The sequence below is a fragment of the Caproiciproducens sp. genome, from assembly GCF_053840905.1.
On the sequence record NZ_JBNLXQ010000003.1, the window covers coordinates 1 to 57,671 of the forward strand.

At 51.8% G+C, this 57,671-nt stretch carries 49 protein-coding genes and 1 pseudogene (1 of these 50 running past the window's edge); 13 read left to right on the forward strand and 37 right to left on the reverse strand.

Annotated features, from left to right (window positions below):
- Nucleotides 1-184: 184 nt before the first annotated feature.
- From ACQGQ5_RS03175 to ACQGQ5_RS03230, 12 genes are all read right to left on the reverse strand, one after another.
- Complete coding sequence (locus tag ACQGQ5_RS03175) at nt 185-1,696, reverse strand: iron-containing alcohol dehydrogenase (protein WP_455735149.1); 1,512 nt, start codon at nt 1,694-1,696, stop codon at nt 185-187.
- A gap of 66 nt (nt 1,697-1,762) precedes the next feature.
- The gene (locus ACQGQ5_RS03180; RefSeq protein WP_455735150.1) at nt 1,763-3,322 is read right to left on the reverse strand and encodes an FGGY-family carbohydrate kinase; all 1,560 of its coding nucleotides are present in this window, start codon (nt 3,320-3,322) and stop codon (nt 1,763-1,765) included.
- Between the two features lie 303 nt (nt 3,323-3,625).
- Nucleotides 3,626-4,000, reverse strand: coding sequence for a DUF1667 domain-containing protein (locus ACQGQ5_RS03185; RefSeq protein WP_455735151.1), 375 nt, complete (start codon nt 3,998-4,000; stop codon nt 3,626-3,628).
- Nucleotides 4,001-4,008: 8 nt separating this feature from the next.
- Nucleotides 4,009-5,280: an NAD(P)/FAD-dependent oxidoreductase gene (locus ACQGQ5_RS03190; RefSeq protein ID WP_455735427.1), complete on the reverse strand. Its 1,272-nt coding sequence runs from the start codon at nt 5,278-5,280 to the stop codon at nt 4,009-4,011.
- Between the two features lie 32 nt (nt 5,281-5,312).
- Entirely contained in the window at nt 5,313-6,755 is a 1,443-nt protein-coding gene (locus ACQGQ5_RS03195; RefSeq protein WP_455735152.1) for an FAD-dependent oxidoreductase, read from the reverse strand.
- A 227-nt stretch (nt 6,756-6,982) separates the two neighbouring features.
- Nucleotides 6,983-8,302 (reverse strand): RuBisCO large subunit C-terminal-like domain-containing protein, encoded by a 1,320-nt coding sequence (locus ACQGQ5_RS03200; protein WP_455735153.1) that lies wholly within the window; start codon nt 8,300-8,302, stop codon nt 6,983-6,985.
- A 379-nt stretch (nt 8,303-8,681) separates the two neighbouring features.
- A complete protein-coding gene (locus tag ACQGQ5_RS03205; RefSeq protein ID WP_455735154.1) occupies nt 8,682-9,653 on the reverse strand; it encodes a sugar-binding transcriptional regulator in 972 nt (323 codons plus the stop codon).
- A gap of 243 nt (nt 9,654-9,896) precedes the next feature.
- Nucleotides 9,897-10,733, reverse strand: a complete 837-nt coding sequence (locus ACQGQ5_RS03210) for a hypothetical protein (protein WP_455735155.1) — start codon at nt 10,731-10,733, stop codon at nt 9,897-9,899.
- Nucleotides 10,734-10,834: 101 nt separating this feature from the next.
- On the reverse strand, nt 10,835-12,400 hold the full coding sequence (locus tag ACQGQ5_RS03215; RefSeq protein ID WP_455735156.1) for an FGGY-family carbohydrate kinase: 1,566 nt from the start codon (nt 12,398-12,400) through the stop codon (nt 10,835-10,837).
- Nucleotides 12,401-12,790: 390 nt separating this feature from the next.
- Nucleotides 12,791-14,110, reverse strand: a complete 1,320-nt coding sequence (locus ACQGQ5_RS03220; protein WP_455735157.1) for a RuBisCO large subunit C-terminal-like domain-containing protein — start codon at nt 14,108-14,110, stop codon at nt 12,791-12,793.
- Nucleotides 14,111-14,410: 300 nt separating this feature from the next.
- A complete protein-coding gene (locus ACQGQ5_RS03225; RefSeq protein WP_455735158.1) occupies nt 14,411-15,265 on the reverse strand; it encodes an IS3 family transposase in 855 nt (284 codons plus the stop codon).
- 57 nt (nt 15,266-15,322) lie between these two features.
- Nucleotides 15,323-15,571, reverse strand: coding sequence for a hypothetical protein (locus tag ACQGQ5_RS03230; protein ID WP_455735159.1), 249 nt, complete (start codon nt 15,569-15,571; stop codon nt 15,323-15,325).
- Between the two features lie 225 nt (nt 15,572-15,796).
- Here ACQGQ5_RS03230 and ACQGQ5_RS03235 point away from each other — a divergent pair, with 225 nt between their 5' ends.
- Nucleotides 15,797-16,423: a hypothetical protein gene (locus ACQGQ5_RS03235; RefSeq protein ID WP_455735160.1), complete on the forward strand. Its 627-nt coding sequence runs from the start codon at nt 15,797-15,799 to the stop codon at nt 16,421-16,423.
- 10 nt (nt 16,424-16,433) lie between these two features.
- Here ACQGQ5_RS03235 and ACQGQ5_RS03240 read toward each other — a convergent pair whose 3' ends face one another.
- The 6 genes from ACQGQ5_RS03240 to ACQGQ5_RS03265 form a co-directional block, all read right to left on the reverse strand.
- Nucleotides 16,434-17,060, reverse strand: coding sequence for an HAD family hydrolase (locus tag ACQGQ5_RS03240; protein WP_455735161.1), 627 nt, complete (start codon nt 17,058-17,060; stop codon nt 16,434-16,436).
- Between the two features lie 131 nt (nt 17,061-17,191).
- Nucleotides 17,192-17,980, reverse strand: coding sequence for a response regulator transcription factor (locus ACQGQ5_RS03245; protein ID WP_455735162.1), 789 nt, complete (start codon nt 17,978-17,980; stop codon nt 17,192-17,194).
- Nucleotides 17,973-19,760, reverse strand: a complete 1,788-nt coding sequence (locus ACQGQ5_RS03250; protein ID WP_455735163.1) for a sensor histidine kinase — start codon at nt 19,758-19,760, stop codon at nt 17,973-17,975. The genes ACQGQ5_RS03245 and ACQGQ5_RS03250 overlap by 8 nt, the downstream gene beginning before the upstream one ends.
- 107 nt (nt 19,761-19,867) lie before the next feature.
- Nucleotides 19,868-21,538 carry an ABC transporter permease gene (locus tag ACQGQ5_RS03255; protein ID WP_455735164.1) on the reverse strand — a complete coding sequence of 557 codons (1,671 nt, stop codon included), beginning with the start codon at nt 21,536-21,538 and terminating at the stop codon, nt 19,868-19,870.
- Nucleotides 21,535-22,620, reverse strand: coding sequence for an ABC transporter ATP-binding protein (locus ACQGQ5_RS03260; RefSeq protein WP_455735428.1), 1,086 nt, complete (start codon nt 22,618-22,620; stop codon nt 21,535-21,537). Before ACQGQ5_RS03260 ends, ACQGQ5_RS03255 begins: the two co-directional genes overlap by 4 nt.
- A gap of 172 nt (nt 22,621-22,792) precedes the next feature.
- The gene (locus ACQGQ5_RS03265; RefSeq protein WP_455735165.1) at nt 22,793-23,848 is read right to left on the reverse strand and encodes an extracellular solute-binding protein; all 1,056 of its coding nucleotides are present in this window, start codon (nt 23,846-23,848) and stop codon (nt 22,793-22,795) included.
- 242 nt (nt 23,849-24,090) lie between these two features.
- Between ACQGQ5_RS03265 and ACQGQ5_RS03270 the strand changes: the two genes are divergently transcribed.
- Both ACQGQ5_RS03270 and ACQGQ5_RS03275 read left to right on the forward strand, forming a co-directional pair.
- Nucleotides 24,091-25,503, forward strand: a complete 1,413-nt coding sequence (locus ACQGQ5_RS03270; protein ID WP_455735166.1) for a phosphoglucomutase/phosphomannomutase family protein — start codon at nt 24,091-24,093, stop codon at nt 25,501-25,503.
- A gap of 72 nt (nt 25,504-25,575) precedes the next feature.
- Entirely contained in the window at nt 25,576-27,282 is a 1,707-nt protein-coding gene (locus ACQGQ5_RS03275) for a methyl-accepting chemotaxis protein (protein ID WP_455735167.1), read from the forward strand.
- 196 nt (nt 27,283-27,478) lie between these two features.
- Here ACQGQ5_RS03275 and ACQGQ5_RS03280 read toward each other — a convergent pair whose 3' ends face one another.
- The 3 genes from ACQGQ5_RS03280 to ACQGQ5_RS03290 form a co-directional block, all read right to left on the reverse strand.
- Nucleotides 27,479-28,441, reverse strand: a complete 963-nt coding sequence (locus tag ACQGQ5_RS03280; protein WP_455735168.1) for a bifunctional 4-hydroxy-2-oxoglutarate aldolase/2-dehydro-3-deoxy-phosphogluconate aldolase — start codon at nt 28,439-28,441, stop codon at nt 27,479-27,481.
- A gap of 53 nt (nt 28,442-28,494) precedes the next feature.
- Complete coding sequence (locus tag ACQGQ5_RS03285) at nt 28,495-29,436, reverse strand: sugar kinase (protein WP_455735169.1); 942 nt, start codon at nt 29,434-29,436, stop codon at nt 28,495-28,497.
- A gap of 112 nt (nt 29,437-29,548) precedes the next feature.
- Nucleotides 29,549-30,223 carry a GntR family transcriptional regulator gene (locus ACQGQ5_RS03290; protein WP_455735170.1) on the reverse strand — a complete coding sequence of 225 codons (675 nt, stop codon included), beginning with the start codon at nt 30,221-30,223 and terminating at the stop codon, nt 29,549-29,551.
- 496 nt (nt 30,224-30,719) lie between these two features.
- Here ACQGQ5_RS03290 and ACQGQ5_RS03295 point away from each other — a divergent pair, with 496 nt between their 5' ends.
- The 8 genes from ACQGQ5_RS03295 (at nt 30,720) to ACQGQ5_RS03330 (ending at nt 38,663) form a co-directional block, all read left to right on the forward strand.
- Nucleotides 30,720-31,691 (forward strand): C-terminal binding protein, encoded by a 972-nt coding sequence (locus tag ACQGQ5_RS03295; RefSeq protein WP_455735171.1) that lies wholly within the window; start codon nt 30,720-30,722, stop codon nt 31,689-31,691.
- Nucleotides 31,692-31,710: 19 nt separating this feature from the next.
- A complete protein-coding gene (locus ACQGQ5_RS03300) occupies nt 31,711-32,469 on the forward strand; it encodes an SDR family oxidoreductase (protein WP_455735172.1) in 759 nt (252 codons plus the stop codon).
- Nucleotides 32,470-32,555: 86 nt separating this feature from the next.
- Nucleotides 32,556-33,542 (forward strand): substrate-binding domain-containing protein, encoded by a 987-nt coding sequence (locus ACQGQ5_RS03305; protein WP_455735173.1) that lies wholly within the window; start codon nt 32,556-32,558, stop codon nt 33,540-33,542.
- Nucleotides 33,543-33,692: 150 nt separating this feature from the next.
- Entirely contained in the window at nt 33,693-35,195 is a 1,503-nt protein-coding gene (locus ACQGQ5_RS03310; RefSeq protein ID WP_455735174.1) for a sugar ABC transporter ATP-binding protein, read from the forward strand.
- Nucleotide 35,196: 1 nt separating this feature from the next.
- Complete coding sequence (locus tag ACQGQ5_RS03315; RefSeq protein ID WP_455735175.1) at nt 35,197-36,195, forward strand: ABC transporter permease; 999 nt, start codon at nt 35,197-35,199, stop codon at nt 36,193-36,195.
- Between the two features lie 21 nt (nt 36,196-36,216).
- A complete protein-coding gene (locus ACQGQ5_RS03320) occupies nt 36,217-37,038 on the forward strand; it encodes a transketolase (RefSeq protein WP_455735176.1) in 822 nt (273 codons plus the stop codon).
- 4 nt (nt 37,039-37,042) lie between these two features.
- Complete coding sequence (locus ACQGQ5_RS03325) at nt 37,043-37,969, forward strand: transketolase family protein (protein ID WP_455735177.1); 927 nt, start codon at nt 37,043-37,045, stop codon at nt 37,967-37,969.
- A 52-nt stretch (nt 37,970-38,021) separates the two neighbouring features.
- Nucleotides 38,022-38,663 (forward strand): RpiB/LacA/LacB family sugar-phosphate isomerase, encoded by a 642-nt coding sequence (locus ACQGQ5_RS03330; protein WP_455735178.1) that lies wholly within the window; start codon nt 38,022-38,024, stop codon nt 38,661-38,663.
- A 317-nt stretch (nt 38,664-38,980) separates the two neighbouring features.
- On the opposite strand, the gene ACQGQ5_RS03335 is transcribed toward ACQGQ5_RS03330, so the two are convergent.
- From ACQGQ5_RS03335 to iadA, 3 genes are read right to left on the reverse strand one after another with little or no spacing between them, the layout of a single operon-like run.
- Nucleotides 38,981-40,384 carry a Sapep family Mn(2+)-dependent dipeptidase gene (locus tag ACQGQ5_RS03335; RefSeq protein WP_455735429.1) on the reverse strand — a complete coding sequence of 468 codons (1,404 nt, stop codon included), beginning with the start codon at nt 40,382-40,384 and terminating at the stop codon, nt 38,981-38,983.
- A gap of 59 nt (nt 40,385-40,443) precedes the next feature.
- Nucleotides 40,444-41,520 (reverse strand): M42 family metallopeptidase, encoded by a 1,077-nt coding sequence (locus ACQGQ5_RS03340; RefSeq protein ID WP_455735179.1) that lies wholly within the window; start codon nt 41,518-41,520, stop codon nt 40,444-40,446.
- A gap of 42 nt (nt 41,521-41,562) precedes the next feature.
- Nucleotides 41,563-42,693, reverse strand: a complete 1,131-nt coding sequence (gene iadA, locus ACQGQ5_RS03345) for a beta-aspartyl-peptidase (RefSeq protein WP_455735180.1) — start codon at nt 42,691-42,693, stop codon at nt 41,563-41,565.
- A 173-nt stretch (nt 42,694-42,866) separates the two neighbouring features.
- On the opposite strand from iadA, the gene ACQGQ5_RS03350 reads away from it, so the two are divergent.
- A complete protein-coding gene (locus ACQGQ5_RS03350; protein WP_455735181.1) occupies nt 42,867-43,751 on the forward strand; it encodes a MurR/RpiR family transcriptional regulator in 885 nt (294 codons plus the stop codon).
- A 117-nt stretch (nt 43,752-43,868) separates the two neighbouring features.
- Here the strand turns inward: ACQGQ5_RS03350 and ACQGQ5_RS03355 are convergent, their stop codons facing one another.
- The 5 genes from ACQGQ5_RS03355 to ACQGQ5_RS03375 form a co-directional block, all read right to left on the reverse strand.
- Nucleotides 43,869-44,846, reverse strand: a complete 978-nt coding sequence (locus ACQGQ5_RS03355) for an ABC transporter ATP-binding protein (RefSeq protein ID WP_455735182.1) — start codon at nt 44,844-44,846, stop codon at nt 43,869-43,871.
- Nucleotides 44,836-45,852, reverse strand: a complete 1,017-nt coding sequence (locus tag ACQGQ5_RS03360; protein WP_455735183.1) for an ABC transporter ATP-binding protein — start codon at nt 45,850-45,852, stop codon at nt 44,836-44,838. The genes ACQGQ5_RS03355 and ACQGQ5_RS03360 overlap by 11 nt, the downstream gene beginning before the upstream one ends.
- A gap of 20 nt (nt 45,853-45,872) precedes the next feature.
- Entirely contained in the window at nt 45,873-46,796 is a 924-nt protein-coding gene (locus ACQGQ5_RS03365) for an ABC transporter permease (protein ID WP_455735184.1), read from the reverse strand.
- A gap of 5 nt (nt 46,797-46,801) precedes the next feature.
- Nucleotides 46,802-47,737 (reverse strand): ABC transporter permease, encoded by a 936-nt coding sequence (locus ACQGQ5_RS03370; protein ID WP_455735185.1) that lies wholly within the window; start codon nt 47,735-47,737, stop codon nt 46,802-46,804.
- 89 nt (nt 47,738-47,826) lie between these two features.
- A complete protein-coding gene (locus tag ACQGQ5_RS03375) occupies nt 47,827-49,479 on the reverse strand; it encodes a peptide ABC transporter substrate-binding protein (RefSeq protein WP_455735186.1) in 1,653 nt (550 codons plus the stop codon).
- Between the two features lie 727 nt (nt 49,480-50,206).
- Here ACQGQ5_RS03375 and ACQGQ5_RS03380 point away from each other — a divergent pair.
- Nucleotides 50,207-50,320 (forward strand): annotated as a pseudogene (locus ACQGQ5_RS03380) (sporulation transcriptional regulator SpoIIID); the annotation flags it as partial.
- Between the two features lie 246 nt (nt 50,321-50,566).
- On the opposite strand, the gene ACQGQ5_RS03385 reads toward ACQGQ5_RS03380, so the two are convergent.
- The 8 genes in view from ACQGQ5_RS03385 to ACQGQ5_RS03420 are tightly spaced (at most 33 nt apart) and all read right to left on the reverse strand, a layout consistent with a single transcriptional unit that may run on beyond the window.
- The gene (locus tag ACQGQ5_RS03385) at nt 50,567-51,631 is read right to left on the reverse strand and encodes a transaldolase family protein (RefSeq protein ID WP_455735187.1); all 1,065 of its coding nucleotides are present in this window, start codon (nt 51,629-51,631) and stop codon (nt 50,567-50,569) included.
- Nucleotides 51,632-51,645: 14 nt separating this feature from the next.
- Nucleotides 51,646-52,959 (reverse strand): L-fucose/L-arabinose isomerase family protein, encoded by a 1,314-nt coding sequence (locus tag ACQGQ5_RS03390; RefSeq protein WP_455735188.1) that lies wholly within the window; start codon nt 52,957-52,959, stop codon nt 51,646-51,648.
- Nucleotides 52,960-52,983: 24 nt separating this feature from the next.
- A complete protein-coding gene (locus ACQGQ5_RS03395) occupies nt 52,984-53,664 on the reverse strand; it encodes a transaldolase family protein (protein ID WP_455735189.1) in 681 nt (226 codons plus the stop codon).
- Between the two features lie 14 nt (nt 53,665-53,678).
- Nucleotides 53,679-54,155 carry an RpiB/LacA/LacB family sugar-phosphate isomerase gene (locus ACQGQ5_RS03400; protein ID WP_455735190.1) on the reverse strand — a complete coding sequence of 159 codons (477 nt, stop codon included), beginning with the start codon at nt 54,153-54,155 and terminating at the stop codon, nt 53,679-53,681.
- A gap of 13 nt (nt 54,156-54,168) precedes the next feature.
- On the reverse strand, nt 54,169-55,266 hold the full coding sequence (locus ACQGQ5_RS03405; RefSeq protein ID WP_455735191.1) for a M24 family metallopeptidase: 1,098 nt from the start codon (nt 55,264-55,266) through the stop codon (nt 54,169-54,171).
- Entirely contained in the window at nt 55,241-56,221 is a 981-nt protein-coding gene (locus tag ACQGQ5_RS03410) for a transketolase family protein (protein WP_455735192.1), read from the reverse strand. The genes ACQGQ5_RS03405 and ACQGQ5_RS03410 overlap by 26 nt, the downstream gene beginning before the upstream one ends.
- A 1-nt stretch (nt 56,222) precedes the next feature.
- Complete coding sequence (locus ACQGQ5_RS03415) at nt 56,223-57,050, reverse strand: transketolase (RefSeq protein ID WP_455735193.1); 828 nt, start codon at nt 57,048-57,050, stop codon at nt 56,223-56,225.
- 33 nt (nt 57,051-57,083) lie between these two features.
- Nucleotides 57,084-57,671 carry the 3' portion of an iron-containing alcohol dehydrogenase family protein gene (locus ACQGQ5_RS03420; RefSeq protein WP_455735194.1) on the reverse strand. The gene runs 534 nt beyond the window's last position, so only the last 588 of its 1,122 coding nucleotides appear in the window; the start codon falls outside the window, past its right edge; its stop codon occupies nt 57,084-57,086.

Here is a 57,671-nt window from a genome sequence, read left to right on the forward strand (position 1 = left end):
CAAAAAGTCCCTTGCCCCGTCTATCCACTGCTCTCCCAGATAGATCGTCCCATCCATATCCAGCGCAAAGCATTTGATTCGATCCAAAAGACGGTCGGGGTCCGCGTTTACCTTAATACGATTGTCGCTCATGGTTAACCTCCAAAGACTCCCTCTTTCCCCCGCGTCAAGAAGTCCGATTTTATTAGCGGGCCGCTGATGAATTCTCAGCGCGCACGGTTCTCACTATTTCATAATATCGGCTGATAATGTCATTTTCCCAATCCGCATTATACCATCCCAGAAAATAGGTCAGGTCGGCGGAAGTAAACCGCTTGCGCATCAGGTTGGCGCGGCGCATGGCCCAGCGGAAGCGATCTTCCGTGACAGGGGCGTCCAGTTCGCCGAACAGCAGAGGATGCTTCGCTTTGTTCAGTGCCCGCGCGCAGGTGAGCGCCGTGTGTGGGAGAAGCTCTTTGAGGACGTCGCGGTGTTTGGGCCACTCCTTCAGGAACGCTTCGAATTTCGGGCGGTTATCGTTCCATTTTTTCAGCTTCTGGTTGTAATCATTCCAGCATTCACAGCCCATTTTTCCCGTGGGGTCGACCGGCTGGAACGTATCCAGAACCTTCTTGTGCATTTCTTCCTCCGAAGGATAACAATTGCCGATATCGATTCCGCCGTCCGCCAATTCCCTGTCAAGACGGGTGACGAGCTTTTCCATATTGATCAGAGCGAGGAGCTCCGCTTCGCCCACCTGCTGACCGTGCACCCCCGTCTTTCTTTTGTCGTAATCCGCAGTCATGTCCAGCAGATGGCTGATGACATGCTCATAGCCGGAAACCGGCACGGAGTCCTGCGCAAACGTCATGGTGAGCCCGGTCACCAGCAGGCATTTCCCCAGCACTTCCATTCCGGCGGAAGTCCGGTTGGCCACTTCTTCCATATACGGGATCAAAAGGTCCTTGATGTCGTCCACAATGCGCCAACAAGCGTCCAGTACCGTTGCGGTGCCCATGCAGTCGGCCAGATACCAGTCCGCGAAAGCACTGAACACCGGGAAAAGATCGCCTACGCCCCCCACCGTATAGTGCAGCGGGCAGTCCATCAGGGTCTGCACGTCCATCAGAACAATATTCGGCGTACGGGAAGGCCATGTCCGCTTGACGCCGTCCTTGGAAATAATGGAAGAACGGGACGTGTAGGCCGGCACTGTATTGGCCGTCATAAAGGAAATCAGCGGGATGCGTTCGCAATCGTTTTCATTCTGATAGAGGAAGCATGCGTGCTTTGCAATATCCGTAACGGTTCCTGATCCGACGGAAATGACCGCGCAGGTTTTGTCAAGACGGGACTGAACCGTTTCCACCTGCTTTGCGTCCGCGTGAACGACCCCGTACTCGTCTCCCTTGAGGACGAGCTTTTCCACGGCGTAACCCGCCCGGGTCAGCAGCGCCTGCACCTGCTCCTTCAGCTTTTCGCCTTTGCGGAGAATGACCGTCTCGTCCATGACCGCGAGCACCCTGCGCCCAGCCCGGACATTCAGGGACTGCAGCGCCTCGGGAAGCCGCTCGATGGCGTCCCTGCCGACGATCACGTCCTCCAGTTCTATTTTGGGAATCTGATCGTAATCCGACCAGCGTTTAATCCGTTCATTCAAATCCTTCATATTGCCAACGTCGTACTTGAATACGGGAGGCATTAACCGGTTTAACATGATGAACTCCTTCCTTTTTGCGGGGCTGCGAAAGCCCTTCTCAGGCTTTCGCAGCCGGGAATGCTGTTAATGATTTTCAGTAAAATTGTTCAGTTTTTTATAGAAATCTCCCTGCGCAAGCGAGCTGTAGGCGGTCTTGAATAAATCGTACAGTTCGTTATATTGCGGTACCGTCTTCGGATTCGGCTCGTAGGTGCTTACCTTCTTGACCATCGTGTCCACGCCTTCCTGCACGCTCTTGAACACGCCGGCGCCTACGCCGCCCAAAATGGCCGCACCCATGACCGTGCATTCGCCTTCCCTGAGCATCGTTGCGGGACGGTTGTAAACGTCCGCCTGAATCTGGCACCACAGCTTGGAATTGGTCGCGCCGCCGCTCAGGATGATTTCGTCGATATCAATAAAGGAATAAAATGCCTCAAGAACACTTCTGGCTTCCAGAGTCACGCCTTCCAGCACTGAACGCGCCAGGGACGCGAAATCGCTCTTGAAGCTGAGCCCCAGGAAAGCGCCGCGGGCCGTGCCGTCGTAGTTCGGGCAGTTGGACCCGGCCAGATACGGCTGGAAGATGACGCCGTTGCTGCCGACAGGCGCCTTTTCCGCGTGCCTGTCGAGAATCTGGTAAGGGCTGGTCTGCGTAATCGGTTCGATCATCTTGCATACCTGCCCGACGGTGTCGCGGAACCAACGGTAGCTGCTGGCGGCCGCCATCTGCAGCCCTTCGGACTCCCACGCCTTTTCCGGGAAGGCGGCGGCCGAAAGGGAAACCTTCTTGTTGGGGTCGTGCTTGGGTGTGTCGAGAGCGGCCAGACTGACTCCGGAGGTCCCGAAGGTCACCTCGCACAGGCCTTCGCGTATGACGCCAGCACCGATTCCGGCGCACTGCTGGTCGCCGCCTCCGGTACAGACCGGCATACCGACCGGCAGCCCGGTGCGCTCACTCGCGTATTTGTCGATCGTTCCCACCTGCCAGCCGGAACCGACCAGGCTGGGCAGCTTATCTTTGCTGATGCCGAAACGTTTCAGGAGCGGGTCGCTGAATTCCATGGTCTGCACATCGAGCAGCCCGAAATAAGAGGCGTTCGACCAGTCCTGGAACCAGCCGTCCTTCGCGCCGAGCTTATATAGGAAATATTCCTGCGTGGTCAGAATTTTGGAAGCTCTCTCATAGGTCTCCCGCTCATTATTCAAAACCCATTTTACTTTACCGCTTCCCCAGGCGGTACCCACGGGAAGACCCGTAATCTGGGTATATTCGTCGCCGAACTCACTCATCCATTTAGCTTCGGCCTCACAACGGGAATCCTGCCAGGAAATCCCCATTCCGTTGCGCATGACATTGCCGTCCTGATCGACATACATATGTAGAATACGTTGGGTGGATAAGCCGATGGACGCGATTTCATTGGGATCCACACCGGCCTTTTTCCCCTTTGCCACAACCTCTGCCAACGAGTCGTACATCGCCTCTACCATCATGTTGATATCCTGGTCGATCCATCCGGGCTTGTAGTAAACGCAGTCATACTCGCGGTATCCCTGCGCAATTACGTTCCCGCTCAAATCATAAATTTTGCTCCTGAGTCCCGTTGTCCCGCTGTCCAGACCAATCAAATACTTTGCCATTGTTTTTCCTCCCTTTATAAGCCTTTTCAATACTTTTCCCGCAGTCACAATGACCGCGGCATTTGATGCTTCGCCTTAAAAATTCACACAGCTTTTAGTCCTGACCCAACCGAAAAGCTCCGCTGTAACCGATTCCAACCCATATAAAACCTGCCGTCAGGCTTATTCCCCGAGTGGAACGTTGCATATTTCTTTGTACAACGATCGCTGTGTCCAATAAAAGATCTGTAATAAGGCTGAGGAAAAATCACACGGTGCGCGCCCCTGCGCGCAGTGAAAAAAACGGGAGATAACCAAATTTTCTCAGAGGGAGCTTCGGGATTTCACATTTTTGGTGGCCACAAAAGGAATCCCCGTTCCCGCCGCGTCCTTTAAGACGATATCTCCGATTCTGACCGGAGCGGCCACCTTGACGGTTTTCAGAGCATTTGCACAGTCAAATATTTTTTCTTTGGGAACCGCTTCCCTTGTTTTCACGGACAACACATGAATATCCCCGTCGGAGACCCTTACCGAAGAGGTTACGATCCTTGTGGGACATGTAACTTCTTTTACAGCGTACTTTTCTCCGCGCGGGCAGGTATTCCCGGTCACCTTCACCACTTTACCGTCCTGCATATCTACGGTAATCATGCAGCCGAGCGGGCAGCCGATACAGATCAGTTCTCTCTTCTCCATGATGCTCCTTACTCCTTTTCGATCTTAATGGTAATTTTCTTCAAATCGGGATATCCCAGCAGCTTTTTCCTGTCGAGGGTGATATCCTCCATTTCCCCGGGGGCCATAATGATTTTTTTGCGGTGCAGCACCCGCTCATCGTCATAGTAAACGCTGACATAGCTGTCCTGAAAGACGTTTCCGACACGGAAACGCACCTTGACCGTGTCCTCCATCCGACCGATATTCACAGTTTTCGGAACGGTGTAGCGGACCCCGTCAACCGCTTCCAGCGTAATGGTATGTGCGGAATTTTCCTGACCGCTGAATTTTCCGAGCACGTATTTTGCGGCGTTCTTTCCCGCCAGAGCGGCTTCTTCGGAAACATAATCCACCAGATCGTGCACATGAAGGACGTTCCCGCAGGCGAATACCCCCTCGACATTGGTTTCAAGGCTTTCGTTGACGACCGGCCCGCTGGTGACGGCGTTCATCTGAACGTTTATCTTGTTCGACAGCTCGTTTTCCGGAATCAGGCCCACGGAAAGCAGGATGGTATCACAGTCGTAATCCTCCTCGGTTCCCGGAACAGGCTTCATGTGCTCATCCACCTGCGCGATGGTGACCCCTTCCACACGTTCAACCCCCCAGATATCCACAATGGTATGGCTTAACCGGAGAGGGATCCCGAAATCGTCGAGGCACTGCACGATGTTCCGCTTGAGTCCGCCCGAATACGGCATAATTTCGGCGACCACCTTGACATGGGCACCCTCCAGCGTCATTCTGCGCGCCATAATCAGGCCGATGTCCCCCGAACCCAAAATAACGACCTCCCGGCCGGGCATATAGCCCTCCATATTGACAAGCCGCTGGGCGGTGCCCGCGGAGAAAATGCCGGCCGGCCGGAAGCCGGGGATGTTCAGCGCCCCTCTGGGCCTTTCCCGGCAGCCCATCGCCAATATGATCGCTTTTGCCTGAATATGTACCATGCCCTCCGTCCTGTTCATATAGGTGACGATTTTGGACTGCGTAATATCCATAACCATGGTATTCAGCTTATACTCTATCTTCTGTTCAAGAACCCTCTCAATAAACCGATAGGCATATTCCGGCCCGGTCAGCTCCTCCTTGAAGGTATGCAGTCCGAAGCCGTTGTGGATGCACTGGTTCAGAATCCCGCCGAGTTCCCTGTCCCTTTCGAGAATCAGGATGCTGCCGACGCCCGATTCCTTCGCCGCCAAAGCCGCCGCAAGCCCGGCGGGTCCCCCGCCGATAATAACAATTTCATATGACTTCATCATTCATCATGCCTTTCTTCCATGTAAACCTTTTACAGTTCTTTGGTTTTGCCGACAACGAGCCGGGAACCGCCGCCCTTTTTGGTGATTTCGGTCATATCGATCCGCAGTTCCCTGGAAAGGATCTCCATCGTTCTGGGCGTGCAGAAGCCGGCCTGACACCTGCCCATGCCCGCGCGGGTTCTTCTTTTGATACTGTCCATGGATTTTGCCCCCAAAGGCCGGTGAATCGCGTCCACAATTTCCCCTTCGGTAATCATTTCACAACGGCAGATGATATTGCCGTACGCCGGATTTTTCTTAATCAGTTCGTTTCTTTCCTCATCCGTGAGTTTTTCGGGCTTTAAAACCCCTTTTCTGGCAGAAACAAAACCAGTTTTTTCTTTCAGCTTCAGTTTCTCCGAAACCATCCTCGCCATCATCACCCCGATCGCGGGCGAACTGGTCAGTCCGGGGGATTCGATTCCCGCGGCGTCGAAGAAGCACTCGGCGTCCGGAACCTCCTGCACAATAAAATCATGTTTGTCCTGATGCGCACGCAGGCCCGCGAAAGAGGTAATCACCTTATTCATGGGAATCACCCGTTTTGACAGATGATTGGCCTTTGCCTTTTCCGTCAGAACCTGCAGGATATCCTGCGTGGTATTGGTTGATTCCTTATCCTCCACGTCGTTGGCGGTGGGGCCGACATATAAATTTCCATGGACAGTGGGCGCAATGAGAATCCCCTTCCCCATTTTTCCCGGAACCGGGAAAACGGAAGCGGTGAAAAGGTCCCCCACCGTTTTGTCAAACAGCAGATATTCTCCTTTGCGCGCGGTAATATGTATTTTTTCTTCGCTCACCATATTGTGGAATTTATCCGCATAAACACCGGCTGCATTGACGACGCATTTCGTCTCAATGGTTCCGTGATTGGTTTCCAGCTCGTATTTTCCGTTCTTTTTACGGATCTGCAGGACTTCCGTCTCAAACCGGAACTCCACCCCGTTCACGTTGGCGTTTTCCCCCATGGCAATGGCAAGGTTGAACGGGTCGATCACTCCGCCCGTGGGTGCGTAAAGAGCCGCCACCGTTTTATCCGTAAGGTTGGGTTCCATTTTCATGACTTCCTCACGGGAAAGAATCCGTACGCCCGGAACCCCGTTTTGATGGGCCTGATCGAGCAGAAGTTCCAGATGCTTTACTTCCTCCTCGTCGGTGGCAACCACCAGAGCGCCGTTCTTTTTCACCGGAAAATCCAGTTCTTCCGCCAGTTTCCAGAGAAGAGCGTTGCCTTCCACATTTAATTTCGCCATCAGCGACCCAGGCTTCGCGTCAAACCCCGAATGAATGACTCCGCTGTTCGCTTTTGAAGTGCCGGAAGCGACATCATCGCCCTTTTCCACCACACACGCGTTCAGCTGATACCGTGATAATTCCCTTGCAATACAGCACCCGGTAACCCCGGCGCCGATGATTACAACATCATACATTATGATTACTCCTCCGTCCTTTTCGTCTCATAAGCGGACCAGGAAAGCTTATGAATCAAAGCCAACACCGAAAATTTGGGTAAACGGGACCTCTATTGCCCCAAGATAGAAGACAATAAATAATTCTTCATTGGTAAAATATCTCTTTAAATCTGACAGTTGAATGTGCGCATTGGCACATTCAACTGTCCTGTTCCATCCCTATTTTAAGGCTGGCGAAAAAACAATTAGCCCTTCAGATCAAAGATGCCGGTCTTGCCTTCCTGATAGTAGCCCCACGCGTCAAACGCCGCCTGTAGCTCCTTATGCTGCTTTGCCGCTTCCAACATGTTCTGCCCGGAAACAGCGGCGTCGATGGCCTGACGGAAGGCGATTGCTCCGGCCCTCGGCCCCATCGGATGACCGTGAATGCCCGCGCCGCTCGCGATCATCACGTCGTTGCCGAACTTCCTGACGACGTCTTCCACGTGACCCTGCGTCGTCCCGCCGCCCGGCATCGGGAACACCGGCTTGATGCTGCCCAGAGGGGACAGCATCCGGTACCCGCTGTCCACAAACGTATCCATCATCATCGGGAACTTGCCGTAAGGCGTCAGGGCGATGATCATATCCACACCGGCCAGTCTCGGCAGCTTCGCGCCGATCAGGCCCGCGCTCACACCCGACCATGGGGACTCGTACAGCGCGCCCGTATAATCGGAGTGTCCCAAAATCGGAACGTTGATATTCTTGTCCTCCGCGAGCATTCTCGTCGCGTCCAGACCGATCGTGTTGTAGTTCACCATCAGGCAATTGGCCCCCGCTTCCAGCGCTTTGTAAGCGTTGTCCTTCAGGTTCTCCGTCCTGTCTGTTATGTTAAAGGCATAGAGCGTTTTTTCGCCCTTCTCCTCGTCCGCGCGTTTCAGAGCGGCCATGACCGCCTTGACTCTTTTCACCAGCGGGCAGTGGACCGGGTTGGAGATCAGCTCGTCGTCCTTGATGACGTCCACGCCGCCAACGGCGGATTCAAAGGCCAGCGAGGCCGTCGCTTCCGGCGAAAGGCCCGTGCAGGGCTTGATCATATTGTTCAGCAGCGGACGGTCGTAAACACCAAGAAGGTCGCGGATGCCCTTTACACCGAACTTCGGACCCTGGAACTGGTTCAGGAAGGAATCCGGAAATTCCAGATCGATCAGCTTGACCTTGCCGGAACTGGAGATATTGCCGATCACGGCGCTCAGCATCATCGCGAAATGCGCTTCGCCGAAGTTGGCCCACGGATAGGCGATACGGACGATGAAATTCCTTTCCTCAACTTCCTTCGGAAGCTCGATCTGGTAGGAGGGCGCTTCATAAACGCCGACGACTCTGCCGATGCATTTCTCACGCACCTCGGCGGTTTCCTGGGGTACCTGGATCCAGGTCCCGCAGGTCTGCTCGCACGCCAGAGCAGCGGCGAACTTCATCATATTTGTGTTCCGTTTGGTTCCGCAATAATAGGTCGCGATGACAAAGCGGTCTTTTTCCAACCCTTCCGGGTATTGAATGATAATAGGATCGATATACACGATGTCCACTCCTTCTTTGTTTTCTTTGGCTAAGTTATTTCCTATGTCCCTATTATAACTGCCTAAAAATCATAAGAAAATATTGAAAAATATTTCAATATTAACTAAAATTAGAGGGCCATCCCATCCTGTTTCCCGCCTGTGCCGCAGGAGCATAGGACGCGGAAAACGGCCTCCGTCAGCCGGAAAATTCCCGACAACGAATTGCGGGTTTTCTGATTTCGTTTCAGAAAACCCGCAATATCGCAAGGATGTTTCAAAGGAGGTCTTACGTTTCATGGGAAGGTGTTTCAAACCAATAATTTCAAAACATCATCTATATAAACAGTTGCGGGCACCAATTGAGAAGGGAGGTACCCGCAATCGTTTACGACCGCTTTCAAAGCGCGTACAGGGCACTTGCAAGATAGTAATCAATGACAAGGACGTCGACCAGATTTCCCTTCAGCAGGGAACGGATGGCATGCGCCTTTTTGCTGCTGGAAGCCACCACGATTTTGCAGGGAATTTGCCTGTATGTATCGAGTCCTATGGAAAGGGTCCGGTCCTTCAGGCTGCTTTCACACTCCTGACCGTCCCTGTTAATGAAACGGAGAGCAAAGTCGCAGCAAACCTTCTGCTCGATCAGCTCCTTCATTTCATGGGGCTTCAGATAGCCGGAGGAAGCCAGCAGGGAATCCACGCTGGGATAAAACACCCCGACCCCGCTTACGGAAATGTTGATGTACTTCAGCAAGGAAAATATTTTCTGGAATTTTGCGTCATCCTGAATCTGGCGGCAATGTTCTTTGCTGTCGGCAAGGCCGTTCGCGCAGATCGACACATTTTTTCCCCCGAAAGCCATGGCGGCACGCCGTACAAGGTTGTTAACCGCCAGCTTTTTGTCGCAGTCGGCAATGCTGCCGTGCATGGTGATGACTTTGGCGTTCACCTTCCGGCAGGGGTTCAGATACTGGATCAGATGATACATCGTGCCGCCCCAACTCATACCGAGAATATCGTCGTCCGTAACGATTCGCTGTACATAGCGGGCCCCTTCCAGAGCAACCCTTTTCTTGGTCTCCTCGGGATTCAGAGACTTTTCCGGCTCCAACACCGGGACGACAATCACTGATTTCAGCCCGTAGCGGCTCATGATTTTTTTCTCCAGATCAATGCAGTCCGCAAACGGCTTGGAAATTTTGAATTCAACGACGCCTTCCTCTACCGCTCTCTTCAGGAGCCGCGAGACGGTAGGCTTGGAAATGCCTAAATCCTGTGAAATTTCTGTAAGAGTCCTTTTTTCAATGTAGTACAGATACGCGGCAGAATCCATAATGCAAACAGACTGATTGTACACTTCGCTTTTCATTACTCTTTCCTCCCATAGTGATGTCAGCACATAAAATTCACCATTATGTATTGAACAGCGTTCATTTTCATTATATCTATCAATGATTATATAATGACAACCATGTCTGAATTTTGGGAAAAATCTTATTCTCATGAATCATACTTCACAGCACCGGGAACAATTTGATTTTTTCTCATTTTCCGCCGCCTCACCGTCCGTTGACCGGTGAAGCGGCAGAAGCTGACTGCCCTGCGTTTCCGCTCAGGCGGGGAAGACAGTGAATATAACGAGACTTAAAGTGGCAATAGTGGATGCGGGAGCGTCAATATGGGAGTCCACATTGGAATTGATGATATTCTGATACAACTCAAACACAATGCAGGCAAGCACCCCGAACAAGATGCCTGTCAGCACACTCCCGGAGCGAAGCGTCGCGTAGCCCGCGATCAGAGTAATATGGTGGGTAACGGGAAAATCACCGTCCCTGAGGAAAAAGATGAGAGAAAGGGCACTGATGTAAAATCCGGTTGTCGCAATGCCCGTCAGATGGACAGCATAGGCCGCCGCAGCCGCAATCACCAGGCCGGCCAGTATTTTAAAAGCCCAATGCGAGATGCCTTCCTTATGAAAAAGAAGATTTTCCTTTAATTTGGGATTCACGATCGTGCGGTTGCCAAACAGCAGCCTGACGATAAATCCGGAAATCATCACCGTCAAAGCGCCCGTGTCCAGCGGCAGCTTGAAATAGATGGCCAGGTTCAGGCACAGAAAACCGAACAGGCCGAAAATCCCCCCGACCAAAACCGTCATCGGATCCTTTGTAAAACCCAGTGCTTTATTGAGGTTCAAACCGTTAATATCGTATTTCCTTTTGTTGGCGGCAAAAGCCAGCGCAGCCACACCGCCCGCAAAACAGATACACGGGGTGAACAACGAGTATTCCACGGCCTGCTGTAAAACCAGCGCGGCCGGTGCGCTTCCCATGGAAAGAAAAGTGACTCCTACAATACCCGCAATGACAAAAGCCGGGTTCCCTCCGACCAGCGCTCCGATGCATCCTCCTATAAATGCTCCTATTACATTAACAGCGTTTACCATTTTCATTCCTCCTGTAACATAGATTTATAAAATCGTATAAGGAAGCTTCCACGCTATCCTTACAAGCTGCGGAAAACTTCCGCCCGATGTTTACGGATCTCTCAGCGGTATTTTTCCTGGAACGCCCTGACGGCAGAATAGGCTTCCCCATTGAGCGCCTGATACACTTTTTTCCAGGTCTGGTAAGCGTCTTCATAAATGGGAACATTTTGGGGATTCGGTTCATAACGTTTTGTGACCTTAACCATATGCTCGGCGGCTTCCTCTAAGTCCTTATAGATTCCGACACCGACGGCTGCGACCATGGCGCACCCGAGTCCCGTAGATTCTTCCACCGCCACAGTTTCACAGGGCCTGTTGTAAATATCGGCCTGCATCTGGCACCAGAAGCTTGACCGGGCGACTCCCCCGGTCAGCCGGACGACGTCAAAGTTAGGAACGTTTCCTTTCACCATGGCTTCAAGCATGTCGCGGATATCGAAGCAGATGCCCTCCATCGTCGCGCGGACAAGATCGTTTCTCGTGTGGGCGAAGGTCATCCCTATGTAAGTGCCGCGCGCGTCCGCGTTGTAGTTGGGTGTGTTCGCCCCTTGCAGGTAGGGAAGGAAGAAACATCCGTTCGCACCCGGATTGGACTTCTGGGCCGATTTCGTCAAAAAATCATATGCCTCCAGCCCGAGGTATTTTGCGGTCATGCTCTCCACATCGCAGAATTCCCCTTTGAACCACTTAAAGGCGCTGCCCGCGGCATTGGCCTGCCCTTCCATGACCCATGCTCCGTCGGGCGTTCCCAGTATATAGCATTTCTTCGCCGGATCCCTCAGCAGCCTGGTGGATTTTCCGGCCGTAATCCCCGCCGTACTGCCGCAGGCATAGCCCATGCCTTCCTTGATGCAGCCGCAGGCAAGACAGCCCGCCTGCTGATCGCCCGTGCCCATGACGAGCGGAGTCCCGACCGCAAGTCCGGTTTTTTCCGCGATTTCGGGAGGCACTTTCCCAATGATCGTCCCCGGCGTTCTTAGGGGAGCCAGTTTGTCGATATCCACCCCGAACACTTTACACAGCTTTTCGCTGTACTTGAAATCCGGTCCGTTCAGTTGAAGCCAAGGTGTATCGTTGATATCGTCATAGTAGTCGTCGGCGCCGTAGGCTTTCGTCAAGAGTCCCATCATGGTGTGGATTCTGACCGCGTTCTGATACGCCTCGGGCTTCTTTTCCTTGACCCATTGCAATTTTCCGGACGGATTGACGCCTCCCAAAGGCATTCCGCACAGGTCGTACAGGTCGTCCGGCGTCATTCCCGCGGCTGCGAGCTGTTCCCTCATTTTCGGGAGCATTTCGGCACTGCGCAGATCCTGCCAGATAATAATCGGCGTGGTAAAGCCTCCGCTGCGATCACGTGTTACCATGGTACAGCGGAACATCCCAAAGCTTACCCCGGCGATTTCCTCCGGGTCTACCCCGCTGTTCTTAATAGCGAGGCGGGTCGTCTCACGCAGAACCTTAATCAGTTCCTCACCGTCACACTCCACCCGTCCGACCGCGGGGTACGTCAGCGGGTTCATGATCTGTCCCGAACCGAGACAGTTCCCTTCCAGGTCAAAGACAAACGACTTGCTGCTTGTTGTTCCACAGTCCACCCCAACCACATATTTTTTCTGCTTCAATACAATTCCTCCTATAATTTGTTTTACTGCACTCCCTGGTTCTGACCCAGCCAGGAAGATTTCCGTAACCAACTCCAACCCTTTCAAAAAACTTTTCTCCGAATCTATTTCTCCGTCCGCAATCCTCAATCGGCTGTGGGCGGTTTCGGGACCAGGAAACCGCACTGAAAAAAAGACAAGGGCAGCTCATAAACAAATATAAGGAAAAGACATTTCTCCGTATTGGCCTTTCTTCATGCAATACGGCAGGAAACCCATCTTTCAATCCAAAATTCTAAATTTGATTAGCGTATTGGAAAATGAAGCTCTTAAATGAAGCAGTTGAATGTACGCATTGGCACATTCAACTGCTTTTAACATCTCAATTCTTTTAAAATTCCTGAAAAACAATCAGCCCTTCAGATCAAAGATGCCGGTCTTGCCTTCCTGATAGTAGCCCCACGCGTCAAACGCCACCTGCAACTCCTTATGCTGCTTTGCCGCTTCCAGCATGTTCTGCCCGGAAACAGCGGCGTCGATGGCCTGACGGAAGGCGATTGCTCCGGCCCTCGGCCCCATCGGATGACCGTGAATGCCCGCGCCGCTCGCGATCATCACGTCGTTGCCGAACTTCCTGACGACGTCTTCCACGTGACCCTGCGTCGTCCCGCCGCCCGGCATCGGGAACACCGGCTTGATGCTGCCCAGAGGGGACAGCATCCGGTACCCGCTGTCCACAAACGTATCCATCATCATCGGGAACTTGCCGTAAGGCGTCAGGGCGATGATCATATCCACACCGGCCAGTCTCGGCAGCTTCGCGCCGATCAGGCCCGCGCTCACACCCGACCATGGGGACTCGTACAGCGCGCCCGTATAATCGGAGTGTCCCAAAATCGGAACGTTGATATTCTTGTCCTCCGCGAGCATTCTCGTCGCGTCCAGACCGATCGTGTTGTAGTTCACCATCAGGCAATTGGCCCCCGCTTCCAGCGCTTTGTAAGCGTTGTCCTTCAGGTTCTCCGTCCTGTCTGTTATGTTAAAGGCATAGAGCGTTTTTTCGCCCTTCTCCTCGTCCGCGCGTTTCAGAGCGGCCATGACCGCCTTGACTCTTTTCACCAGCGGGCAGTGGACCGGGTTGGAGATCAGCTCGTCGTCCTTGATGACGTCCACGCCGCCAACGGCGGATTCAAAGGCCAGCGAGGCCGTCGCTTCCGGCGAAAGGCCCGTGCAGGGCTTGATCATATTGTTCAGCAGCGGACGGTCGTAAACACCAAGAAGGTCGCGGATGCCCTTTACACCGAACTTCGGACCCTGGAACTGGTTCAGGAAGGAATCCGGAAATTCCAGATCGATCAGCTTGACCTTGCCGGAACTGGAGATATTGCCGATCACGGCGCTCAGCATCATCGCGAAATGCGCTTCGCCGAAGTTGGCCCACGGATAGGCGATACGGACGATGAAATTCCTTTCCTCAACTTCCTTCGGAAGCTCGATCTGGTAGGAGGGCGCTTCATAAACGCCGACGACTCTGCCGATGCATTTCTCACGCACCTCGGCGGTTTCCTGGGGTACCTGGATCCAGGTCCCGCAGGTCTGCTCGCACGCCAGAGCAGCGGCGAACTTCATCATATTTGTGTTCCGTTTGGTTCCGCAATAATAGGTCGCGATGACAAAGCGGTCTTTTTCCAACCCTTCCGGGTATTGAATGATAATAGGATCGATATACACGATGTCCACTCCTTCTTTGTTTTCTTTGGCTAAGTTATTTCCTATGTCCCTATTATAACTGCCTAAAAATCATAAGAAAATATTGAAAAATATTTCAATATTAACTAAAATTAGAGGCTGCATTTTATGGACAGCTCCTGTAAAGCAACAGGAAAAAAATCGAAACAACAAAGGACACGTTCTCTTCCTATATAGGGAAAGAGAACGGGCCCTTTATCAAACATTATGTTTTATAGAGGGTGAACTATACCAAGTTAAACGGACAGGAATAGAAAGGGACTATCGTAGAATAACTTTGATTTACGCAAGTTGGCATCGTTTTTGAAGCGGTGTCAGCTTCGTCTTTAAGCAAATACGTTCACTTTTGAAGTATTGGATGTAATCATCAATCAGAAGCTTGGCTTCGGGAATGGTCTGCGGTTTGCAGAGATAGATACATTCTGTTTTGAGCATACCAAAGAAATTCTCCGCCACAGCATTGTCATATGGATTTGCACGCCTTGACATTGAGGGCGTAATGCCGTATGTTTGGGTCAGGGTAAAATAACCTGGTGAGGTATATTGAAACCCTTGGTCACTGTGGAGTTGCAGCTCTGCAGTGACCGCTTCTTTTTGCATCGCATCTTTAACAGTATCAAAGACCAATTTACAGTTTTGAAGTGTGCTGGTGCGATAAGAAACAATACTGCCATCATACAGATCACGAATCACGGACAGGTACAGTGTGCCTTGTGGTGTCTGAATGTAACTGATGTCGGTTACCCACTTCTGGTTAGGACACCCTGCTTCAAAATTACGGTTGAGCAAATTGGGGTAGACATGCAATATTTCGCTGGGACGGTAATACCTATGCCGTCTGCATACGGACAGCAGACCGTACTTGCGCATGACACGCCAAATAGTCTTGTAGTTGTAGTGTAACTGCTTTTTCTGTGCAATCCACAGTTGTATCCTGCGGCAGCCCAACGTTCTCCCATAACGTCCGGCTCGGCACTCCTCAATCAATTCCTTTAAAGGTTCATCCTTGTCCGGCCGATCTATGCGCCCTACAAAATCATAGTAACCGCTGCGTGATACAGAAAAAAAAGCGGCACATCGTTGATATGGCATATTGTTTTCTATACTTGTAGATAACACGATACTTGATATTAGCACTCACTTCCTTCCAATGAGAGAAAGAAAATCCCGCAGCAGCTCATTCTCCATCTTCAATCATTTGTTTTCGTATTTGTATTCTGCCAACGTCACTGCCGGCTTTCTGCCGCGCGTTTTTGTTGGCTCCAAGCCTTCTGCTTGCTGCCGTGCTTTTCTGTTCTCACGCCATATCATAGACTTAATGGTTTTGAATGGCATCCCATATTCTTCCGCCAGTTCCTTTCTTGTTGCACCTAACTCATGCTTTGCCATGATTTCTTGAATTATCTCGGCCGACGCATTGCGTGTCCCTTTTCTTCTGTGCATACAAAAACCTCCTATCGTAGTTTCTATTCTACGACGGGAGGCCCTTTTTGTCATTGTCCATTTATGGCGGTATAGTTCAGAGGGCTGAGGCCCTTTGATTTTTCACTTTCACGGCGTACCGAGGGAATTCTTGCACCTATGTGTTTATTATTTCAGGATTTTATTGACTTTTGTATTTTTCCAATATACGGTTAAATATAGAATTCGTACCCGGGAAAGGAATTGATGGATTTGGAAATTTCCGTATCTGTAAAAGGTATATTCAATAGAAACGGCAAATATCTTCTAAGAAAAAACAGAAGAGAGGAATATGAGCTATTAGGTGGAAAGCTGGAACGAACCGATCAGTCGACCGTTGAAAGGCTGATACAGGAATATAAGGAAGAGTCCGGTATCGGGATAGCAGTACAGGAATTAAGGCATCCATGGCTCTACAAAATCGGCATGGAGCAGATGCTCATCGTGCCCTATGTCTGCACGGCTGAATATATCCCTGAGGTTCTGTTTGATGAAGACGGAGGCCAATTGGATTGGATAGAGGAAGCGGACATAGAGAACTTGAACATGCCGGTAGGATACAAAGACACGATAGCGGACCGCCTGCCGCAAATCAGCATATCGAATGTCCCAAAGAAGCAGAAGCTTTACCATGACGACCGTTTTCAGGTGGTTTTTATTTTTATGAAAAACGGCTGTATCTTTTTAAAAGAGACTCTTAATAAGGACCAGGCTCCTTATAATCTATTCTGTCAAAACTTTACCCCGCAGGAAGTCGGGCGATTGAGCCCCCAAAAAGCAGTCTCTTTCCCGGATAAGATTGAAATCTATTATGAATATAAAGAAGAACCATAAAAAGATAGGGTTACAGAACAAAGCGAAAAAACCGCGGAGGAAAAATATGATTTGCTTCAAGATATCGGGAAAGCTCCTCCGCCCCGCGGAAAAGGTGCCCGTGGAATCCCGCTTTTTCGGCTCCGGCAATGTTCTGCTGCAGGTCGTCGATGAAAAGGCATTCGCTGCTGAGAAGTCCGTACCGCCGGCAGAGGCATTCAAAGATGGCGGCGTCCGGTTTCACCAGCTTTTCTTTTGCGGAGACAATAAAGCCGTCAAAGCTGCGGAACATTTCCACCTTATCCCGATATTGAAAGAAGCGCAGGCTCGTATTGGAGAGGAGATAAATTTGATAGCCTTTTTCCTTGAGCCGGGTCACGATTTCAGGCATACCCGGCATGGGCGTCAAATCGGAGTGCCAGTTGTCCATCGCTTTTTTCACTTCCGCGGCGTACTCCGGAATTCTTGCGCAGACCCGGACGACCGCAGCCTCCTCCGTAATGGTGCCGGCGTCCAGCCGCCGCCATTCCTCGGAGTGGAACAGCTCTTTCAGCACGGCGGCCGCCGCGGCCTCATCCTGTGTGATCGTCCTGATGTATTCCTCCGGAGTGTATGCCAACAGAACGTTTCCCATATCGAACACCATGTTCTTTATCATCGGTTATCATGCCTTTCTGACGTTTTATAGCAATTCCATTTCAGTTTGCGGGATAAAACACGTTCTACCCCCGCCTTCGGCGGGGGAAGAACACAGCCTTGCTGCAGAATCAACTGGAAATGCTGCAGGGCTTATTCCAGTTTTTCACGAAATTCTTTTGGAGTAACTCCCACCAGTTTTTTAAAAATCATGCTGAAATAGCGCTGATCCTTGTAGCCGATCAGATTGGCTACCTCATAGATTTTCCCATTCGGTTTTTTCAGCAGCTCACAGGCTTTTTTAATGCGGTAATAGGTCAGATAGTCCCCGAAGGTCTGACCGACCTTGTTTTTAAATAGGCGGCTCAGGTAGCTTTCGCTGATAAAAAGGCTGTCCGCGACGCTCTTCACGCTGATGTCCTTCTGGTAGTTGGCGTTGATATGCCTGACGGCCAGAGCGACATAGTCGCCGTCCTTTTTTTCATCCAGCAGATATTCCTTAAACAGCATGACGCGGCTGTCCGAAATATCGTTCATTTTATCCTGTATTTTGTGGATGCGCTGCTTGTCGTGCACCGCTTCACAGGTGCTTTTCAGCGCGGCGTCAAGATCGTCGTCGTCAATCGGCTTAACAAGGAAATCGCGGACGCCGAGCTTTACCGCCTGCCGGGCATACTCGAATTCGCTGTAGCCGGAGATGATAACAAATTCCGGTTTGATGCCGCTTGCCTTGATCTGTTCGATCATGCCGATTCCGTCAAGGCCGGGCATGCGGACATCCGTGATCACGATATCGGGACGGATACGGGTGATCTCGCGGATCCCTTCCATCCCGTTGGAGGCCTCCCCCACGACTTCACAGCCGTACTTCTGCCAGTCCGTGGTCAAAATCAGGCCCTTCTTGACCAGAACTTCATCCTCAACAACGACTACTTTAATCATTACCGGAACCCTCCACATTCTCGTTTCCAAGCGGTAAATTTGAAAAAGGCATCGTGATCCGTGTGATCGTGCCGATATTCTCTTCGCTTTGGATTTCCAGCCCATACTCTTCGCCGTAGTACAGTTTGATCCGTTTATCTACGTTTGCAATTCCGATGCTGTCGCTGTCGGGCGCTTTCGCGCGGGCGGACCGCCGGATGCTGCTCAGCTTTTCTTCACTGATCCCCACGCCGTCGTCTTCCACCTCAAAGATGATTTTGTCATTCTGACGCCAGCCGTGGATGACTAAATGCGCCTTCCCGATCTTATCCTCGATTCCATGAATAATCGCATTTTCAACGATCGGCTGGATGATGAATTTCGGCACATAACACTCCATAATGTCGTCGTTCACCTGTACGGTGACGTCGAACTTGTCGTCATACCGTATTTTCTGGATGGACAGGTAGCTTCCGACCAGCCCGATTTCCTCTGAAATCTGAACGGATTCCTTCTCATTGCGGATACTGTTTTTCAGAAGCTTCCCAAGCTGGGAGACAATCAGCACGATATCATCCACCCCGTTCAGCTTGGCGAGCCATTTGATGGAATCCAGCGTGTTGTACAGAAAATGGGGATTGATCTGCGAATACAGCGATTTCAGCTCCGCCAGGCGCAGCCGGTTCTGCTTTTCCAGATTGGTGGCAAACAGTTCGTTCAAGCGGTCCAGCATGGAGTTCAGGCTCCGCCCGATATAGCCGAATTCATCATCGTTGCGTACGTCGACGCGCGCGCTGGTATCGCCGTTCTGGACCTTGTTCATGGTGTGGACAATGGCGTTCAGCGGTTTGGTCAGGCTGCGCACCAGCATGGGGGAAATCAGCACGCACAGGAAAATGGAACCCAGCGCGACCGCGATGGCGGTATCCATAATATAATTGCTGTTGATGACGACCAGCTCGACCGGGACCGAGGAAATTACCCGGAGGGGATATCCGCCCGAGGTCGTTTCCCATGTAATGATGCGTTTCGGTTTTTCCAGATAGAACTTTTTGCTTTCCCCGGCCCGAAGCATTTGATTGCGGAAGTCCGTATCCATAAAAATACGGTTCTGTCCGCTGAAAATTTCGTCATACAGAATATAGCTGTTCTGATCCACAACGGCGTACCGGACCGGAAGCGATACGTTGACCGAACCGAGCGCCGTCTGAAAGACGTCTGACGGAATATCAATCACCGCATAGGCAATGATCCGTCCGTCCTTCCGGATACTGTCGCCCACCGCGATACAGTAGCTTTTTCCTTCCTGTGAAACATAGTGATTGGAGTACAGGACGGTGCCGTAGGATGCATTCATTTCGCGGAAAATCCCCCAGTCGCCGTGGTTCCGGACATGATAGGCTTCCGGTATCACGGAGGTGGAAATCCCGAACGACCCGTCCGCCTTGATCAAATGCATGGCCACGTTGGTCGATTTTCCCGCCAGTAAAATATACATTTTCTGGTAGAGGCTTGTGCTGTCCGACGGGGTGATCGCGGGAGCGCCGATTTTCTGAATCGTGTCGTCGTCCTCACAGAAATAGGACAGGGCGGACCGATACTCGCCGATGGTCTGCTCCAGGCTCGCCGCCGCGTTGTTCACCGTTTTGGAGGACTGGTATTCCACATTCCCCATGGAGATATTGGAAGAGATGGTGTAGGTAAGCGTTCCCAGGATCGCGACGGGAACGATGCTGATAACGGCAAAGCAGATAAACAGCCGTGCAAAAAAACTGAGCTTTCTCTTTTTTTCAGAACTCATATGATCACCGTCCACCGTTCCATTATACAATGGTTGCCGGGATCCGAAAAGCCCGTTATGAAAACAGGGGAGCCGACAGTTTCTGTCCGCTCCCTTTTTTCGTTCCGTCAGACCACGGAAACCCTGCCCTTGCTGACCCAGTTGAACAGCATCAGGGACAAAATAGTGGCGACCGTCAGAATGGACGCCAGCGCCGCGGCGGTTCCAAAGCTGGAACGGACCACCTCGGTATAGATCGCCACCGAGATCGTCGCGGTTTTCCCGCTGTACAGCATAATGCTGGAGCTCAGTTCGTTGATCGTGGTGATCCAGCTCAGGATCGCGCCGGAGAAAACGCCGGGCGCCATCATTCTCGCCGTTATTTTAAAGAAGGTGCGCATCGGGGATACGCCGAGGTTGATGGAGGCCTCCTCAATGCTGGGATCGATCTGGTACAGCAGCGCGCTGCTGGAACGGATCGTATAGGGCATTTTCCGGATGACATAGGCGATAATCATAATGACGGCGGTGCCGGACAGCATGAGCGGGGGCTTATTGAACGCAACGAGCATGCTGATGCCGAGCACGGCGCCGGGGATCACATAGGGGAACATCAGCAGCAAATCCAGCGTGCTGCTGATTTTGCTCTTCTTTTTCACAACAAGGTAGGAAAGAAGCATTCCGAAGATAATAATAATGATAATTGCTATGAAGGAGAACGTAAACGTATTCGTGATATTTTTGGACAGCTTGTAGAAGATTTTTTCATAGCTTTCCAGACTGAAGCCCTGCACAAAGATCGGCCCGTTCGTCTTGATAAAGGACGTAAAGATCACAACGATCTGCGGTAAAAACGCGACGGACGCGATGAACATGCAAAGCGCGGTCAGAAGGATCCTCTTTCCTCTGGAAAGCTCTTCCACAACCGGGGGGCGAAGCGCGGTCATAACGTAATTTTTGCGCGCCACCACATATTTCTGAATCAGGAGCACCGCGGTGGAGCAGCAGATGATCACGACGCTGAGCGCTCCGGCCATGTTGGCGTTGCCGCCCATCTCGCTCATGTACTCCTCATATACGAGGACGGGAAGGACCTTGTAGCCTTCGCCGATCAGCATGGGGGTGCCGAAGTCCGCCAGCGACGACATGAACGCCATAATCGCGCCCGCCGCGAGCGTCGGCATAATCACCGGCATGGTAATCGTCATCACTCTTCTCAGCTTGCTGGAACCGAGGTTTTCGGCCGCTTCCTCCAGAGAGCGGTCAATGCTCGACATGGCCCCCGAAACGTATAAATAAACGTAGGGGAAAAATTTCAGGGTAAACACCAGAACGATTCCGCCAAAGCCGTAAATCGGCGGAGTAATAATGCCGATTTTCGCAAGCGCGTTCGTAAACAGGCCGTTTCTGCCGAGCAGCATGATCCAGGAATACGCGCCGATAAACGGAGGCGACATCAGGGACATGATGATCAGCATATTGATGCATTTTTTCCAGTACACGTTGAAGCGGCTGGTTATGTAAGCGAGCGGAACGCCGATGACGACCGCAAAAACGGTGGAGAGCCCGGAAGTCGCGAGGCTGTTCCACAGGGTGCGGTAATAGTACTGCTTGGTAAAGAAAATCTTATAGGATTCCAAAGTGAATTTTCCGTCGGCGCTGAGAAAGCTGTGGAGGATGACGGAGAAAAACGGATAGACCAGGAACACCAGCAGCAGCAGCATGGAGCCGTACTTTACGAGATTCCAGAAATTGAAGTATTTCGCGAAATTTCTGTGGGAAGTATTTTCAGCGTTCATGAAAACACCTCGGTTCCGTCTTCGCTGAACACGCTGATTTTCTCCGGGCGGAAGCTCAGGCGCACCTTATGGCCGATATCCCGGACAAAATCAATATCCTTCGTATATTCATTCGCCTGTACGACCTGACCGTTTTCCAGCCTGACCTCATAGCTGGCGAAGTCGCCGAGGAAGGTGTACATCTGGATTTCGCCTGAAAGTCCGGTCCCGTTCTCATCGTCCATGAGGAACTGCTCCGGGCGGACCGAAGCCCTGATCCTTCCCTCAAAGCCCTTCTTCAGCTTCATGGAAAATTCAAAACCGGCGTCCAGCCTCACGCGCGCGATTTTGTCGGGGTCAAGCTGCTCGATCTGTCCCTCCATAAAGTTGGAGGTCCCGATAAATCCCGCGACAAAAGAATTCTGCGGTTTTTTGTAAATGGTGGACGGCGTGTCGATCTGCATGATCCGGCCCGCGTTGATAATGGCGATCCGGTCCGAAATGGCAAGCGCCTCTTCCTGATCGTGCGTGACATAAATGGTGGTGATATTCAGATCCTTCTGCAGCTTGCGGATAATGGTGCGCATCTGAACCCTCAGCTTTGCGTCCAGGTTGGAAAGCGGTTCGTCCATCAGAAGAACGCCCGGCTTGATCACGATCGCCCTGGCAAGGGCGACGCGCTGCTGCTGGCCGCCGGACAGCTCGGAGGGCTTTCTGTCTTTCAGGTCCCTGATCTGCACGAGCTCGAGCGCCTCCAGAACCCTCGGCCCAATCTCGCTTTTCGGCAGCTTGCGCGCCTTCAGCCCGTAAGCGACGTTGTCAAAAACCGTCATATGGGGGAAAATGGCGTAATTCTGAAACACCATGCCGATATCGCGCCGATAAGCCTCTATATCGTTAATTACTTTGTCGTCAAAATAAATTTTTCCGCCGTCAATCGTATTAAACCCCGCGATCATCCGGAGCAACGTGGTTTTTCCGCAGCCGGATGGCCCCAGCAGCGTAAAAAACTCCCCTTGCCGGATATCGCATGAAATATCGTTTACCGCGGTAAAATCGTCGTACCGCTTCACCACATTACAAATTTTTACTCCATGGCTCAATCTGTTCAACCCCTTTAAACTCACACTGTCGCCCACGCGTTCCGAAAGCAGGAACAGGCGCCGGCCAACCGCCTTAATAGAAAGCGTGCAGGCGCTCATCTGCTTTTCACGCCTGCACGCAAAGACTCCTTGATTGCGTGGAATCTGTCAGAACCGCTTTGACGCCCTGCGGTTAACCGACGATGACCTCTTTCCACTTTTCCATGATCTGTGTTTTCTGGGAAGACGCCCAGTCAAAGTCGTAGTTTACCAGCTTCACGTCCTTCATTTCCGGAAGATCCTTCGGAACCTGGGTGTCCAGTCTGACGCCTCTTCTGGCAAAATCGGTCGCCATCATGGTCTGGCATTCCTTGCTCAGAACAAAATTTATGAAGGTTTCGGCATTTTCCCTGTTTTTGCAGCCCTTGACCAGCGCAATGCCGTCCGGAACGGCGGAGGTGCCCTCCGACGGATAAATGATGCCGACGTCCGCACCGGCCTGAACATATTTAATGGCTTCTTTTTCAAGCGTCAGACCGACGCTGTATTCGCCGTCGGATACCTTCTTGTAGACGTCGCCGGAGGCACCGAGGATTTTTCCGTCCAGATTGGCGACAAATTTCTGAATGAAATCCCAGCCCTTGCCGTCGTCCTTACCGAACGCGGTCAGCATCGTACACAGGATGGTGTAGGAGGAACCGGATTTCGCCGGGTCCGCGTACGCAATTTTTCCCTTGAACTTCGCGTCGATCAGATCGCCCCAGCCCTTCGGGACGTCGCTTTCCCCGACCAGCTTTTTGTTGTACATAATGACCATCGGCAGCGGGGATTCTCCGGTCCAGAGACCGTCCTTGCTGACATACTCCTTATCGATGCTGTCGATATCGGCGGGCGTAAACTTGTCGAAATATTTGCTGTAGGCCGCAAGGGAATCCGCTCCGCCGCCCCAGAACACATCGCATTGCGGGCTCTCGCTTTCCGCCTCGATGCGCTTGAGCAGTTCGCCGGTCCCCGCGGCGACAAGGTCCACCGTAATTCCGCTCTTCTCCTGAAACTCCTTGATTCCCGCGTTCAGCGGGTCCGCCGGGTGCGGCGAATAAACCGTGACGTGCTTGGAATTCGGCGTCTGCTCCGAAGCCTGACTGGCGTCCGTATTGGCCTGTGACGATGCGCTCTGCGTGCTTCCGCATCCGGCTAACACGCCGGCGAGCATGGTGATCGCCAAAAGTGCGCTGACAAACTTTTTCATAACTCTTCCCCTCAGTTCGTTAAAATTTCCGGGGGCCCTGCCCCGCGTTGTTGTGATTTCATTATTGCATCTTGGCCGGGTAAATACAATGTGACGATCCTGTACTTTTGTAGAAGATTCTAACATATTCACGAAATCCGGAATGTTTTTACTCCAAAATTGTGCAATTCGCAGTCACCCGAGCTTGAAAATGAAAATCCGGAATGCTAAAATAGCCCCAGATTCTATGGGAGGGATGGAATATGATTCAATTTGGTACCGGCGGATTCCGCGCGATTATCGGAGAGGATTTTACACGGGACAATCTGGAGCTGCTCTCCGCCGCGTTGGCAAAAATGATAAAAAAGGACCATGTCGAAAACCTTCCGGTCGTCATTGGATACGACCGCAGGTTTCTGTCCGATTTCGGGGCAAAATGGATTGCGTGCGCCCTTGCGGCCGGGGGCGTCAGGGTACACCTCATCAATCACGACGCGCCGACGCCTCTAATTATGTTTCAGGTGCTGAAGGAAGGCGCCGCTTACGGGATGGCGGTCACGGCGAGCCATAATCCGGCGGAATACAACGGGGTCAAGCTTTTTACGTTTGGCGGAAGGGACGCGACGGAAGAAGTAACCGACCGTCTGGAAAAAGAAATCGCCTCGGTGAATCCGGCCGAAATCCGCACGATGGAATATGAAGAAGCCGCCGCGGGCGGGCTGATTCTGGAGATTGACCCACAGAATCGTTACATCGACAGTATCCTGAATGTGATTGATACGGAGGCCATTAAGAGAAAAAATCTGAAAATCCTTCTTGACCCCATGTTCGGAGTCAGCAAAACGACCCTGCAGACGATTCTGCTCACCTGCCGCTGCAGCGTCGAGGTCATCCACGACCGGCACGACACCCTGTTCGGCGGAAGGCTCCCCGCCCCGAACAGCTCGACGCTGTCCCATCTGGCCCAGATGGTCGTGCAGAACGGCTATGATCTGGGCATCGCCACGGACGGCGACGCCGACCGCATCGGCCTGATCGATTCCGGCGGAAGCTTTATCCACCCCAACGATATCCTCGTACTGCTTTACTATTACCTGCATGAATATAAAGGCTGGACGGGCGCCGTTGTGCGTAATATCGCCACGACCCACTGCCTTGACCGGATGGCGGAAAGCTTTGGGGAAGCCTGCCATGAGGTCCCGGTCGGCTTCAAGTATATTTCCGCCAAAATGGAGGAAACTGACGCCCTGATCGGCGGCGAGTCCTCCGGCGGGCTGACCGTGCGCGGCCATATTCACGGCAAGGACGGCGTTTACGCCGGGTCCCTGCTGGTGGAGATGCTCAGCGTGATCGGCAAATCCCTGCGGGACATCCTCGACGAAATCCACCGAAAGTACGGCAATTTCGTCATGGACGAGTTCGACTGCCGCATGACCGGCGAACGCAGGGAAGAATTGCGGCGCCTCCTTTTTGAAGAGAAAAAGACGCCGCGGTTTGACCTGGAAACCGAAAAAATCTCCTACATGGACGGATGCAAGGTATATTTTAAGAACGGGGGATGGGTTATCTGCCGTTTTTCAGGGACGGAACCGGTGCTCCGCATTTTCAGCGAAATGGAAAACGCGGCTGAGGCCGCGCGCATCAGCCGGGTATTCCGTGATTTTCTGGGGCTTTGATTTCGATTCGGATACCGCGTTCCGGCCGGTACGGTGTGGAAACAAAAGCACAATGGAGGAGGGTATTGGAAGATGTTGAAAGATAAGAAGATCGGCACAAAATTGGCGCTTTCTTTTCTTTTTGTCATTGTCATCTGCAGCATCGGCGGCATTGCCGGGTTGATCGTAATGTCCGATATCGAGGCAAAGTACAGCGCGGCCCTGGTGGATTTTGGCTTTGCGCAGGGAGAGATCGGCCTGTTCAACTCGGAATTCAAAGACAACAGCGCTGTGCTCCGCGATATGCTTTACACAACGGATGTCAGGGACCGGAATTCGTACGCGACTCAACTGGAAAAATCAAACGGGCAGGTGAACACCTTCTTTTCTGACATGGAAAAAAGTATGGACGGAAGCAAAGAGCTGGGCCTGTACAATGACATTCAGGATAATCTGGCCAATTATGAAAAGCTGCGGTCGCAGATCGTCGAGCTTGTAAAAAGCGGCGAAACGGACGACGCGCAGAACATTCTGAGCAAGCAGGCGACACCGCTTTCCAACAAAATTTTCTCCGATACCAGCGCTCTGATCAGCGAAAAAACGGAGAGCGGCCGCAAGGTATCCGCCAGCCTTGCCGCACAGTCCTCCGCGGCGAAGGGAAGCATTCTGGCGGTCATTTTTCTGGCGGTCCTGCTGTCCCTGATCATTACGCTGAAAATGGGCCGAAGCATCCGAAGGCCGCTGAAGGAAATGGCGGACGCCGCAGAAAAAATGGCGGAAGGCAATCTGAGCTTTCCCATTCAGCGGAGATCGAACGACGAGATCGGACAGCTCGGCGCGTCCTTTGAAAAATCGGCCGGAACAATCCGGGAATATATTGCCGACATCAAACGGATGCTCAGCGAAATGGGACGCGGGAATCTCGCCGTCGGCACCGAACTGGAGTACATCGGAGACTATATCGAAATAGAACAATCGTTTCACAGCATTCTGATTTCCCTGAACGATGCTCTCGGGCGAATCAACCAGACGGCGGAACAGGTTTCCACCGGAGCGGGACAGGTTTCGCAGGGGGCCCAGGCCCTGGCGCAGGGAGCGGCCGAACAGGCGAGCTCCGTGGAGGAGCTCACCGCGGCGATTGCGGAAATATCGGAAAATATCCGATCGAACGCGGAACAGGCCGACGGCGCCAGTAAAAATGTGAATACGGTTCTTTTTGAGATCGAGACAAGCAATCGGCATATGGAGGAAATGGTCGCGGCCATGGGGCGGATCAGCGAGTCCTCCGGTCAGATCGGGAAAATCATTCAGACCATTGAGGATATCGCCTTTCAGACCAATATTCTCGCCCTGAACGCCGCCGTGGAAGCGGCGAGAGCAGGCGCGGCGGGGAAGGGCTTTTCCGTAGTGGCCGACGAGGTGAGAAATCTGGCAAGCAAAAGCGCCCGGGCTGCAAAAGACACGACCGCCTTAATCGCGGGCTCCATGGAGCAGGTGGAACACGGTACCAGGATTGCCGACGAAACGGCAAAGTCCCTGCTCCGGGTCGTGGAAAGCGCGAAAGAAGTCACCGGTACCATTGAGAAAATTTCCGACGCCACCAACCGGCAATCGGCTGCGATCGCACAGGTAACGCTGGGCGTGGGGCAAATTTCCGACGTGGTACAGACGAATTCCGCGACGGCGCAGGAAAGCGCTGCGGAAAGCGAGGAGCTGTCCGCACAGGCGCAGTCGCTGAAGAAACTGGCCGGCCAGTTTACACTGAAATCCATCCCAGCAGATCAAACAGCGTCTGCGTAAGATCGCGGGCATCGATCCGGATCATTTCAGGCCCGTACGCCGACAGAACGAATCCCCCAACCGTAGTTTGGAACTACGGTTGGGGGATTTTTCAATGTTTTTCTGATTCCGTTCCGTTCATAGAAGAACGGTTCCGTTCGGCGGCGTTTTCCGCACGCCGTTCGGGCCGCCGGATATTATTTTTCGCCGAAGCGGCTTACTTTCTTCTCAAATGGATGGCAAAGCCGCCGATCGTCTGTTTGAAGTAAATTGCGATCAGACCGCCGTTTTCGTCGCGCACCGCCGAACTTTTGTCCAGCTCCGCTCCCATGCACTCAAAATGATGGACCGCGCGCCCGATATCGTTGGTCTGAATGGCGATATGCCCGTTTTCGCCCAGGAACGGGCCCTTCACGATTTCAAACATGGTCCCGGCAAAATAAGCGCCCGGGAACTCCGTGACCGGAATGGAAAGAAGGCCGGCAAAGCTGTTCGCCACGTTGGACGCGTCCTGAGCGTCCTTTGTGTTGACGCCGACATGCAGCAGCTCAAACCCGAACGCCCTGCGCACAGCTTCCCTGCACAGGCCGACGATCCGGCTGAAATCTCCCGCTTCGATTAAATCTTTCGGCACCATCCACGAACCGCCGCACGCGGCTACGTTGGAAAGGGAAAGATATTCTTCCACATTGTTTTCACTGATTCCGCCTGTGGGGATAAAACGAAGCCCTTTGTAAGGGCCCGCGAACGATTTCAGCGCCCTGGTCCCGCCGCTGGCCTCTGCCGGGAAAAACTTAACGGTATCCAGACCAAAACGGAGCGCCGCTTCCAGATCGGTCGCATTGGAGCAGCCGGGGATCACCGGAATATCGTTTTTCAGGCACCACTCCACAACGGCGGGGACAAACCCCGGCGTCACGATAAATTTCGCCCCGGCATCCACGGCGCTTTTCGCCTGCTCCACCGTATGGACGGTACCGGCTCCGACGGTGATTTGCGGCACCTTTTCAGCCACCTCCCGCAACGCCTGCCGCGCGCAATCCGTGCGGAAGGTAATCTCGGCCACGGGAATCCCCCCGGCGCACAGCGCCCTTCCCAGATCCGCGGATCTGGCAGGGTCGTCAATAACAACCACCGGCACCAGGGCGGCGCCCGTGATAATATCCATCAGGTTTTTCATGATCGGTTCCTCTTTCTCTTTTAATTAGTATCAATAGTATTTTATATAGTATTTCATTTTTCCTGCATAAAATGCCGCAGCTGCTCCCTGGTCGGCAGCCCTTCATTGTCGCCGCGGGACATGACCTGAATGGCACCGATCGCGTTTCCCCGGCGCACCGCCTCCCTCAGCGGCAGGTTTTCCATCAACGCGCTGATGATGCCCACGGCGAATCCGTCGCCCGCGCCGACCGTGTCGACCACTTTCTCCACGGGGAATCCCGGAACGAAGAAGCGTTCCTCCGCACGCGCAACATAAGCGCCCTTCGCCCCCTGCTTGACCACCACGGTTTTGGCTCCCCGCTTCAAGTAGAAATCGGCGATGGCTTCCGGCTCTCTGCTTCCGGTAAGGATAAGGCCCTCCGAATCACCGGGAAGAACCATGTCGCTTTTTGCCGCTATTTCATTCAAAACCCGCACCATTTCCTGCTGATCGGCCCAAAGCTGAGGCCGCAGATTCGGATCGAAAGAAACGGTCAGCCCGTTTTCGCGGGCTTTTTCCAGCAAAAACATCGTCGCTTCTCTGGTGGACCGGGAAAGCGCCGGCAGGATTCCGGTAACGTGCACCCACCGATAGGCCGAAAAGTCCACCCGGGCAATATCTTCGGCGCTCAAAGTAGACGCCGCGGAATTTTTACGGAAGTAAAAGATATCGGGATCACCGGAGGAAACCATGGATTTCATCATGAAGCCGGTGCTGTGATCCTCGCTCCAGGAAACCAGATCGGTGTGGATCCCGTTGCGTTCCATCGCCTTTACGATCTGCTTCCCGAAGGGGTCCCGTCCCAATTTTGTAAGATAGCTTGCGGAATGCTCCAGCCTGGTCATTCCCACCGCAACATTGAACTCGGCCCCCGCAACGGCGCAGGAGAAGCCGGGGATATCCTCCAGACGGCCCTCGGACTGCGCGATAAACAGCCCCATCGGTTCCCCGATCAGCATCATACCTTTTGACATCTTAAAATAAAGTCCTTTCTGAAATTCAATGGAAATATTGAACGTGATTTGCCCAAACCGCAGCCGGCAGGGCATGGAAAATCAAAATGTGGATACATTAGATGTGGATCCGTCAGTATTTTTTTTTGGTATAAGCGGGTAAAAACGTCTCGTAAAGCTTCATCGTGTTTTCCAGATGCATGCGGATCAGGGTCTCCAGCTTTTTGCCCTCTTCCTCTTCCAGGCATTCATACATCAGCTTATGCTCCTGATGGGCGGCTTCATGCCGTTCCATAGGATGTCTGGAGGAAGCATAGACCAGGAAGGAGAAGCTCACGCCCATCAGCATATCGTAAAGCTCCGTCAGCTTCCGGTTTTCCGTCAGTCGGATAATGCTTCCGTGATAAATCTGTTCATACTGGTTGGCCCTAACGTAGTCATTGGCCTGAACATCCGCCATTTTCCTCAATACCTCGCGCATTTTCACCTGAATTTCAGGGTGCGCGTGAAAATTTTCCGCCGCCGGTATCGCCGCAAAGGTTTCCATCATGATACGGCAGTCCATGATATTGCGGATTTCGTCCATGCTCAACTGTTTCACAACAAAGCCCCGCCGGGGCAGCATGTCCATCAGCCCCTCCGCCACCAAACGGTTCATCGCTTCTTTGACGGGGGTGGGACTGATCGAAAGACTTTCGGCAACTTGATTGACAACGACCTTTTTACCCGGCTCCATTTCGCCGGACATAATTTGGTCCCTGATCTGGCCGTAAGCCCATTCCAATAAAGAAAGGGGTTGCTTTTCCATACTTGACCTCCTATGGACGACAGTGCAGAAGCCATCCAATTTTTTCGCATTCCGTTTAGACTGAACGGCTGCCAGCAGCCTGTCTGAAAACAATAACGATGATTAACAACTTGTTTATTTTATCACAAGCAAAGCAGTATGTCATCAAAAAATATGGGAATTCTATAAACAGTTGTTAAATAATCTATCAAATATAAAATATTATATTCAATTTCATAATCTATTATATAAATAATTTCTATAAAAATCAAGTATTTATTTAGCATATTTCCAGCAAAATGTTTAATACAAATAAAAATGCCCTTTTTCACTATATTATATGAATTAGCGAATTATAAAGTCGTTTTAAGCATATGCTAATCGATTTTTTGGCTAATTTGCCTATTCTTTATCAAATTTATTCATTGATTTTCACTATTGCGTAATAATCGGCGCGCTTATATAATAAAGATCGAAATCAAATTTTATATTTAAAATTCAAAAAGGAGTGTAGCGAATGCTCAACCGGAATCTTGTGGCGATTACAGACTGCGACCATGACAGCATTACGGTGGAAGCCGGAGTGCTGGAAGCGGCCGGATTGGAAGCGCCCTGGCTCCAATGTAAGACGGAAGACGACCTGATTCGTGAATGCGTAGGATTCAAGTCGGTGATTAATCAGTATGCCCCCTTCACAGAAAAGGTGTTTGACAATCTGCCGGACCTCCGGGTGATTGTGCGTTACGGCGTGGGTGTGGATAATGTTGACCTGACGGCCGCCACGAAGCACGGCGTTAAAGTCTGCAATGTGCCGGACTACGGGATGTACGAAGTGGCGGATCACGCGATGGCGCTTGCTTTGGCCCTTGCCAGAAAAATCGTTCTGAATAACGGCAATGTAAAAAGCGGCGTCTGGGAATACCAGAGGGCGATCCCCATTTACAGGTTGTCCACTCAGACGGTCGGCGTAATCGGCGTAGGACGGATCGGCACCGCTTTCGCGGAAAGAGCCAAAGCCTTTGGAATGAAGGTCCTTGCCTATGATGAATACGCACAAAAGGCCGGCCGCACGAAGGACTATATGGAAATGGTCAGCCTGGACGAGCTGCTAAAGCGTTCCGACATTATTTCCGTACATTGCCCGCTGGACGGGAACCGCGATCTGATCGCGGCCCCGCAGTTAAAGAAAATGAAGGAAAGCGCCTATCTCATCAACGTATCCCGCGGCGGCATCATCAATGAGCAGGACCTGTTCAACGCCCTTTCCGGCAAGGAGATCGCCGGCGCGGCCTGCGATGTCTTCAGCCCGGAACCGATTGCGAAGGACAACCCTCTTCTGAGCCTTCCGAACTTCCTTGCCACTCCGCATATCGCCTGGTACTCGGAAGAGTCCGCAGTCGAGCTGGAGCGCAAGGTGGCGGAGGAAGCCGTTCGGGGCGCTCTGGATCAGCCGCTGGTCAATGTTGTCAACGCAGCCGCCGGAAAGTAATTTTAAGGAAGGAAAAAGTATGAACTTATTCGATTTAACGGGAAAAAAAGCGATCGTAACGGGCGCGGCTTCGGGTCTGTCCCACGGAATAGCCGAAGGCCTGATGGAATCGGGAGCCGAAGTGGCGATCATCGATATTTCAGCCGGCACGGAGGCTGCCGCGAAGGAATTCTGCGATCGGGGCTTCAAAGCCCACGCCGTCCGCGCCAACCTCGGCAACCGTGAAGAACTGAACCGCGCGTTCCGGGAAGCGCTGGAAAAGCTCGGCGGAAAAATTGATATCCTCGTTCCGGCCGCGGGCATTCAGCGCCGCAGCAAGTCGGAGGATTTTTCGATAGAGGATTGGGATTTGGTCCTGAATATCAACCTGTCCGCCGTTTTCATGCTCTGCCAGCTTGCGGGGCGCGAAATGCTCAAACAGAAGAGCGGAAAAATCATCAATATCGCTTCCATGCTCAGCTTCTTCGGCGGCTACACCGTTCCGGCCTACGCTGCCAGCAAAGGCGGCGTCGCCCAGATCACCAAAGCGCTCTCCAACGAATGGGCCCGCGAGGGGATCAATGTAAACGCGATCGCGCCGGGTTACATGGACACGCAGATGAATACAAAAATCATTGAGGACGAAACCCGCAACGCCGAAATCACAAGCCGCATCCCGGCACGGCGCTGGGGCACGCCGGACGATGTCAAGGGCGTAACGATCTTTCTCGCTTCCCATGCATCCGATTATCTTAACGGCGCAATTATTCCGGTAGACGGCGGTTACCTTGGCTGCTGATTTATGATGGATCGTCCTGCCGGTTATAATGATAATTTGCAAAGATTTGCAAAGAGGAGAAACTCAAAATGAAAAGGAGCTTTAAAATGAAAAAATTAAGTGCAATCATCCTGGCCATGGCTATGGTTTTGTCTCTGGCGGCCTGCGGAAACAGCGGCGCGGCCTCTTCACAGGCGGCCAGCGCGGCGGGCAGTGCGGCTGAGAGCGCCGCATCGGGCACAGCTGCCGGCAAACCGCTCAAAATCGGCATTTCCGTACCGAACCTCACAAACGTGTTTTTTGTACAGATCAAAGAAGGTATGCAGAAGGCGCTCAAAAGCTCGGACGACAGCCTTGTGGTGATGGACTCCCAGGGAGACCAGAACAAGCAGATGAACGACGTAATCGACCTGATCAACCAGGGCTGTAACGTAATCGGCCTGTCCCCCATCAACTCGGACGGCGTCCGCGCGACCCTGGAAACCTGCCAGAAGGCCGGCGTTCCGGTCATCGCTTTTAACGTAGGCGTTAAAAACCCCGAGCTGGTCGCCAGCACGATCGTTTCCGACAACGAGGCATCCGGACATATGTGCGCGCAGGCCCTCGCGAAGGCACTGAACAACAAGGGCAATATCGTTGAAGTCACTTTCAGCACCACCACCACCTGCCATGCCCGCCAGAAGGGTTTTGAAGACGAAATCAAAGCAAACTACCCGGACATCAAGATCCTTCAGAGCAAGGACGTGGAAAAAGCGACCGCGGACTACTCACAGCCGATCATGGTCGACTTTATCAATGCCTATCCGGATCTCGACGGCGTTTTCACCATTAACGATCCTACCGCCCGCGGCGCCATTTCGGCACTGAAGGAAGCGGGAAAAATCAAGGATGTCAAGGTTGTATCCGTCGACGGCTCCGATGAAGGAAAAGGCTTTATCCGCGCGGGCGAAATGGTCGCTTCCGCCGCTCAGGACCCGACCGGCATCGGCCGTACCACAGTGGAAACCGCATACAAGCTCATCGCCGGCGAAAAAGTGGAAGCAAACGTCATTATGCCGATGACCATTATCGACGCCAGCAACGTAGACAAATAAAAAAATCGATTTCTCAATGAAAATCTGAGCGTGATCGGTCACCTCTTCACGGATTGGTGACCGGTTACGCAACTAATTTATGAAATTCATGGCCTGTTTCCAAAGTAAATGCCGTCTTTCAGGCGGCAAGCAGTAAAAGGAAGTGATTCAATGCCAAGTGAGTATACCCTTGAGATGAACAACATTTTTAAGTCATTTGGCTCCAACAAAGTTCTGGATGACGTATCGATCTCCATTAAACCGGGGGAGGTACGTGCTTTGATGGGGGAAAACGGTGCCGGAAAATCCACTTTGATGAAGATTCTCGGCGGTATTTACCATGCCGATCAAGGCGATGTCAAGATAGGCGGAGAAGCGGTACAGATCAATACTGTGGACGACGCCCGCCGTTACGGTATCAGCTTTATCCATCAGGAAATCAGCAACGTTCCCAGTATGACGATCGCCGAAAACTTTTTTCTTGGCAAGGAACCCAAGACAAAATCGGGGCTGATCGACCAGCGCAGAATGCACCGTGAAACCCGCGCCGCGCTGGACGTGATGGGAATCGATCTGCCGACAAACCGCCTGATTTCCGGTCTGTCGATCGCAAAGCAGCAGATGCTGGAAATCGCGCGCGCCATCAATGAAAACGCAAAAGTGATTATTATGGACGAGCCTACCGCTTCGCTGGCCAACGCCGAGGTAGAGGACCTTTTCCGGCAGGTAAAAATGCTGAAGGAAAAAAACGTGGCCATCATATACATTTCACACCGTATGGAGGAGACCTTCCTTGTCTGCGACACAGTCACCGTGCTGCGCGACGGTAAATTTATCGGTACGAAAAACACGGCGGAAACAACCGAAAAAGAGCTGATCAGCATGATGGTCGGCCGCAAGTTCGACGAGATCTACGGACAGGAGCGCGTTGTGGGCGGCGAGACGCTGATGCAGGTCAAAGGGCTGTGCAGCAGGGCTGTGAAGGACGTCAGCTTCGACCTGAAAAAGGGCGAGATTCTGGGCTTTGCCGGGCTCGTGGGCGCGGGCCGGACGGAAACGGCTCTCGCGCTGTTCGGAATCGACAAAATCCACTCCGGCGAAGTATGGATCGAAGGAAAAAAGGTGTCTGTCTCCAATCCGACGGAAGCAATCCGCGCGGGCATCGCGCTGGTTCCCGAAAGCCGTAAGGAACAGGGGCTCTTTCTGGGCCACAGCATCGCGGTGAACCTTACTTTTCAGGTGTTGAAGGAATTTATCCATAATCTCAGAATCGACCGTAAAAAAGAAACGAATTTGATCTCCACATATCAGAATAAACTTTCGATACGCATGGCATCCGTCAACCAGCTGGTGGGCGAGCTGTCCGGCGGTAACCAGCAGAAGGTTGTCATTTCAAAATGGCTGGCGTCCAAGCCAAAGGTTCTGATCCTGGATGAACCGACCCGCGGCATCGACGTGGGCGCAAAGGCGGAAATCTACAAGCTGATGAGCGACCTGAGCAAAGAAGGGGTATCTATTATCATGATCTCGTCCGAATTGCCTGAGATCATTAATAACTCCAGTCGTATTGCGGTTATGAGCGAAGGCAGACTTGTTAAAATATTAGACCCTGATGTAGACGAAATCTCTCAGGAGATTATCATGTCCTACGCAGTGGAAGGAGGAAACAAATAAAATGGGCAATACTAACCATTCGGAATCCGCGGCACTGAAAAGCGGAGCGTCTGGAAACATAGCCATAAACTGGCTGAGACGCAACCTGGCCGCGATTGCCGCGGTGCTGGGACTCTGCATCGCGCTTTCCCTCACTACCAATACTTTCCTTGTTTCTACAAACCTGCTGAGCTTGCTGCGGCAGTCCTGTGTAAACGTTTTGATCGCGTTCGGAATCACCTGTGTCCTGATCTGCGGCGGAATTGATCTGTCCGTCGGTTCGTGCGCCGCCGCTTCCGGCGTTATCACGGTACGTCTGGCAAACGCCGGGCTTCCGCTGGCGGTGTGCATTCTGACGGCGCTCGCTTTCGGCGCGCTGCTCGGGCTCTTCAACGGATACGTCGTTTCCCATACCACGATCCCGCCCTTTATCGTAACTCTTTCCACACAGATTATCGTGCGCGGCGTCGGCTATGTCGTAACCGGCGGCCAGCCCACCCAGTGCACCAACGAGACGTTCAACCTGATCGGCACCGGCGATCTGTTCGGAATCCCGACCCCGGTATTTGTGGTCGCTTTTGTTTTCATCGTCCTGTTCTTTATTATGAACCGCACGGGCTTCGGACGCCACGTTTACGCCACGGGCGGAAACGCGGAGGCCGCGAAATATGCCGGCGTCAACACCAGATCGGTCCAGATGCGCGTCTTCATGATGAGCGGTATTTTAGCCGCTCTTGCCGGTGTGGTGCTTGCGGCGCGCCTCTATTCCGGCCAGCCGTCCGTCGGCGAGGGCTTTGAGCGCGACGCGATCGCCGCGTCGGTTCTGGGCGGCACAAGCTTTAACGGCGGTGTCGGTACCCTTGGCGGAACGATTGTCGGCGCCCTGATTATCGGCGTCTTAAACAACGGCATGAATCTTCTCCGCATCAACAGCTACTGGCAGTTCGTCGTAAGAGGATGTGTCATTTTGGGCGCGGTCTATATCGATTTTCTGAAAAAAGCCCGTACCCTGAAAAAATAAGAAACGGAACTGGGTATTCAGATGAAAAAACTGGACAATCAACAACTTCTTTCCCTGTGCACACAGCTGCGCCGCGACATCATTGAAATGGTCGCCGGCGCGGCCAGCGGGCATCCGGGCGGCTCCCTTTCCATGGTGGAGCTGCTCGCAGCGACATACTGCACACAGATGAGAGTGGACCCCAAAAACCCGGACGACCCGGCGCGGGACCGGTTTGTGCTCAGCAAAGGGCACGCGGCTCCCTGTTATTATGCGGTCCTGGGCGAAATGGGATTTTTCGACAGGGCGGAATTTAAAAATTTCCGTCAGCTTCACAGCATTCTTCAAGGCCATCCGGACGTGAAAAAGGTCCCCGGCGTGGACGCTTCGACCGGCTCGCTCGGCCAGGGCGTTTCCATCGCCGTAGGGATGGCGCTGGGAGCCAAAGCGGCGAAAGGCCCCCAGAAGGTCTACACGATCCTCGGCGACGGTGAACTGCAGGAAGGGCAGGTCTGGGAAGCATGCACCGCGGCCGCCCACTACAAGCTGGACAATCTGACAGTGATGGTCGACAACAACGGGCTGCAGATCGACGGAACCAACGACCAGGTCATGGCTCTGGGCAACCTGCGGGACCGCTTCGAGGCGTTTGGGTTCGACGTGATCGAGTTGGCCGACGGCAACGAGATCGGCCAGGTGATCAGTGCGCTGGAAATCCCCGCAAGGCCGGGAAAACCGAAATGCATTCTGGCGCATACGGTCAAAGGAAAAGGTGTTTCCTTTATGGAAAATCAAGTGGGCTGGCACGGGAAAGCACCCTCTCCCGCCGAGCGGGATGCCGCGCTCGAAGAAATGAAGGGCTGATAGAATGAGTGAATTAAAAGCAATACGAGCCGCCTACGGGGAAGCGCTGGTCGACCTTGGCGCAAAAAACGACAAGATCGTCGTTCTGGACGCCGATCTAGCGCACGCAACCATGACCAACGGCTTCGCCGAAAAATATCCGGAGCGTTTCTTTAACGGGGGAATAGCGGAAGCAAATATGATCTCCATGGCCGCGGGACTTTCCACAATGGGATTTATCCCGTTCTGCAGCACGTTCGCCATCTTCGGCGCGGGGCGCGCGTACGAGCAGGTGCGCAACAGCGTCGCGTACCCGAATTTTAACGTAAAGCTGGGCATGACGCACGCGGGAATCACGCTTGGCGAGGACGGCGGCAGCCACCAGGCTATCGAGGACCTCGCTCTGATGCGCGTGATCCCGGGCATGACGGTGATCGTACCGTGCGACGCAAACGAAACGAAGCGCGCCGTCAACGCGGTGGCGGCGATGAAAGGTCCCGCCTATCTGCGTCTCGCAAGGCCCGCGTCTCCGGTATTCGAGCAGGAAATGCCGTTTCAAATCGGAAAGGCCAATGTTTTGCGGGAAGGCGGCGACGTTGTCCTGTTCGCCTGCGGCATCATGGTGGCCACCGCGCTGGAATGTGCGGCGAGGCTGTCGGAAAGCGGGGTATCCGCCTCCGTAGTCAACATCCACACCATCAAACCGATCGACGAGGACTGCGTGCTGCGTTACGCCTCCCGGTGCAAAAAGGCGGTCACCATCGAAGAGCACAGCGTGATCGGCGGCTTAGGCGACGCGGTATCCGCCGTGCTGATCGGCAAAGGCGATTTCCGGTTCAAAAAGATCGGGGTACAGGATCGTTTCGGACAATCCGGAAAACCGGACGAGCTTCTGCGGGAATACGGTCTGGACACGGATTCCGTATTGAAGCAGATAAAAACCATTTTATAAAAAATCCCCCGGACGGCAATCACGTGGCCCGAGGAAATAAAGGAGAGATACCATGAAAATAGCACTGATAAACGAAAACAGCCAGTCCGCAAAAAATGAATTGATCTACGGCGTACTGAAAAAGGTAGTCGAACCAATGGGTCATACGGTATACAATTACGGCATGTATACGGCCACGGATAAAGGATGGCTGACCTATGTGCAGAACGGCATTCTGGCCGCCGTGTTGCTGAACAGCGGCGCGGCCGATTATGTCGTTACCGGCTGCGGCACCGGCGAGGGGGCCATGCTCGCGCTCAACAGCTTCCCCGGCGTGATCTGCGGCCATGTGGTCGACCCGAGCGACGCCTTCATGTTTGCCCAGATCAACGACGGCAACGCGATTTCCCTGCCCTTTGCAAAGGGCTTCGGCTGGGGCGCGGAGTGCAACCTGGAATATATCTTTGAAAAGCTGTTCGGCTGTGAGAGCGGCGGCGGCTATCCGAAGGAAAAGCAGGAGGTCGAGCGCAGCAACAAGAAGATTCTTGACGCCGTAAGGGCAAACAATTTCCACGATCTCATTACCTGCCTGAAGGGGATCGACCAGGAACTGCTGAAGGGCGCCCTCGGCGGCGCGCACTTTAAAAAGCTTTTCTACGCAAACAGCAAGGACGAGGCTCTTACCGCATTTGTAAAATCGGTCGTAGGCGAATAAGCAGGCAGCAATCCAACCTCACAATGAGATTCCGATATTTCAGTTGAATGCGGCCATCACTTTTTGTGGTGGCCGCATTTTTATCCGCAATTGAATGGAATGTAACTTTTCCAACGCCTCCATAGGATGGAGGAATTCAGAAACGCCGTGAAGCCGCTCTCCCCTGCTGTGCGGCAAATGTCAGCGAAAATTAAAAAAGCCGGAGATTTGCGCTGCTCCTGACGGAGAGCGAAAATCCCGGCTTTTCTTTTCATATTATTTTACAGTATGCTACCCGCCAAAGCGAAAAAGTTGTTTCAATCGGGGAAAATATTTCTTCAGGAGCAAAGATCAATAATTGCCTGTGTGAAAATTTTCGCTCCCAGCAGCAGTTCATCAATGACCGCATATTCGTCCGCGCCATGCATATGGTTGTCCGTTTCCGGCATGGAGCATCCAAAGCCGACGCCGTTTTTCAGGCGATGTGCGTAAGTTCCCCCGCCAATCGCCATGCACTCTCCCTTTATGCCCGAATACTGCTCGTAACATTTCAGCAGCGTCTGAATAAAGGGCGTATCCTTTGGGACATAGTGAGCCGGCGAAACGCCTTTACCATCCGGAGTCAAACCGTACGCCCTTGCTTTCGCGCAAAAGATCTCTTTTAAATTCTCATCGGTGGCGCAGACCGGGGTACGACCGTCAAAATAGCCTTTCAGTCCCGTAGGCTCATACTCGAACAGATTCAGGCTCATCGTCAGAGGACCGGAAATCTCGTCTTCCATGGCTACTCCGGAAGCTTTTCCGAGCCAGTCGCCGTGCGGGAAAAGCTGATTCACGGCGCGAAGTTTCTCAAATCCTTCCGATTTTGCAAATGGAATTCCGACTAATAAATCGATGAGCCCGGTAATTGCATTATTTCCGTCGCCCGGTGAAGAAGCGTGCGCACAGGCTCCATGCGCTTCCACGACAATTTTTCCGTTATTCTCCTTCCATTCAAACGAAATGCCGGTTTTAGCGGCAGCCGCGGCAGTGTAGGCGGAAAGCTCCCGCACGGAAAGTCCCTCCACCACAGCCTCGGCAGTGTCGGGAACCACGTTGCTTTTTACGCCGCCGTGAACGGAAAGAACGCGCGGCAGCGCAAAGTCTTCTTTCCAGCCGGCCTTCACCCAGATGCTGTAACGTCCCTTTTCAATATTGATCACAGGGAACGCGGCATCCGGCGAAAAAGTCATGGGCGCTTCCGATTCCTGTTCATAATAATGGGTAATGTCCGCGCTGCCGCATTCTTCATCGGTTCCCAGAACCAGACGGGCGTTCTTTTTCAGCGGAACATCCAGGTCACGAACCGCTTTCAAGGCGTACAGCGCAGCGATTGCCGGGCCTTTGTCATCCGCAGAACCTCTGCCGTATAATCTGCCGTCTTTGACAAGCGGCTCAAACGGCCGCGTCACCGTCCAGCCGTTCCCCGCGGGAACAACATCCAGGTGCGCCAGAATATCCAGCTGCCTTGGAAGGTGATTCAGATTGACAGCCGCCGCATAGTTATCATAATTTTTTACTGAAAGTCCCATGTCCTTCGCAATTTGCACGGCTGCGGCAAGCGCCTTTGCCGGATACTCCCCAAAAGGCATTCCTTCTTTGGGTTCCCCTTTTTCGCTCGGGATTCGAATCAGCGTGCTCATATCGCGAAGCATCTCTTCCCGATGCGCCTCAAAATATTGTTCTATTGTTTTCTGATCCATCATGATACGGCCCCCTATGTAATTTCAGCTCTGTGATTACAAATCTTCAAAAAACAGTGTCAGAAGGATTTTATGATATCTTCCTCCAGCGATTCAATCACCGCGCTTGCCAGCTTTACGGCGTTCCGCAAATCGGACAAAGCCGCAATGCCGTAATGCGTGTGGATATAACGTACCGGGAGCCCCACAACGACTACCGGAACGCCGGCGTTGGACAAATGAATCGGTGCTCCGTTGGTGGAACCGCCTGTGCGGACCGATTCCTGCACCGGAATCCCAAGTTTTCTGCCCAAATCCAGAACATAACGCTGATAGCGGGGGTTGGTGATCATACGGGCATCAATATGACGCAGCATAGGCCCTCTTTTGATCGCCGTCTGAGTCATGTACTCCTCGGTAAACGTATCGTCCGCCGGGCATCCCTCAAAAACGATGGCAATGTCGGGGCGGATGGTGTTGCTGGTTACATAAGCACCGCGCGTACCGACTTCTTCCTGAACGGCAAAGCCTGCGGTTACGTCCACATTCAGGTTTTTCCCCCGCAGCGTACACATGGTCTCCAAAATGGCCGCGCAGCCCAGACGGCAGTCAAAGGCCTTCCCAATCAGCAGGTCTTTCTGTTTCCTATATTCAAAATCAACGTCCGGAACTACCGGTTCCCCAATGCGGATCTTAAAGTCGTTAACAGCCTCTTCCCGGGAAGTCGCACCAACGTCAATCACCATATGGGACACGTCGGCCGGTGCATTGCGCTCCGCTTCGCTCATAAAATGCGGGGGCTTACTTGCAATAATACCGGGAATATAATTCCCTTCCGCGTTGCGTACACGCACCTTATGCGCCGGAATGTTATTCGCGACCCAGCCGCCAAGAGTGATAAACACCAGTGTTCCGTTCGGCTTAATCGCCTGCACCATAAACGACACTTCATCCGTATGGGCATCCAGCTGAACGACCGGACGGCCGCCCCGGTTGCCCGCGCGTTTCAGGTACAGGTTCCGCAGGGAATCTTCCGAAAAATCCCCCAGTCCCTCCCCCTGCTTACGCAAAACCTTTAATACATCGTCTTCAAATCCGGAAGCGCCGTTCGCGTTGGAAACCTCCCGGATCAATTGAATTAATCTTTCCTCATCCAAAATAAATCCTCTTCTCTCAATATGAAATTTGAACTGATTTTATTATTTTTCAAAAATTCCTTTTTTGATAAGACTGCCGGTTTTCATCATGATGGCGCCGCCGGCCATAACGGTATCGATATTCAGCCGGTCGTCGAGCAAAATCAGGTCGGCGTCGTACCCTTGTGCAAGGCGGCCCTTCCGATCGGCAAGCCCCAGCGCCTTCGCCACGGTAGCAGTGCCGGGAAGTATCGCCTGAGAAAGCGGAACCCCGCAATCCTGTACAAGCGACTTTACGGTACGGTGGAGGGTTGTAATCTGCCCGACACCCATCCCGACGAGCTCCCTGTTCTCGTTCCACTTCGGCATACTGCCGTTCGAATCCGTACTGAGCGTGACGCGTCCGACAGGGGCCTGCTCAAAGGCTTTTACCATTATCTGAGCTGACTTCCTGCTTTCTTCCTCGGCGGTAAAATCGATGTATCCGCCTAAATTGGCAAACCGCACCGCGTCGTCAAACACTCTTCCCACATGAGTCGGACGGAATATTTGAATCGGAATGTCCTCGGTTTCCAAAATATCGAATAATAAACCGAGTTTACGCTTCCCGCTGCCCACATGGATGTGAACCAGACCCGGTTTTCTGGAAAGAAGCCCGCCGAGCCTTGCTTCCGATGCAAGCCGAATCAGATCCCGCTTACACAGATTCGACGAACGGTGATCGGAAATCGCAATCTTAACGCCGATCACTTCCTCAATAAACGCAATATCCTTTTTCACGGAACCGGTCAAAGTCGGGGAGGGATATTCATACGCTCCGGTCAGGCAGTAGGCGGTTAAACCCTCGCTGCGCAGCGCCTTTGTTTTCGCCACCACATTTTCGACGCTGCGGGTGACCGAATCGGTTCCCAGCAAGCCGACCAGCGTGGTAACGCCGCCGCGAATACAGTCGGAAAGCTGGATTTCCGGTACGCGGCTGGAAAATCCGTCCTCTCCCCCGCCCCCGGTAATATGGACATGCTGATCGATATACCCCGGTATCGCCGTCCTGCCGTCCCCGTCAAGAACTTCAAGATTCGTCAGCGCGGGTTCCAGTTTGCGGCCAATCGCCTGTATTTTTCCGCCCGCGATGAACATATCCGCAACTTCGTTCGGATGATTCAAATTCACTCTTATATTTTTTAAAAGCAGCATTTATACTCCAGTCTTCCACGCCGGATGGGGTGTGGCTGCCGCATATTACGTGTGTGGCCCACAAGATGATGAGAATGCCGGTTTTCGGCAGCTTCTTTCAGATTATTCTTTTCATTAAAACAAGTTTAAGGTATAATCATTGATAGGAACGAGTAAGAAATGAGGGACAGACTATGCCGGACGATTCTTTCCAGAAAATTAATAAAAATTATCATAACCTGACCAGAAAGCAAAGGGAAATCCTGGACATACTTCTATCCAATCCGGAGGACGTCTGCTATATCTCCCTGAAAGACCTCAGCCAGCGCAGCAGCGTTTCCGAAGTAACCATCCTTCGCATGTGTAAGCGGCTCGGGTTTGAAAACTTTATTGAACTGAAAAAAGCCTTCCGTTCGCATACGGAACGTCTGGTGAAAAATTTTATGGAAACCAGTTATTTTTCATTGGATCTTCCCGTGGTGGAACGCGGAAATCCGGAAATGGTCATCCGGCAGATTATCAATAACGCCCGCACGCAAAGCGCCGAATTTTATGATACCGTGCCGACAGAGCATATTTTAAAAACCGCGCGGCTGATTCTTCAGGCCAAAACCGTGCTGATTTGCGGGCAGGGCGTCTCCAGCGTCGTCTCCGAGTATTTTTACCGCCGCATTTCGCCGCTGATTGCCAACGCGATTCTGGTTCATCCGGAGGACCTGGACAATGTTCAGGCGAACCTGGTCAAGCTTCACCCCGGCGACCATGTGATTGCCATCTCGTTTCCCCGCTATTACGATACGATGCGGAACATTGTGCAGTATGCGGAGTATCGGGGCGCGAGCGTTACTTCTATTACGGACAATCCGGAGTCCCCCGTGGTAACCCGGAACAGCATGAATTATTTGTGCGATACGGCTACCAGGGTTTTTTATAACTCTTATTCGCTGCCGATCGAGCTGGTGAATTTAATTGCTTCCGGAATCGTGCTGGAAATGGGAGAGGCCTACGACAAGCTCGTTTCCGACGCGCATGAAGTCATTCACTTTATCAACGAATCCAGTTCCGAGAAAAATTCTTAAGGACATACGGGGCCCGGGTATCGGGCCAAAAAGCTCGTAAAACTGCGGGTGGTTCTCCGCTTCGGAATTTCCGAAGTCCAAGGAACCTACCCGCTTTTTGTTTGATACGAGCCCGGATTATTGGGCTTCACCATCGTATCTGTAACACGCAACCCAATGGTCTTTTTCCACTTCCCGAAATACAGGACTTGACCGTTTGCAGATATCCATCGCATATTTGCAGCGCGAGCAAAACTTGCAGCCGTCCGGAATATTGACCGGATTCGGCACGGTCCCTTCCAGTACGACGCCGCTGCGGTTTCTTTCCGCCCTTGGGTCGGGCAGCGGAATTGCCGAAAGAAGCGCCTGCGTGTAGGGGTGCAGCGGCTTGTCAAACATCGTTTCGCTCGCGGTCAATTCCACCAGGCTGCCAAGGTACATGACGCCGATTCGGTTGCTGATATATTTTACCATTGAAATATCATGCGCAATAAACAGATAGGTCAGACCCAGCTCATTCTGCAATTTCTTCAGCAGATTGACGACCTGCGCCTGAATGGAAACATCCAGCGCAGAAATCGGTTCGTCGGCCACAAGGAATTCAGGATGGATGGCGAGGGCCCTGGCAATGCCGATCCGCTGCCGCTGGCCGCCTGAAAACTCGTGCGGAAAACGGCCGATATGCTCTTTCTGAAGCCCCACCATCTCCATCAGCTGTACGACTGTTTTTTCACGCTCTTCCCTGCTCATCGGGGTCTCCTGCGAATCCAGTCCTTCCGCAACAATGTCAAGCACCTTCATGCGCTGATCCAGAGAAGCGTATGGATCCTGAAAAATCATCTGCATTTTACCGCAGCATTCTTTGGCTTCTTCATTGGAAAGCGGTCCGCTGATTTTCTTTCCGCCATACAATATTTCACCGTCCGTCGGGTGATATAACCGCAGGATGGTTCTGCCCAGTGTGGATTTCCCACAGCCGGATTCCCCGACCAGGCCGAGCGTTTCTCCTTTATAAATCTGAAAGGAAACATCATCCACCGCTTTTAAAGTCTGTTTATTCCCAATCTGAAAGTATTTTTTAAGATTTTTCACTTCCAGCAATACTTCACTCATCACGGCTCTCCTTTCCGCCCGTATTCTCTTGATATTTTTTCACGAGGGGATGCTGCAGCCAGCAGGCAGAGCGGTGCGTGGCGGAAATCTGCGTGTATTTCGGCTGATACTGCTGACAGACCTTCCGAGCTTTTTCACAGCGCGGCGCAAACGGGCAGCCCTTCGGCGGGTCAATCAGGTCCGGGGGGGTGCCGGGGATTGTTTTCAGCTCACTTGCGGTTTCATGAATCTTGGGGATGGAAGCAATCAGGCCGAGCGTATAAGGGTGCTGCGCATGGTAGAATATTTCATCCACCAGGCCGCTTTCCACAATTTTGCCTCCGTACATAACCGCGACTTTATTGGCAATGCTGGCAACCACGCCAAGATTGTGCGTAATCAGGATAATCGAGGTGTTTACCCTGCTTTGCAGCGACTTCATCAGGTCAAGGATCTGAGCCTGGATCGTAACATCCAGTGCGGTTGTGGGTTCATCCGCCACCAAAACCTTCGGGTTGCAGGCAAGTGCGATCGCAATCACCACGCGCTGACGCATGCCGCCGGAAAGCTGATGAGGATACTGGCTGAATCGTTTTTCCGGGTAGGAAATACCGACCAATCCCAGAAGTTCCAACGCTCTTTCCTTCATCTGCTGGGAATTCATTTTCTTATGTTCCCCTAATATTTCAACGATTTGTTTTCCGATTGTCATGGTCGGGTTCAGGGAAGTCATCGGGTCCTGAAAAATCATCGAAATTTCCGAACCGTTCAGCTTTCTCATCTGGCGATCGTTAAAATCGGTAATATCTTTCCCGTCAAACGTTACCCGGCCGGCCGCAATTTTACCGGTTTTCGGCAGCAGCTTCATGATTCCTTTCACCATCATGCTTTTTCCGGAACCGGATTCTCCAACGATAGCCAATGTATCCTTTGGCTCCAAAGAAAGACTGACCCCGCGAACAGCCTTCACGGTTCCGTTTTGCGTTGGCAGGTTTATTTCTAAATTTTCAACTTCTAATAAACTACTCATTTTTCAGCCTCTTTTCTGCACTAAACACGCATCCGGGGATCAAATGCGTCGCGGAGACCATCCCCCAGGATGCTGAAGCACACCATAATTAAAACAATTATGACGGCGGGAATAAGCAGCAGGTATAACTGGCTGTTGATGACCTGAAAACCACTGTTAATCAAAACGCCCAAAGACGCTTTCGGCTCCTGAAGGCCAATTCCGATAAAGCTGAGGAAAGCTTCCGTAAAAATAGCGGAGGGAATCGTAAACATCGTATTGATGACAATCACCCCGATCGTGTTGGGGATCAGATGCTTCAGAATGATCCGTTTGTTGGAGGTGCCGAGGATTCGGGCGGCAAGAATGAATTCCTGATCTTTCAGCTTCAGAATTTCCGCACGGACTAATCGGGCCATGTTCACCCAACCGGAAATAGACATGGCGATGATCAGGGTTCCAATACCCGCGGGCATGACCATCATCAATAAGATGACGATGATTAAATTCGGAATGCCGATCAGCACTTCAATGATACGCTGCATAACAGCGTCCACTTTTCCGCCGAGCAAAGCGGAAATCGAGCCGTAAGTTACACCGACCACCAAATCGAGCGTTGCGGCAACAAACGCAATCAAAAGGGAAACGCGGGTACCGTACCACACGCGTGCCCATTGATCGCGGCCGAATTTATCCGTACCAAACCAGTGCTCCGCATTCGGCGCCTGAAGGATCGCCTGATAATTCGTATCGTAGTAATTATTTTTCGTAAGTGCCTGCCCTAAAAAGGCAAGAGCGACCAAAACGAGAAGGATCACCAGAGCGATTACCGACCCCTTGTTCTGTTTCAGGCGAATCCAGCCGTCCTGAAAGGCCGACCGCGTAGGCCGTGATATTTTTTCCCGGTCGCCCTCGTCCGTTTCAGCAGGAGCCAGCAAGTCTTCCGTAAGTTCTATGTTTTGCAATCGTATCACTCCTTTGACGGCGCGAGCCGGATTCTTGGGTCAATGACGCAGTACAGGATATCAACCAGAAGGATAACAACCACGTAAAACGCACTGTAGAAAAGTGTGAGGCCCAGGATTGTAGAATAATCGTTTGCCTTAATGGTATCCACAAACAGACTGCCAATACCCGGAACGCTGTAAATGCTTTCCACGGCAAGAGAACCGGTCAGGATATTGACTGTGATGGAGCCAAGGATCGTAATGACAGGCAGCAGGGAATTCCGAAGCGCATGGCGCAGAAGAATCTTTACCGGGCTGAGTCCCTTTGCTTTCGCCATTAAAATATAATCCTGCTGTAAAACCGTAAGCATTTCCGTACGTACAAAACGGGCGATCTGCGCGATGACGCCGAAGGACAGCGCAAGGGAAGGCAGGATGGAGCAGGCATAGCTCTCCCAGTAAGCAACCGGAAGCAGTCCCCATTTCAGTCCGAAAAAATATTGAAGCAAAGCCGCTACAACAAAGTTCGGGACGGAAATCCCCAGCACGGAGATGACCATCGTTAAATAGTCCAGAGAAGTATTATGCCGGTAAGCAGCTATAATGCCAAGGATCAGTCCAATGACAAGGCCGGCGAGGACAGCCTGAATTCCAACCAGAGCGGACGGCACAATGCGGTCCGCAAGGATTCCTTGCACCGGCCGTCCGGAATACAGAGTGGAGGTGCCCAGATCCCCCTGAAAAATATTCCCGAGGTATTTAAAATACTGAACGTAAACCGGCTGGTCCAGACCATAGCTGGCATAAACCTGACGCTGCTGCTCCGGGCTCAGATTGCTTATTTTATCTTCGTCAAACGGCGTACCGGGAAGACTGTGCATCAGGAAAAAGGTTGCGGTGGTAATTACCAAAAGAGTGATCAAAAGGTAACCAAGCCGTTTGATAATATATTTTTGCAATTTACTTCCTCCCTTGGAGTTCGCATTGTGATTTTACAGCAGGTAAGGCTGTTGCATGGCAACAGCCTTACGGAATGCCGACAGCGATTTTATTGTACCGTAACGTATTTCAATTCCAGAATGCCGCTGTTGGGTTCAATCAGATTGGAAACGTTGGATTTAATAAGATAGGCGGAACCCATGTAATACAGAGGAGCGACGACCACATTGTCTGTGATCAGGCTCTTTTCCGCCTGTACCAGCAGATCGGCGCGTTTTTCGTTGTCCTTTTCACCGTGCGCACTCTGAATCAATTTCGCGTAATTGTTTGCCGCATCGGTATCTTTAAAGTTTCCGCGGAACGCGTTCTTATTTTCCGTCCAAATCTGCAGGTAGGTCATCGGGTCATCGTAGTCGGCGCCCCAGGCGTTGAGGCCCATCTGATAGTTGCCGGACTTCATCAGATCTCTTCTGGCTTCCTTCGTTTTGGAATCCAGTCTTACGTCGATGCCGAGTACGGATTTGAACTGGCTCTGCAGATAGGTGCCGACATCTTTGTTTTCGGTGTTATCATCCAGAACGAGAGTAAGCTGCGGAACCTTTCCGCCCAATTCGGCAACTCCCTTTGCCCAGTATTCTTTCGCCTTGGCTTCATCATAAGACGTCAGAGTCCCCTGCATGGAGCCGAAGGTTTTTCCGGCCACGCCGCTGCTCATTGCCTTCGGCACAACGCCGTTTGCCGCTTCGGAACCGTTGTTCAGGATGGTGGACACCAGCGTGTCATTATCGATTGCAAGGCTGAGCGCTTTGCGGATGTTGAGGTTTTTCGTTCCCTCGCCCGTCGTATTAAACTGTATGAAGTTGGTACGGAAGATCGAGTGCGTCTTAAATTCCGCGTTGTCCTTGTAAGCCGGAACATCGGTTGAGGCAAGCTGCACACGGCTCAGCTGACCGGCTTTGTAAAGGTTGAGCGCCGTGCTTTGCTCTTTGATGATTTTAATGCTGACCGTATCGACTTTCACATTTGCAGCGTCCCAGTAGTCCGGATTTTTTTCCAGCTTCACACCTGCAGCCGCGTCATACTGAGAAATTATGTAAGGGCCGGAATAAACCAGATTTTCTTTTCCAAGCGCATAATTTTTGCCCTGTTCGTTGAAGAAGCTCATGTCGACCGCATAGTAAGGAACGAAGGTTGTAAGAGAGAGGAAGTAAGGCGTCGGAGCCTTCAGCTTTACAACCAGAGTCTTGTCGTCCGGGGTTTCGATCCCGACCTGGTCGGCTGCGGCCTTCTTTTCGGAATACTCCTGAGCGTTTACAATATAGTCGGTCATAATGAATGCATAGTTGTTCGGAGTATCGGCGGCCATCTGCTTAATCCATGTGTCCTTAAAAGTTTTAGAGGTAATGGCGTCGCCGTTGCTGAACTTCAAGCCGTCGCGAAGCGTAAAGGTATAGGTGAGCTTGTCGTCCGAGATCTTGCAGTCCTCTGCCATAGCCGGCTGCGGCTGATTGTTCATATCAAGCCGGTAAAGGCCCTCCGAAATATTATTCAGGACATTAAACGCAATATTATCGGAAGCGGCAAACTGGTTCAGGGTTGGGATCTCATTTTCCAGATAAATATTGACTGACGTTGACTTTGCCGCATCGGAATTCGTTTGGCTGGCTGTCGCGCCGCCAGACTTACCGGTAAAGGAACCGCAGCCTGCTGCCACAGACAGGATAAGCGCAGCGGATAGGAGTGACGCAATTAACTTTTTCATATAATCACCTCATAAAAATTGATGCCGGATTAAATATTTTCATAAACCAGCCGCCCCGTGACCGAACAATCGAGCAAGCTGATTTAATGAAGATGAAAGTTGTAAAAATCTTAAATACTATCAAACATTTTAAAAACCTTCATTTTATAATATTTGAATAATAAATTAGCAAAAACGTCAAAATGGTTCGATACCGATTTGACATCTTTGCCAAACTCATATGAATTATTCATGCTTTAAATTTTACTACTTCAAAGTAGTAAAGTCAACAAAAGCTTTACAAAATTTAAACATTTATTTAATTTGTCATAAATTCACTATACAATTGATAAAGAATAAGTCAAAATTTAAAATTATGAATACAGGTTTGATTTTGCTCCTTCTTTTCGGTTTTTCTTTCTTTTTTACGGACTTTTGAATAATTTAGATATTCAATTGCATAAAAAATAAGCTTGACAGCCTTTTGGAAATCCTCGGGCATTGGGAGCGTCACTCAAATCCAAGCTGATTAAAACCAATTTGTTTTCCGTCCGAAAGCGGAATTTGTCTGACAAGGTATTCAAACAGCGAAAGTTTTGAACGGCAGTTGGTTTTAATAAAATGCCGGAGGACTTTGTCAAAAGCGGCATCCATCCGATTTTGCCCTGATGTATATTCTCTTCCTGTACTAATTCCCCTTTCCCCCGCATAATTATTTACCAATCGGAATCGTTTGGAGGGTGGAACAGTGAAAGGTATTGTTGAGGAGCGCGCCGTTGAGCTCGGCGAGTACATAATCAAGAACAGAACCACCGTGCGCGGCGCAGCAAAAAAATTCGGTGTCAGCAAGAGTACTGTACATACAGTTGTAATCTAAATGGACGATTTTCCATTGTGGTGAAATAAGGAAGAAGCCAAGGATTCCTGTGCTCTTGATGGAAGAGAAACTGGAATCCTTGGCTTTATTTTTGGGTCGTTTTATTAAGAAAGATGAAAAAGAACTATGATATTGTAAAACTCAACCCAGTGTTGAGTTCCTACAGAAGCTATCGTTCAAAAAAGAGATTCCCGCAAACCGGCGAAAAAGCACATGCACAGAATTGTCGTTTCAAATCATATAGCCTCTTACCAGCTTAACAAGGTCGTCATATCCCGAAAGGAAAGTAGAAATCGTATTGCGGAAACCGCCATACTTTTCAAACTCTTCGGGCTTCATCCCGTTTTCATCAAACGATTTGTGGAATTCTGCCAGCTTATTCAGCTCATTTAGATATTTCGGATTCACCGGCTCATCTATGCGGTTCTTTACTTCAATATTGCATGCGTTGATCTTTTTATGCCACGCGTAATTGACCGTCATGGCGAGGTCGCCGCCGATCAGCTGTGACCAGTGGTAATGGTTGCGGTTCGCTGCGGACAGAAGCCTTGTCGTATAGCCTCGTTCTTTATAAATCCGGTAGGCCTCCTTGATGACGGCAACTCCGGCCCATTCCAGACATTCCGGATCAAGAACGAGATTTTCATTTTTTACATACTCTTTCAGCCAGTCATCCGTCCTGCCGATCATAATGGTACAAACAGGCGACATGTCCTCGACCGGAAGGTTTTCTTTTCTTCTTCTTTCCAATCCGCGCTCCACTGCTTCGGTCACAGCCACAGCCTGAGCTACGGTAAAGGATACCGTAGCGTTGATGCTTATGCCGTGGTAGGTAGCTTCTTCCATTGCTTTGATGCCAGCTTTTGACGCAGGTATTTTCACCTGCATGTTTCTGCCGAGGGAATTAAGAAACATAGCCTGCTCCAGCATTTTATCCGCATTCCTGTAATACTTCGCGTTTACCTGAATGGAAAGCCTTCCTTTTTTCCCTTTGTATTTTTCAAATACCGGAAGAAGCTTTTTCGACCGCTCACGGCCCGCCTCATAGATCAGGCTCCATGCAATGTCGTCTTCCGTCGCGTCAGGCATCTCAACCAGAAGCTCTTTGATCTTTTTTTCCCAGAAAGGAAGTTCTTCTTTAATAACCGCGCCAACAATAATCGGATTGCTTGTAGCGCCTACAATCCCGCGTTCCAAGCCGTAGTTCAGTTCTTTTTCTCCGCAGGAGTCCATCCAGACATCCGTATCGGGAAATCGAACGGCGGTTTCGTGCAGTTTTCCTTTATACTCACTCATCTCTTTACCTCCGGCTATTCTATAATTTCATAGTCCATCATCTTTGCGAACACCCTCATGATATCTCTGTATTCGCCATACACCATCGTGACATGGTGCGCAAGGCCCGTATACACTACCTTGTCCAGCACCTCTGTAATATGTTGTTCGAATTTTACCTTGGCATAAGTGCCGCAAAGCTGTTTTTTCATATCGACCGCTTCCCCGGCGGCAACGAACATTCTTGTTTTTCCACGGGCTGTATCGATGCGCATCACGTTTACATGTCCGCTTTTCATAACAAAGCCTGCGGTCACGCCTTTTCCGCCCGCAAAATAGGTATCGAGCGTTCTTTCGCATTTGCCGTCCCAAAGATTGAGCGGTGCGACGCCGCAGTGCCACATCAGAGCAAAATCCTCTTTCAGGTCAACCTGAGAAAGGTCGGCTAAGAACGGCGTCTCAGCGCCCATAGCCCTGGCAGCCAACATGGAGAGGGTTCCCTCTATGTCCCCCTCGCAGCCGAGGATCATTCCGCGGGACTGCAGGATGGACATGGTTGCGCACGGCGACACACCATAGTTTGCCGCGTATTCCGGCCAGCAGCGGATGGCGGCGGCGGTGAGTTGATATTTTCCCATAAATTTCGCCGCGCTCACGCACAGACGCGCGACATTCTCAATTTGTCTATCGGTAAGTTCTTTACAGTTAAAGAGTCTGAGAATTTCTTCCCTCTCTTTTTTTACTTCACTGTCGTCAACCGGCTGGGAAAACATATCGGAAATTTCGAAATGATCGATCAGGATACCCGTTTTCCGGTAAACATCCAGGTCGTCGGTCCCCACGTTGAAGAAACCATGCGCCCGATAGCCCACAAGCCCGATCCTGGCGTTTTCGACCACAGCTTTTACCCGCAGCGCCGCAAGCCACGTCTTGTCGATGCTACCGCCGATGGTACAGGTATAATGATCGTTCCCCGCCTTATACAGATTGGAGGCGTTCAGGTTCAGACCGCATACGGAATTGAGGCGGATTTTCCCTCCGTCATAAGGAAGCTCGTCGAACGCCCACAGCAAAATAGGTTTTTTTATGTATTTATTAAAGATCAGGGCCAGATGCCCCAAATGAAAAGTGCCGCTGATGATTACAAGGCCGTCCACATTATTCTTTAGCATCTTTTGAGAAGCGCTCTCAGCGTCCTCTATTTCGATTACCGCCTTCTCTTCAAATACCCATTCGACATCCGGTATCTTCTTCAGGTCTTCCATTGTTTTGTTATAGATTTCCTGGGCTGTTTTATAATCGTAGGTTGTCCTTGTCAGACATACTACTCCCACTTTAACTTTTTGCATATTTCATTCCTCCTTTTTGGTGTATCAGGACTGAACCGTACTGTCCCACGCTTTACGGAATACGTCGATGCCGTAAGCGGTGAACGGGTGCTCAAAGCTCGCCTTGTAAACGTCAAGCCCGCAGGTCACGATATCCGCACCGATTTCGGCATAATCGCCGATCTGCTTTCCGTTGCGGACCGCCGCCACAATGATCTCCGTCTTAAAATCAAAGGTCCTGTAAATTTTAACAATCTTCGCGATATATTCCAATGCGTCGTCTCCGCTGTTTTCTTTCCAGCCCACAAAGGGAGAAACAAATTTTGCCCCGAGCTTTCCGACGGGGATTGCCTGAGACGGAGAGAACACAAGCGTGACGTTGGTGCGCACATTCATCCCCTCCAGCTTCCTTGCAGCAATGAGACCCTGCTCCGTACAGGGGACTTTAATAACATAATTCGGGGAATAGGAAGAAATCTCCTTTGCCGCGGCGATAATATCCGTCGCTTTCTCCAGATGCGGATTAATTTCGAAGGACACAGGGAACCGATCGGCGCCCTCCAGCCCATTTTTTCTGATCCAGGCCGCCACATCCTTTACGATCTGCATAAAAGGCTTCCCGCTCAGCTTAATATGCTTCGGGTTGGTGGTAACGCCGTCGATCCCGTAGTTTTCATAAGCGTATTGAATTTCGTCCAGCTTTGCGCTGTCTAAAAAGTATTTCATCGTTTTTCCTCCGTTTATTGATAAATTTCCTCTTCAATATTTTTCACCTGCTCGCGCGCGCCCCTGAGGAACTTCTGCCGCCATTCCTCCAGATTCTGGGTGAATTCCGTATGCAGAAAGACATCGGCCATTTCACAGCCGAGAACCTCTCCGATCATCCAGCCGCCCATGGTCAGGATATTCGCGTCGTTGATCGCGCGGCATTTTTCCGCCGCATAGGTACTTTCGCAGGCTGCCGCATAAACGCCCTTGAATTTGTTTGCAACAACGGACATACCCATACCCGTTCCGCAAATCAGAATCCCGCGCTCAAATTCGCCGTCCTGTATCTTTTTTGCGGCAACAGGAGCGACCTCGTAAAACGTCATTCCTTTTTCCAGGCTTTGCGTTCCGCAGTCCTCTACCTCATACCCCTGTTCGCAAAGATGGGTTTTGATTGCTTCTTTCAGCGTAAAACCCGATTTATCTGAGCCGATAATAATCTTCTTCAATGTCTCTTCCTCCTCAGCCTAAAATGAGAATGTCTTCCGTCATGACTGTTTTCCCGTTTATTTCAAAAGTAAGGTAAGGATAGTCGCCTGTATGGGTCAGGCTTTCAAATCCGTCTTTCGTAATAAAAATGGTATTTTCCGACTTGGTACCCTGCACGGAAGGATTCCACGCATATACTTCATTTTCCCGAATGACGTGGGTACTGCTGCTTACGGCTTTCAGCTCTCTGGCGGCATAACCGGTCAGTCCACCCTGATGATGGAACTTCCATTCATCCGCATACCCCTTTCCCGCGTACGCCTTGAGCGCCGAGTCAAACACGCTGCCCACTGTTCGCCCCGGCAACGTATTTACCGCAAAAACCGCATCCACATACGCGGAAACCTTCTGTCTCTCTTTCATTCCGCTTCCGGGGTCTTTCAGAGCTACAAGTCTTGTCGCGGAAGCGATCAGCCCGCCCCTGCGGGCGCAGACGGCGATCAGCGCATAATTTTTCAGAACCGCCCCCGTGGGTACGGGATGCCTGTATCGAAGCGTTCTTTCGTCAAAACCAATCAGCAAAGTGATCGGTTCCAGATTGTCCGCCCAGAATTTCCGGGCAAGCTGTCCGGCCAGTTCATACTCGGTAATGCCGGGCCTGAGCGTACGGCAGACTTCTTCCAGGTCCTTCGCCGCAGTCTGGCAAATATCGCGGTAACGTTCAATATCATAGGCGCTCATCCGCGTGCGCGCATCGAACAGTTCCTTTTCAACCCCACCGGCATCCAATCTTTTTCCAGAACCGCAGATTTTATCAAGAATTTTACTTCTCTCTCCCGACTCCTGCCAGGGATACTCTTTTACGGTCACAAAAGGATTTTCCCCAAGCTGCTCTTTATAAAGGCGGGCTGCCTCAATATTTTCCGCTACCAGATAAGTCCTGTCCTTTGTGACCACAACAGTACCGCAGGCCGCGGTGGAAGCGGTGCCAATAAAACCTCGGCCCCCTGTCAACCAGCTAAAATCGTTCTGATTGCTCAGCAAAAGCGCTTCAGCGCCCTTGTCCCGGAGAATTTCCCGCAAAACCTGCTCCTTTTCTTGAAAATCAGCAATCTGATTTTTGTTCAGCATTCGATTTCCTCCTGTCCTTCATGGCTATTGCTTTTTCGGCGGCTTCCACGATATTTCGGGCTTTAAGCCCATATTTTTCTTTCAGGAATTCGGTCAGTCCGACTTCGCCGAAATGATCTTTTACGCCGACCTTTTGAAGCGGTACGGGAAAATGCTCACTCAGGCAGTCCGCAACTGCGCTGCCGAGCCCGTTGATTACGGTATGATTTTCCGCCGTGACCACCGCACCGGTTTTACGGGCGCTTTCCAGCAGCAGCCCGGTGTCCAGGGGTTTTACCGTATGGATATTGATGATTTCCGCATCGATTCCTTTTTCGCCAAGCAGCCTGCCGGCTTCCATTGTCTCCGCGACCATAATGCCGGAGGCAACGAGGGTCACGTCCCGGCCGGTCTTCAGGACAATGCCTTTACCCAGCTGGAATTCGCAGTCGTCCTCGAAAATTCTGACCGCGTTTCTCCGGAGCAGGCGGATATACACCGGACCGTCATGGTACATAATCTGCGGAAACGCTTTTCTCAACTGGGCGCTGTCCGTGGGCTCAAACACCGTCATTCCGGGAATATTGCGCATAATGGCAACGTCCTCCATGCTCATATGAGTTCCGCCGTTCAGTTCCGCGGTCACGCCCGGATCGCTTCCCATCATCTTTACATTCAGCTTCGCGTATGCAACCGATAACGTGACCTGATCGCAGACGCGGCGGGTCGAGAACGGTGTAAAGGTATGCGTAAAAGGGATTTTGCCCATAGCCGCCATTCCCGCAGCTACTCCGATCATATTCGCCTCCGCAATACCGACGTCAAAGGTCCTTTCCGGATACTTTTCGGCAAAACGTTTTGTACCGGCCGCAAGCATCAGGTCCGCCTCAACAAGAACCAGCCTCTCATCCTTTTGCGCATATTCCATCAGCAGATCCACATAGGTTTCACGCAGCCATCTGTTTTCCAGTTCCATGTTATGCTTCCTCCCGATCCAGTAAATCTACCGCTTCTCTCCACATCTCCGGCGTAATTTGCATATTGTGGGACTTTACCATGTTCTCGCAGAAATATGCGCCCTTGCCCTTAATGGTGTTGAGCAGAATCATAGAGGGCCTGCCCGGTATTTTTTTCGCGTTGTCGACGGCATTCAGAATTTCCTGAATATTGTGCCCGTCCACCGATTGGACGTGCCAGCCAAAAGCCTCCCATTTTTTATCCAGGGGATACAGCCCGTTGACGCTTTCAATCATCCCGTCAATCTGCATTTTATTGTAGTCGGTAAACGCAACCAGATGGTCCAGCTGCCTGCTGGCGGCAAACATGGCGGCCTCCCATATCTGGCCTTCCTGACTTTCGCCGTCGCCGATAATCGTATAGACAAACAGGTCTTTATGTTCCATGTTTGCCGCCGCGGCCATACCGACCGCCGCCGAGAATCCCTGTCCCAGCGAACCGGTGGTCATATCGATCCCGTTCGTCAGGTTCCGGTCGCAGTGGCTGGGCAGATGGGTATTCGGCCTGTTCAGCGTAGCCAGCTCGCTTTTTTTCAGAAAGCCCTTCAGAGCCAAAGCGGCATAGACTGCCGGTCCGCCATGCCCTTTGGACAGTACGAAACGGTCGCGATCCTCCATTTTCGGGTTTTCCGCGTCGATCCGCATAATGTCGAAGTAAAGGGCGGAAAGTACCTCGCAGATGGAAAGGCAGCCTCCGATATGCCCTACCCCGAGCTCTCCGATTTCCTGTATCGTCAGCTTCCGGATTTCATCCGCTTTCTCCTGAAGCATTTGTACCTTATTACTCATGATTGTGGCTCCTTTAATTGATCTGTGCGAACCTTACAGAATGGATCTCAGAAGTCCGCACACGGTTTCCTCATTCATTTCGGCAGGCGTCAGCTGGATAATCGCCGCATTTAAACCCACTTTTGCAATATGCGGTATATCGGATTCCCTGACCCCGAGCTGATGAAGACGCACGGGCATCTTCATGCTTTCCATCAAATGCTCAACCGCATCTGCAAATTCATTGATCTCCGAATAGCCGAGGTAACGCATGAGCTTCTCCATTTTTTCCTTTGCCTGTTTGTAGCAGAGACGTATAAACGCGGGTAGCGTTATGGAGCAGGCGGTCCCGTGGTTGGCCCCGAATTCCGTCGTGAGCGGGAAGCTCAGCGCATGAATGCCGGTGGTCCTTGTCTGACTGAACGCGACCCCCGCTGTCAGGCTCGCTAAAATCATCGACGCGCGCGCTTCCTTGTCGGACGGCGTGTCATAAGCTTTTTTGATGTTTTTCAGAACCAGTTCCAGCGCGCCCAGCGAGAGCATATCGCATAAAGGCTGCGACTCTTTGTTCCAGTAGGCTTCTATTGCATGGCAGAACGCGTCCATTCCGGTAGAGGCGGTGACGGCGGGCGGAAGGGTATA

Bases quoted from the DNA above. Each gene is read 5' to 3' on its own strand.
- ACQGQ5_RS03175 (WP_455735149.1), bottom strand. From the start codon at position 1,696: ATGTTAAACCGGTTAATGCCTCCCGTATTCAAGTACGACGTTGGCAAT.
- ACQGQ5_RS03180 (WP_455735150.1), bottom strand. From the start codon at position 3,322: ATGGCAAAGTATTTGATTGGTCTGGACAGCGGGACAACGGGACTCAGG.
- ACQGQ5_RS03185 (WP_455735151.1), bottom strand. From the start codon at position 4,000: ATGGAGAAGAGAGAACTGATCTGTATCGGCTGCCCGCTCGGCTGCATG.
- ACQGQ5_RS03190 (WP_455735427.1), bottom strand. From the start codon at position 5,280: ATGAAGTCATATGAAATTGTTATTATCGGCGGGGGACCCGCCGGGCTT.
- ACQGQ5_RS03195 (WP_455735152.1), bottom strand. From the start codon at position 6,755: ATGTATGATGTTGTAATCATCGGCGCCGGGGTTACCGGGTGCTGTATT.
- ACQGQ5_RS03205 (WP_455735154.1), bottom strand. From the start codon at position 9,653: ATGAAAAGCGAAGTGTACAATCAGTCTGTTTGCATTATGGATTCTGCC.
- ACQGQ5_RS03210 (WP_455735155.1), bottom strand. From the start codon at position 10,733: ATGGTAAACGCTGTTAATGTAATAGGAGCATTTATAGGAGGATGCATC.
- ACQGQ5_RS03230 (WP_455735159.1), bottom strand. From the start codon at position 15,571: ATGCACAGAAGAAAAGGGACACGCAATGCGTCGGCCGAGATAATTCAA.
- ACQGQ5_RS03235 (WP_455735160.1), top strand. From the start codon at position 15,797: ATGGATTTGGAAATTTCCGTATCTGTAAAAGGTATATTCAATAGAAAC.
- ACQGQ5_RS03240 (WP_455735161.1), bottom strand. From the start codon at position 17,060: ATGATAAAGAACATGGTGTTCGATATGGGAAACGTTCTGTTGGCATAC.
- ACQGQ5_RS03245 (WP_455735162.1), bottom strand. From the start codon at position 17,980: ATGATTAAAGTAGTCGTTGTTGAGGATGAAGTTCTGGTCAAGAAGGGC.
- ACQGQ5_RS03250 (WP_455735163.1), bottom strand. From the start codon at position 19,760: ATGAGTTCTGAAAAAAAGAGAAAGCTCAGTTTTTTTGCACGGCTGTTT.
- ACQGQ5_RS03255 (WP_455735164.1), bottom strand. From the start codon at position 21,538: ATGAACGCTGAAAATACTTCCCACAGAAATTTCGCGAAATACTTCAAT.
- ACQGQ5_RS03265 (WP_455735165.1), bottom strand. From the start codon at position 23,848: ATGAAAAAGTTTGTCAGCGCACTTTTGGCGATCACCATGCTCGCCGGC.
- ACQGQ5_RS03270 (WP_455735166.1), top strand. From the start codon at position 24,091: ATGATTCAATTTGGTACCGGCGGATTCCGCGCGATTATCGGAGAGGAT.
- ACQGQ5_RS03275 (WP_455735167.1), top strand. From the start codon at position 25,576: ATGTTGAAAGATAAGAAGATCGGCACAAAATTGGCGCTTTCTTTTCTT.
- ACQGQ5_RS03280 (WP_455735168.1), bottom strand. From the start codon at position 28,441: ATGAAAAACCTGATGGATATTATCACGGGCGCCGCCCTGGTGCCGGTG.
- ACQGQ5_RS03285 (WP_455735169.1), bottom strand. From the start codon at position 29,436: ATGTCAAAAGGTATGATGCTGATCGGGGAACCGATGGGGCTGTTTATC.
- ACQGQ5_RS03290 (WP_455735170.1), bottom strand. From the start codon at position 30,223: ATGGAAAAGCAACCCCTTTCTTTATTGGAATGGGCTTACGGCCAGATC.
- ACQGQ5_RS03295 (WP_455735171.1), top strand. From the start codon at position 30,720: ATGCTCAACCGGAATCTTGTGGCGATTACAGACTGCGACCATGACAGC.
- ACQGQ5_RS03300 (WP_455735172.1), top strand. From the start codon at position 31,711: ATGAACTTATTCGATTTAACGGGAAAAAAAGCGATCGTAACGGGCGCG.
- ACQGQ5_RS03305 (WP_455735173.1), top strand. From the start codon at position 32,556: ATGAAAAAATTAAGTGCAATCATCCTGGCCATGGCTATGGTTTTGTCT.
- ACQGQ5_RS03310 (WP_455735174.1), top strand. From the start codon at position 33,693: ATGCCAAGTGAGTATACCCTTGAGATGAACAACATTTTTAAGTCATTT.
- ACQGQ5_RS03315 (WP_455735175.1), top strand. From the start codon at position 35,197: ATGGGCAATACTAACCATTCGGAATCCGCGGCACTGAAAAGCGGAGCG.
- ACQGQ5_RS03320 (WP_455735176.1), top strand. From the start codon at position 36,217: ATGAAAAAACTGGACAATCAACAACTTCTTTCCCTGTGCACACAGCTG.
- ACQGQ5_RS03325 (WP_455735177.1), top strand. From the start codon at position 37,043: ATGAGTGAATTAAAAGCAATACGAGCCGCCTACGGGGAAGCGCTGGTC.
- ACQGQ5_RS03330 (WP_455735178.1), top strand. From the start codon at position 38,022: ATGAAAATAGCACTGATAAACGAAAACAGCCAGTCCGCAAAAAATGAA.
- ACQGQ5_RS03335 (WP_455735429.1), bottom strand. From the start codon at position 40,384: ATGGATCAGAAAACAATAGAACAATATTTTGAGGCGCATCGGGAAGAG.
- iadA (WP_455735180.1), bottom strand. From the start codon at position 42,693: ATGCTGCTTTTAAAAAATATAAGAGTGAATTTGAATCATCCGAACGAA.
- ACQGQ5_RS03350 (WP_455735181.1), top strand. From the start codon at position 42,867: ATGCCGGACGATTCTTTCCAGAAAATTAATAAAAATTATCATAACCTG.
- ACQGQ5_RS03360 (WP_455735183.1), bottom strand. From the start codon at position 45,852: ATGAGTAGTTTATTAGAAGTTGAAAATTTAGAAATAAACCTGCCAACG.
- ACQGQ5_RS03375 (WP_455735186.1), bottom strand. From the start codon at position 49,479: ATGAAAAAGTTAATTGCGTCACTCCTATCCGCTGCGCTTATCCTGTCT.
- ACQGQ5_RS03385 (WP_455735187.1), bottom strand. From the start codon at position 51,631: ATGAGTGAGTATAAAGGAAAACTGCACGAAACCGCCGTTCGATTTCCC.
- ACQGQ5_RS03390 (WP_455735188.1), bottom strand. From the start codon at position 52,959: ATGCAAAAAGTTAAAGTGGGAGTAGTATGTCTGACAAGGACAACCTAC.
- ACQGQ5_RS03395 (WP_455735189.1), bottom strand. From the start codon at position 53,664: ATGAAATACTTTTTAGACAGCGCAAAGCTGGACGAAATTCAATACGCT.
- ACQGQ5_RS03405 (WP_455735191.1), bottom strand. From the start codon at position 55,266: ATGCTGAACAAAAATCAGATTGCTGATTTTCAAGAAAAGGAGCAGGTT.
- ACQGQ5_RS03410 (WP_455735192.1), bottom strand. From the start codon at position 56,221: ATGGAACTGGAAAACAGATGGCTGCGTGAAACCTATGTGGATCTGCTG.
- ACQGQ5_RS03415 (WP_455735193.1), bottom strand. From the start codon at position 57,050: ATGAGTAATAAGGTACAAATGCTTCAGGAGAAAGCGGATGAAATCCGG.